At 35.7% G+C, this 57,224-nt stretch carries 46 protein-coding genes and 1 pseudogene; 5 read left to right on the top strand and 42 right to left on the bottom strand.

The genetic code is table 11. From position 1 onward, the window contains the following. Positions 1 to 350: 350 nt before the first annotated feature. Positions 351 to 1,421, top strand: a complete 1,071-nt coding sequence (locus SPI61_RS04520) for a virulence RhuM family protein (RefSeq protein WP_321136931.1) — start codon at positions 351 to 353, stop codon at positions 1,419 to 1,421. 26 nt (positions 1,422 to 1,447) lie between these two features. On the opposite strand, the pseudogene SPI61_RS04515 reads toward SPI61_RS04520, so the two are convergent. The 4 genes and pseudogenes from SPI61_RS04515 to SPI61_RS04500 all read right to left on the bottom strand — a co-directional run bounded on the left by SPI61_RS04515 (position 1,448) and on the right by SPI61_RS04500 (position 5,185). Then, a pseudogene (locus SPI61_RS04515) lies at positions 1,448 to 2,291 on the bottom strand (nucleotidyl transferase AbiEii/AbiGii toxin family protein). Then, positions 2,288 to 2,875: a type IV toxin-antitoxin system AbiEi family antitoxin domain-containing protein gene (locus tag SPI61_RS04510; RefSeq protein ID WP_321136930.1), complete on the bottom strand. Its 588-nt coding sequence runs from the start codon at positions 2,873 to 2,875 to the stop codon at positions 2,288 to 2,290. The pseudogene SPI61_RS04515 and the gene SPI61_RS04510 overlap by 4 nt, the downstream one beginning before the upstream one ends. 544 nt (positions 2,876 to 3,419) lie before the next feature. After that, entirely contained in the window at positions 3,420 to 3,779 is a 360-nt protein-coding gene (locus tag SPI61_RS04505; RefSeq protein ID WP_321136929.1) for a DUF488 domain-containing protein, read from the bottom strand. Positions 3,780 to 4,129: 350 nt separating this feature from the next. Beyond that, the gene (locus SPI61_RS04500) at positions 4,130 to 5,185 is read right to left on the bottom strand and encodes a DMT family transporter (RefSeq protein ID WP_321136928.1); all 1,056 of its coding nucleotides are present in this window, start codon (positions 5,183 to 5,185) and stop codon (positions 4,130 to 4,132) included. Positions 5,186 to 5,756: 571 nt separating this feature from the next. Between SPI61_RS04500 and SPI61_RS04495 the strand changes: the two genes are divergently transcribed. The 3 genes from SPI61_RS04495 (at position 5,757) to SPI61_RS04485 (ending at position 8,513) form a co-directional block, all read left to right on the top strand. Then, positions 5,757 to 6,761, top strand: coding sequence for an alpha/beta fold hydrolase (locus SPI61_RS04495; RefSeq protein WP_321136927.1), 1,005 nt, complete (start codon positions 5,757 to 5,759; stop codon positions 6,759 to 6,761). Positions 6,762 to 6,871: 110 nt separating this feature from the next. Next, positions 6,872 to 7,381, top strand: a complete 510-nt coding sequence (yfcE, locus tag SPI61_RS04490) for a phosphodiesterase (RefSeq protein ID WP_321136926.1) — start codon at positions 6,872 to 6,874, stop codon at positions 7,379 to 7,381. A gap of 94 nt (positions 7,382 to 7,475) precedes the next feature. Further along, complete coding sequence (locus SPI61_RS04485; RefSeq protein ID WP_321136925.1) at positions 7,476 to 8,513, top strand: threonine aldolase family protein; 1,038 nt, start codon at positions 7,476 to 7,478, stop codon at positions 8,511 to 8,513. Positions 8,514 to 8,616: 103 nt separating this feature from the next. Here the strand turns inward: SPI61_RS04485 and SPI61_RS04480 are convergent, their stop codons facing one another. From SPI61_RS04480 to SPI61_RS04300, 37 genes are all read right to left on the bottom strand, one after another. Next, the gene (locus SPI61_RS04480; RefSeq protein WP_321136924.1) at positions 8,617 to 9,543 is read right to left on the bottom strand and encodes a copper amine oxidase N-terminal domain-containing protein; all 927 of its coding nucleotides are present in this window, start codon (positions 9,541 to 9,543) and stop codon (positions 8,617 to 8,619) included. A 170-nt stretch (positions 9,544 to 9,713) separates the two neighbouring features. Further along, on the bottom strand, positions 9,714 to 10,868 hold the full coding sequence (locus SPI61_RS04475) for an alginate O-acetyltransferase AlgX-related protein (protein WP_321136923.1): 1,155 nt from the start codon (positions 10,866 to 10,868) through the stop codon (positions 9,714 to 9,716). Between the two features lie 9 nt (positions 10,869 to 10,877). Next, positions 10,878 to 12,107: an MBOAT family O-acyltransferase gene (locus SPI61_RS04470; RefSeq protein ID WP_321136922.1), complete on the bottom strand. Its 1,230-nt coding sequence runs from the start codon at positions 12,105 to 12,107 to the stop codon at positions 10,878 to 10,880. Positions 12,108 to 12,277: 170 nt separating this feature from the next. Then, positions 12,278 to 15,058 carry an LTA synthase family protein gene (locus SPI61_RS04465; protein WP_321136921.1) on the bottom strand — a complete coding sequence of 927 codons (2,781 nt, stop codon included), beginning with the start codon at positions 15,056 to 15,058 and terminating at the stop codon, positions 12,278 to 12,280. Between the two features lie 124 nt (positions 15,059 to 15,182). Continuing rightward, the gene (locus tag SPI61_RS04460) at positions 15,183 to 16,808 is read right to left on the bottom strand and encodes an ABC transporter ATP-binding protein (RefSeq protein ID WP_321136920.1); all 1,626 of its coding nucleotides are present in this window, start codon (positions 16,806 to 16,808) and stop codon (positions 15,183 to 15,185) included. Between the two features lie 9 nt (positions 16,809 to 16,817). Next, on the bottom strand, positions 16,818 to 18,395 hold the full coding sequence (locus SPI61_RS04455) for an ABC transporter ATP-binding protein (RefSeq protein ID WP_321136919.1): 1,578 nt from the start codon (positions 18,393 to 18,395) through the stop codon (positions 16,818 to 16,820). Between the two features lie 181 nt (positions 18,396 to 18,576). Then, positions 18,577 to 21,021 carry a class III lanthionine synthetase LanKC gene (gene lanKC / locus SPI61_RS04450; protein ID WP_321136918.1) on the bottom strand — a complete coding sequence of 815 codons (2,445 nt, stop codon included), beginning with the start codon at positions 21,019 to 21,021 and terminating at the stop codon, positions 18,577 to 18,579. A gap of 165 nt (positions 21,022 to 21,186) precedes the next feature. Beyond that, entirely contained in the window at positions 21,187 to 22,539 is a 1,353-nt protein-coding gene (brnQ, locus tag SPI61_RS04445; RefSeq protein WP_321136917.1) for a branched-chain amino acid transport system II carrier protein, read from the bottom strand. Between the two features lie 155 nt (positions 22,540 to 22,694). Further along, positions 22,695 to 22,919, bottom strand: coding sequence for a hypothetical protein (locus tag SPI61_RS04440; RefSeq protein ID WP_321136916.1), 225 nt, complete (start codon positions 22,917 to 22,919; stop codon positions 22,695 to 22,697). A 1-nt stretch (position 22,920) separates the two neighbouring features. Then, complete coding sequence (locus tag SPI61_RS04435) at positions 22,921 to 23,490, bottom strand: hypothetical protein (RefSeq protein ID WP_321136915.1); 570 nt, start codon at positions 23,488 to 23,490, stop codon at positions 22,921 to 22,923. A gap of 8 nt (positions 23,491 to 23,498) precedes the next feature. Then, positions 23,499 to 24,500, bottom strand: coding sequence for an FAD:protein FMN transferase (locus SPI61_RS04430; protein ID WP_321136914.1), 1,002 nt, complete (start codon positions 24,498 to 24,500; stop codon positions 23,499 to 23,501). Continuing rightward, positions 24,501 to 25,070, bottom strand: coding sequence for a hypothetical protein (locus SPI61_RS04425; protein WP_321136913.1), 570 nt, complete (start codon positions 25,068 to 25,070; stop codon positions 24,501 to 24,503). It lies immediately after the preceding gene. Beyond that, positions 25,060 to 27,270 (bottom strand): ATP-dependent RecD-like DNA helicase, encoded by a 2,211-nt coding sequence (locus SPI61_RS04420; protein ID WP_321136912.1) that lies wholly within the window; start codon positions 27,268 to 27,270, stop codon positions 25,060 to 25,062. The genes SPI61_RS04425 and SPI61_RS04420 overlap by 11 nt, the downstream gene beginning before the upstream one ends. 97 nt (positions 27,271 to 27,367) lie before the next feature. Continuing rightward, positions 27,368 to 28,921 carry a hypothetical protein gene (locus SPI61_RS04415; RefSeq protein WP_321136911.1) on the bottom strand — a complete coding sequence of 518 codons (1,554 nt, stop codon included), beginning with the start codon at positions 28,919 to 28,921 and terminating at the stop codon, positions 27,368 to 27,370. After that, positions 28,921 to 29,613: an ABC transporter ATP-binding protein gene (locus tag SPI61_RS04410; RefSeq protein WP_321136910.1), complete on the bottom strand. Its 693-nt coding sequence runs from the start codon at positions 29,611 to 29,613 to the stop codon at positions 28,921 to 28,923. The genes SPI61_RS04415 and SPI61_RS04410 overlap by 1 nt, the downstream gene beginning before the upstream one ends. 265 nt (positions 29,614 to 29,878) lie before the next feature. Then, entirely contained in the window at positions 29,879 to 31,165 is a 1,287-nt protein-coding gene (locus SPI61_RS04405; RefSeq protein WP_321136909.1) for a polysaccharide deacetylase family protein, read from the bottom strand. Beyond that, positions 31,165 to 32,256 (bottom strand): redox-regulated ATPase YchF, encoded by a 1,092-nt coding sequence (gene ychF, locus SPI61_RS04400; RefSeq protein ID WP_321136908.1) that lies wholly within the window; start codon positions 32,254 to 32,256, stop codon positions 31,165 to 31,167. The genes SPI61_RS04405 and ychF overlap by 1 nt, the downstream gene beginning before the upstream one ends. Before the next feature lie 58 nt (positions 32,257 to 32,314). Then, entirely contained in the window at positions 32,315 to 32,875 is a 561-nt protein-coding gene (locus SPI61_RS04395) for a hypothetical protein (RefSeq protein ID WP_321136907.1), read from the bottom strand. Continuing rightward, positions 32,868 to 33,809 (bottom strand): AAA family ATPase, encoded by a 942-nt coding sequence (locus SPI61_RS04390; protein ID WP_321136906.1) that lies wholly within the window; start codon positions 33,807 to 33,809, stop codon positions 32,868 to 32,870. Before SPI61_RS04390 ends, SPI61_RS04395 begins: the two co-directional genes overlap by 8 nt. Beyond that, positions 33,806 to 35,977 (bottom strand): polyphosphate kinase 1, encoded by a 2,172-nt coding sequence (gene ppk1 / locus SPI61_RS04385; protein WP_321136905.1) that lies wholly within the window; start codon positions 35,975 to 35,977, stop codon positions 33,806 to 33,808. Before ppk1 ends, SPI61_RS04390 begins: the two co-directional genes overlap by 4 nt. Beyond that, positions 35,974 to 36,876, bottom strand: a complete 903-nt coding sequence (locus tag SPI61_RS04380; RefSeq protein ID WP_321136904.1) for a hypothetical protein — start codon at positions 36,874 to 36,876, stop codon at positions 35,974 to 35,976. Before SPI61_RS04380 ends, ppk1 begins: the two co-directional genes overlap by 4 nt. A gap of 205 nt (positions 36,877 to 37,081) precedes the next feature. Next, positions 37,082 to 37,549 (bottom strand): hypothetical protein, encoded by a 468-nt coding sequence (locus SPI61_RS04375; protein ID WP_321136903.1) that lies wholly within the window; start codon positions 37,547 to 37,549, stop codon positions 37,082 to 37,084. 289 nt (positions 37,550 to 37,838) lie between these two features. Then, the gene (locus SPI61_RS04370; protein ID WP_321136902.1) at positions 37,839 to 38,312 is read right to left on the bottom strand and encodes a hypothetical protein; all 474 of its coding nucleotides are present in this window, start codon (positions 38,310 to 38,312) and stop codon (positions 37,839 to 37,841) included. A 4-nt stretch (positions 38,313 to 38,316) separates the two neighbouring features. After that, positions 38,317 to 38,511 (bottom strand): hypothetical protein, encoded by a 195-nt coding sequence (locus SPI61_RS04365; RefSeq protein ID WP_321136901.1) that lies wholly within the window; start codon positions 38,509 to 38,511, stop codon positions 38,317 to 38,319. Between the two features lie 32 nt (positions 38,512 to 38,543). After that, positions 38,544 to 39,131: a hypothetical protein gene (locus SPI61_RS04360; protein WP_321136900.1), complete on the bottom strand. Its 588-nt coding sequence runs from the start codon at positions 39,129 to 39,131 to the stop codon at positions 38,544 to 38,546. Between the two features lie 353 nt (positions 39,132 to 39,484). Then, positions 39,485 to 40,009 (bottom strand): flavodoxin family protein, encoded by a 525-nt coding sequence (locus SPI61_RS04355; protein ID WP_321136899.1) that lies wholly within the window; start codon positions 40,007 to 40,009, stop codon positions 39,485 to 39,487. Between the two features lie 8 nt (positions 40,010 to 40,017). Then, the gene (locus SPI61_RS04350) at positions 40,018 to 41,214 is read right to left on the bottom strand and encodes a D-alanyl-D-alanine carboxypeptidase family protein (protein WP_321136898.1); all 1,197 of its coding nucleotides are present in this window, start codon (positions 41,212 to 41,214) and stop codon (positions 40,018 to 40,020) included. Next, positions 41,207 to 41,743, bottom strand: a complete 537-nt coding sequence (locus SPI61_RS04345) for a VanZ family protein (protein WP_321136897.1) — start codon at positions 41,741 to 41,743, stop codon at positions 41,207 to 41,209. The genes SPI61_RS04350 and SPI61_RS04345 overlap by 8 nt, the downstream gene beginning before the upstream one ends. Further along, positions 41,707 to 42,906 carry an arginine deiminase gene (arcA, locus tag SPI61_RS04340; RefSeq protein WP_321136896.1) on the bottom strand — a complete coding sequence of 400 codons (1,200 nt, stop codon included), beginning with the start codon at positions 42,904 to 42,906 and terminating at the stop codon, positions 41,707 to 41,709. Before arcA ends, SPI61_RS04345 begins: the two co-directional genes overlap by 37 nt. Positions 42,907 to 43,902: 996 nt before the next feature. Then, positions 43,903 to 44,388 carry a hypothetical protein gene (locus SPI61_RS04335; RefSeq protein ID WP_321136895.1) on the bottom strand — a complete coding sequence of 162 codons (486 nt, stop codon included), beginning with the start codon at positions 44,386 to 44,388 and terminating at the stop codon, positions 43,903 to 43,905. 1 nt (position 44,389) lies between these two features. Then, positions 44,390 to 44,563: a hypothetical protein gene (locus SPI61_RS04330; protein ID WP_321136894.1), complete on the bottom strand. Its 174-nt coding sequence runs from the start codon at positions 44,561 to 44,563 to the stop codon at positions 44,390 to 44,392. 735 nt (positions 44,564 to 45,298) lie between these two features. Beyond that, on the bottom strand, positions 45,299 to 46,477 hold the full coding sequence (locus SPI61_RS04325; protein ID WP_321136893.1) for an iron-containing alcohol dehydrogenase: 1,179 nt from the start codon (positions 46,475 to 46,477) through the stop codon (positions 45,299 to 45,301). A 237-nt stretch (positions 46,478 to 46,714) separates the two neighbouring features. Further along, positions 46,715 to 47,380 carry a hypothetical protein gene (locus SPI61_RS04320; protein ID WP_321136892.1) on the bottom strand — a complete coding sequence of 222 codons (666 nt, stop codon included), beginning with the start codon at positions 47,378 to 47,380 and terminating at the stop codon, positions 46,715 to 46,717. Further along, entirely contained in the window at positions 47,377 to 47,982 is a 606-nt protein-coding gene (locus SPI61_RS04315) for an ATP-binding cassette domain-containing protein (protein ID WP_321136891.1), read from the bottom strand. The genes SPI61_RS04320 and SPI61_RS04315 overlap by 4 nt, the downstream gene beginning before the upstream one ends. Positions 47,983 to 47,990: 8 nt before the next feature. Continuing rightward, positions 47,991 to 49,247, bottom strand: coding sequence for a hypothetical protein (locus tag SPI61_RS04310; RefSeq protein WP_321136890.1), 1,257 nt, complete (start codon positions 49,245 to 49,247; stop codon positions 47,991 to 47,993). A 1,060-nt stretch (positions 49,248 to 50,307) separates the two neighbouring features. Beyond that, entirely contained in the window at positions 50,308 to 52,095 is a 1,788-nt protein-coding gene (locus tag SPI61_RS04305; RefSeq protein WP_321136889.1) for an ABC transporter ATP-binding protein, read from the bottom strand. Next, on the bottom strand, positions 52,082 to 53,875 hold the full coding sequence (locus SPI61_RS04300) for an ABC transporter ATP-binding protein (protein ID WP_321136888.1): 1,794 nt from the start codon (positions 53,873 to 53,875) through the stop codon (positions 52,082 to 52,084). Before SPI61_RS04300 ends, SPI61_RS04305 begins: the two co-directional genes overlap by 14 nt. Before the next feature lie 199 nt (positions 53,876 to 54,074). Between SPI61_RS04300 and SPI61_RS04295 the strand changes: the two genes are divergently transcribed. Then, entirely contained in the window at positions 54,075 to 55,043 is a 969-nt protein-coding gene (locus tag SPI61_RS04295) for a hypothetical protein (protein ID WP_321136887.1), read from the top strand. A gap of 387 nt (positions 55,044 to 55,430) precedes the next feature. Here the strand turns inward: SPI61_RS04295 and SPI61_RS04290 are convergent, their stop codons facing one another. Beyond that, positions 55,431 to 56,663 carry an MFS transporter gene (locus SPI61_RS04290; RefSeq protein WP_321136886.1) on the bottom strand — a complete coding sequence of 411 codons (1,233 nt, stop codon included), beginning with the start codon at positions 56,661 to 56,663 and terminating at the stop codon, positions 55,431 to 55,433. Positions 56,664 to 57,224: the final 561 nt, after the last annotated feature.

Here is a 57,224-nt window from a genome sequence, read left to right as displayed (position 1 = left end):
AGGTTGGTGCGATTCTCTCCGCAGATTGTTGTTCTCAATCGAACTTCGCTTCGCTCGTTCTCTTGTACAACAAATTGCGTTAGTCCTACTAGCCAATCGAGCTTCCCTACGGTCGCTCTCTTGGGTTAGGGCTTAAACGCCAAGCATTTCCTTAATCGACGCGAGAAAAAAGAAATGCGAAGGCCGGACGATTGCTCCCCACCTTTTCAAATAATTTTCTTTTTTCTAATTTTAAAACTTTCAGTCTACCAAAATACATAACTTTAATCTTTCTACAAAATATTTTTGTGTTTACGCACATAAGTGATATAATATTTATATATGGTTTTCTAAATTAAATGGAGGAAATTATGAAAAGAGAAATTGAGCAATATAAAAATAACCACGAAATCGAAATCCGCTCTTCAGCAGCGGAATATTTAACTTTTATTGCTGCCACCGGTGACGAAGAAGACTCGATTGAAATCAGATATGAAGACGAGAACATTTGGCTAACACAAAAGATGATGGCGACGCTTTATGATGTAAGTGTTGCGACAATAAATGAACATCTAAAAAATATTTTTGATTATATGGAATTGCAGGAAGAAGCAACTATTAGGAATTTCCTAATAGTTCAAAAAGAAGGTTCTAGAAATGTTTCAAGAGAAACAAAACACTATAATCTTCAAGCAATAATTGCTGTCGGTTTCAAAGTTAATAACGAACGTGCGGTTCAATTTAGAAAATGGGCAAACCAAATTGTAAAGGACTATACGATAAAAGGCTGGGCAATGGATGATGAAAGGCTGAAAAACTCAGGAACCAAACTCACAAAAGATTATTTCGAAAAATTACTTGTAAAGATTCGTGAAATAAGGATGTCCGAAAGAAGATTTTACCAAAAAATCACCGATATCTACGCCACATCCTTGGACTATGCCCCGTCTGCAAAAGCAACAAAAAGGTTTTTTGCCGCCGTTCAAAACAAACTCCACTATGCCGTGCACGGCAAAACTGCAGCGGAACTTATAATAGATAGAGCGAATCACGAGAGCAAAAATATGGGACTTACCACTTGGGATGGATCCCCTTGTTCAAAAATACATAACTACGATGTTCTAAATCCAATAAACTATCTAAACGAAAAAGAACTTAACCAAATGCAAAGAATTGTTTCTGCATATATTGATATGGCGGAGCTTCAAGCAGAAAGAAATATCCCAATGACAATGGAAGATTGGGAGAAAAGATTGAGCGGATTCTTTGAGCTGTGGGATAAAGAAATCTTAAATGACTCCGGAAAAGTCACCGCCGCCCTTGCAAAAGAGCACGCGGAAAGTGAATTTGAAAAATATAGAATTATACAAGATAGACTTTATAAAAGCGATTTCGACAAATTTCTTGAGTTGGAAAATATAGCCGCAAACAAAGATAAATAAAAAGAGAGGCATTTTTTTCCTCTCTTTTATTTTGCATTTATCCTTTTTGAAATTGCATCTAGAGCATCAATAACACTTTCAAAATCCAAATTACTAATGTACATATTTTCTTTAAGATATAATTCCCATAATTTTTTTAAATAAGAGTCACCTTTTATATCATCTATTATTTCTGCATACTCTGCCATCAATTCTAAGCTATTTCTTCTAGTTGACGTTCTATTAATAGCTGCTTTTAATACTGTGTAATCTATCTCTTCTTTCTTCAAATTATACAGAGCATAAATATCATAAAAATCCCTCATCCTAGTAGTAGCAATATTTCTTTTAATTACGCTCTCATATTTTTCTGCCAATATTGTTTCCAATGGATATGCCATTACTTTTATATTCTCGTCACCAAAAATACAGGGATAAGAGTACTCTATTTCTCTAGGAGTTATTGCATCTCCTGTAGTTACATCAAGCTTCATTGGATTCTTAGTTTTACCTACATTTCCAATTAATGATACTCTAAAATTTTCATAATCATCAGATTCCCTAATATGTTCAATTTTCTGTATTTCAAATTTTATACCATCACCAACATCTTCATTTATAATTTCATTCACTACTATTTTTATCTCTTTTTCGCTAAGATGTATACCCTTGATTGTCGCATCCACATCCATTGTGGTTCTGTTTTCAATTCCAATCAAAGACGATATTAGAAAACCTCCCCTTAATTACAAAATTACTCCTATATTTTGACAAAGATAGTCTTTCTAGAAATCTTTCAAAAAAATACATCTGTAAAACTTCTTGTGAGCTCAACTTGTTTTTTTGTGATAAATTCCTTATCTTCCCCTTTATACTTTCTATATTAATCACGACAAAACCTCCATATACATCCTGACTTTGTCTTCAATTTTAAATATTCTACTATACTTTATAAGTCGTCTTAAATTTCTATTTGAAGATTTAAAATACCTTGTGAGACCTTCTGTGAAAATTTGCTTATCGATATTTTTTCTATCAATTATAATATCACAAATCGTTCTATCAATATCATAAATCGGAATGATATTTCCCTGTGGTGATTTTATTTTCGTCTTTCCAATTTCATAAAATTCTTTTTTTACATAATGAACCTGCAAATCCGGAAACCTCTGTTTAATATGACTCGCATTATAACCTTGAGGTACAGAGATATGAAATACATTCGGAGTTCTATCTGATAAATCATGAAGATATAAAGCTGTATTGTACGAAAAAACAATTCTCTTACTTCCTGACGAAATTAAAACAAAATCATCCGTTATTTCCCCATTTAATTGATAAACCCCGGGTCTTAATCTTTCAAGCTTTCCTTTCCTTGCTAATTCTGACAAATTATGTCTGCCAAAGCCAAGTTTTTCAGCTTCGCTATTTGTTATTATTCTATTTTCACTTATATATTTTTTTAATATATCCATATTCTCATCCCCTCATTACATTTTCGCTTTTATTATAACATATAAAAGCGAAAATGTAAACAATGAATCTTAAAATAATAATATAGCTCAAAATCATTACAACCAAATTCAAATAAAAAGAACCTGCAAAATAATTTTCACAGGTTCCTTTTATTCTTTTATATTTCTCAAAAATCTATTTTCCTACAACCCCACAAAAACCTCCACAAGATTTTGTACTTTATAAAGCACTTCTTCTTTTTTCTTTTCTCTTGCGCCTTTCCGTCTTGATGTAGATGGTAATATACTGTCGTGTTCTTCGCCATTGTTTTCGGCAAAGCCTTCGGCTATAGATTTATTTTATAAATTTTTCTGCATTAAAACAAAATATAAAACCCTCCTATCAAAATTACATAAATAATAAAGACCACACGCCGCTTACTTTAAAGATATTATACCGTATAAAAAATAAATATGATAACCCCAATAAAAAATGAGGCTCCAGCCCCATTTTTATTTTATCAAAGCAACTAATAAGTTTTAGTAGTTGATGATTTCAATTAAATTACTCTTGCAAAAATTTTTTCAAAACCTGGACATGATTAATCTCTGGATCCTTGGCTGCGTAAATCAAAATTGCATTCTCAGTTTTTAAAATGTTTTTTACATGGATTTTAAATTTTTCCGCTTCAGGGTTTCCCTCCAGCTCTTCCAAATAAAGTTTTGAAAATTTTTCAAAGTTTTCCGCCTTATGTGCAAAAAATTTTCTTATTTGTGTAGAAGGCGTAATCTCTTTTGCCCATTCAAAGGGCTCTAAACTTTCTTTTTTAATTCCCCTGGGCCAGAGCCTGTCGACCAAGATTCTCCTGCCTTGGCAAGTATCATCTATATCATAGGCCCTGATCATTATTAATTTTCCAGCCATATATTCATATCCTTTGCTTATCATCTTATAATTTATAATAGGCAATGCCCAACAAACCCCGGCCTGTGTGTACTGCTAGTGTTGGTGCGATCTGCTCTTCAACGTAAATCTTTGCTCGATCAACTTCACATTTTTTTAATAATGAATTAAAACAATTGCTCCCTTACTTATTTTTTCTTTTTGTATCATATATATCCTTCCAAACCGGCCCGGATATATAATCTAGCATTATTATTAATTTCTGCATTATCTTGAACCTCTTTAACTGGAATTATTTTCTTTTGTGTTCCCGTTATTAACATTATATAAACAATGTTTAACTTTATTTGTATTAATAATATTAATAGTATTTATACTTTATATTTATGTGCTGCAATATGCTCATCACTGAACAAAAAATCTGCGTGATTATGATTGTGCGTCTCCTCATTTATAAAATGAGAATGCTCATGCAAATGAGTAATAATATGTTTGTGCGTTACTCCGTCATGTGTATGAACAATTGTATGAGTGTGCGAATGCAAATGTTGTTTAATTAAAGTGTCATATACGACAAATGCAGTTCCAATAATCATAAATAATAAACCGGCATAATACATATTATTTAATTTTTCGCCATTTATTAAAAATGATAAAAATGTCCCTACAAACGGTGCCACTGCATAATAAGCACTTGTTTTAGCCGCCCCTAATTCTCTCTGTGCTCTTATATAAAGAAAGATACTGAGGCCGTAAGATATAAATCCCAACAACAAAATAAAAGCAATATATTTCGCCGCAGGTACTTCCTCTCCTATAATCATTGCAATAACAAGTGAACCACTTCCTGAAAAAATCCCCTTCAGCAAAACAATCTGGTAAGTGCTTTTCTCAGAAATTTTTCTCGTGCAATTGTTTTCAAGACCCCAACAGCATGTTGCAAGAATTACGAAAAACGAACCGACGGAAAATTTAAAACTGCCACTGCCTTCAAATGAAAGTAAAATACTCGAAAAAGTAATAAACCAAATCGCCGTCCACAGTCTTTTAGAAACTTTTTCTTCAAATAAAATCAAGGCAATGAGAGTCGTTGAAACTATTTCAAAATTTCCAAGAAGAGACGCGTTCGATGCCGTTCCGAGACTTATCCCAAGCATTAAAAATATCGGTGCCGCAATATCCAAAACAACCATTCCAACGGCATAAATAAAGTCGTCACTTGAAAGTCTATCCGACTTTTCTTCATATTTATAATTAAATAAATACATAAAGCCGACGCCTAGACCGGCACCAATATACAAAAACGCCGCCATAAATGTCGGCGAAACATGCTCCAATAACAATTTTGAAAAAGGTGTATTGATTGCATAAAAAACAGCCGCCAGCAGTGCTAAAAAAATCGCCCATAATCTACTTTCACTTTTCAAAAATATATCCCCCTATAATAAATTGATTACTGTTTAATCCATTTTTAGCTTTGTAAAAGTTGTATTTTTCATCATGAAAAATAGTAGAATTAAAAAATCTTAAATATTGGAAGAAAATACTCCCCTATTTCAATTATATCATAAATCAAAAAATTACACGACTATTCCACGATAAAAACAAGACTATCTAAAGCCCGACAAAAACCTCCACAAGATTTTGTATTTTAAAAAGCACTTCCGCCTTCTTCTTTTCTCTTGCTCCTTTCCGTCTTGAAGTCGGCGGAATTATACCGTCGAGTTCATCCCCGTTATTTTCAGCAAATCTTCTCGAAATCTATTTTTCAATAAATCTCTTTGCATTTTCGTTAAGATTTTCCTCGACTATTAAATCATTGATACTTTTAATTTGTTCTTCGATTTTTAATATTGTTCGTTGTCTGTTTTATTTTTATGTATCTGTTTTATTTTGTTCCATGCTTTTCGGCATTTTTTATATTACTCCTCTCCTGTTTTTTCTTTCCAATTCGGGTAAAACAATATATATAAATTAATTTATCCGGGAGATGATTTTATGCTTATTTTCGCAATTATATTTTTAATTTTATTTGTGCCACAAGTTTATTATGCTTTTAAGAGGACAAGATATAGGTCGCTCGATATGGCGAGCAAGTTTTTCAAGAGAATGACAGTCCTTAACGAAGACGGTTATGAGGAGATGTATCTTACAAATACTGACGGGGCTGATGTTTTTGTGAGAGTTTTATCGTGCGAAAATCCAAAGGCTGTTGTGCAATTGGTGCACGGAGTTGCAGAGCATTCCGGAAATTATATGGAGTTTGCAAGATTTTTAAATCAAAACGGCTATATCGTTGCTATTGATGACCACAGAGGGCACGGGCGTTCCATCTCGAATGCTTATCCGAACGGCTATATGAATATGGCGGAGGAACTTGTCGACGATGAGATTATGATTGCGAAATATATGAAGGATGAGTACCCGAATCTTGAGTATTATATGATTGGACATTCTATGGGTTCGATGATTGCAAGGCTTTTTTTAAGAAAGCGCGACGATATGCTCGACAAGTTTATTGTTATGGGGACGGTGCCGGTAAACAAGTTTTCATTTCTCGGTGTGTTTTTCTTAAATATTGCTTGTTTTTATTTGGGCATCAAGACCGAGAGCAGACTTATTAATTCAGTCGTCGGTGCAAACGGTCTCGATTTTATAAGTTATGACAGAGAAAATATTAAAGTTAAGTCGAATGATCCGTTGAGAATCTTCAGATTTAAGCTCGGCTATACAAGAGCGCTTATAGATTTAAACAGAAAGCTTGGAAAAAAAGCGGATTATGAATGCAAGAATCCGAATCTCAAAATTTATAATATGGTGGGAGCCGAAGATATCATTACGAAAGGCGAAAAAGGTGTCGCCGACAGTTTGAATTTTTTAAAATCCATCGGATACAAGGATGTTTCGAGTAAAACATATGAACATATGAAGCACGAGATTTTGTGTGAAACGAATAAAGAGTTTGTCTATCGTGACATTTTGAATTTTTTTGATGGTAAATAGAATAGCTTTTCGAATTTTTATTGAGCCGTTTTCGGCTCTTTTTATTTAGCTGATTTTGTTTTCTCTCCGAAATGTTGTATAATATTATTGATTGATTTTTGGAGGTTTTTATGAGAATCGGAATTGTGAGCGATACGCACGGCAGATACAAGGATTTTATGATTGCGCTTGAAAAAATGGGAGATGTGGATTTTATTCTTCATCTCGGCGATGTTTTATATCACGGGCCGCGAAATGATTTGCCGGGGACTTATGAGCCGAAGAAGCTTGCGGAGAAACTAAAGAATATGGACAATATCGTTTTTGTGCGTGGGAATTGCGACAGCGAGGTTGACGAGATGGTCACGGACAAAAATATCCACGAAAATTTCAGGATTATAGATTTCGGTGACATAAGGATTTATGCGACCCACGGTCACAGAGAGTCTGAGGACGAGAGAGTCGCCGCTGCCGAAAACAAGTTTTGCGATTATCTAATCACCGGCCACACGCATATCAAAAAGGATGTAAGGACCGACACACTCCACATTTTAAATCCGGGTTCAACGACGATTCCGAAAGACGGTTCGCACTCATGCGCCGTCATTGACGACGAGGGCGTTCATTTTTATGAATGGTGATTTCGATCGCATTTCACTTGATTTTTTTTGCCCTTGGTATTATAATGGACTTAACCGATGAGAATCGATAATATTATTGCAAAGGAAAGGTAATATGATATTTCTAAATTGTGATTATAACGAAGGCTGTCATCCAAAGATTTTGGAAAGGCTTGTTGAAACAAATTTTGACCAATGTTTGGGCTATGGAGATGACAAATATTCAAAGCATGCAAGGGAGTTAATTAAAAAGTCTCTCGGCACCGATGATTGTGATATTTATTTTTTAGTTTCAGGCACTCCTACAAATGTAGCAGCTTTAAATCAAATACTTAAACCATATCAAGCCGTTATGGCTCCGGACACGGCACACATAAATGTTCACGAAACGGGTATGCCTGAAGCATGTGGACACAAGATTTTGACCTTCCCGAATCAAAACGGAAAGATTACAATCGAGCAAATTGACGAGTTTATGCGCCAAAGAAATTTCGAAGCTGTCGTAGAACATTCGGTCGAACCGAAGCTTGTTTATATAACATATCCGACCGAAATCGGAACTCTTTACACAAAGAAGGAGCTCGAAGATTTGCACGCATATTGCAAAAAGAATGATCTTTATCTTTACCTCGACGGAGCAAGACTCGGATACGGTTTGACTGCCGAAGACGGCGACATCACTTTCGAAGCCATAGCAAAGAACTGCGATATGTTTTATATCGGCGGAACGAAATGCGGTGCTCTTTTGGGCGAAGCAATGGTAATCATAAACGACGAGCTGAAAAAAGGTTTCAGATATATTATCAAACAAACCGGACAACTTCTCGCAAAAGGACGTGCCGCCGGCATTCAATTCGAAACGCTTTTCACGGACAATTTATACATCGACATTTGCGCAAACGCAAACGCACAAGCCTGCAGAGTTAGAGATAAGCTCAAAGAAAAAGGCATCGAGTTTTTATATGAAACCTCGACAAACCAACAATTCCCGATTGTCCCGAACTCATTCCTCGAAGCGACCAAAGATGAATATGTATTCGACAAGACAAAAATCATTTCAGACGATTTAAGTGCAATAAGAATTTGCACGAGTTGGGCGACAAAGGACGAAAATATCGATAAACTCATAGAAATTATAGACAAAAATTTATAAAAAATACGGACACAGTTTGATGTGTCCGTTTTTTAATGCATTTTTCAAAACAGAAAGAGGACCCGTACATTAATACAGGTCCTGAGGTTTTTTATGAGTTAATCTATAGAAATTCTATTTCATAGATTTCAAACTTGTCACTTGTCTTTGATGTTTGGTGACTTACATTCGCCGACAAATATCCGTTTGCTCTTGCCGTCTTTGTCGTTATAGATTCGACTTGACCCGGTGTAAGAGTTGCCGGAACTGCGAATTTTAAAGTCTTTTTGCCGTCTTTTGCAGCTTTCGTAAGACCAGCTTCGATTTCTTTTATCGAACCGAAATAAAGTCCGTCAGCTTCTTTTTTAACTTTGTCTATATCACCTGTTGCAGCTGTGTCTCCGCCCTTTTTGTCGTCAGATTTTTTGTCATTCTTTGCAAGTTCAGGAGCGTTTAATTTCTTTGCAAGCTCCGCGATATATGTGTCGACGTCGGCTGTTTTGACATCTTTTATAACCTTATACTCGAGTTTCTTTGCGGTAGCCATAGGTTTTACTTCCGCAACCTTGGTCTTGTTGTCCCACTTTACTTCATATCCGAGTGAATCACAGAGAGTTCTTAGCGGAAGATATGTTCTGCCTTCTTTTGCATCGATAGTTGCCGGAACATCAAGTGCATAGAGCTTTCCATTTGCATAAAACGCTTTTTTGTCAACCGGGAAAATGATATTTCCTTTGTCGCCGTTTTGTATAACGGCAAGTCTGTTGTCCTTGTCCCAATAAACCTTTTTACCGAGCGCAGCCAAAACATCAGTAACCGCAAGAGCGCTCTTGTTGTCAACTACCTTCGGTGCATATTTGAATTTGTAATCCTTGAGTTCGCCTTTTTCATTCGGCACTTTCAAACTGAATTTTGACACAAACTCGCCCAACTTTGCCGGCGTCTTCTTTACCGCATTCATCTCGTCAACGAGACCTGCAGCCTTTACACCCATCGTAAACACCATCGTAAACGTCATCAAAATTGCGAGAAACGTAATTCTCTTCTTCATAATAACCCTCCTTGATAAAATAAGATTTTCGCTTTTCTTGCGAATAATAGAAAATCAAATGATATTCTGTAGTTATTATATACCCATATACATTTAATTTAAAACGTTAAACCGAAATCAAATTGTGTTTTCTGTTTTTCCAAAAAAAGAGACGCTTTCGCATCTCAATTTTATTTTACTATTCCATTTTCTTCGGAGTTTAAATACATCAAATTATCCCTTATGCAAATCACAATGTCCGGGTTATATTCATCGACGATTTCAGTCAATGTTTTATTTTTTTGATATCTGAAATCAAAGCTATAAAAATTATTTGCATTTCTAACGAGCAGCGATTCTAAAGGGTTTGTAAAAGAATCACCATACACAAGAATGTTCGGCAAATTCTTTCTATTAGTAACAATTTTTGTAAACCCCTTATCTCCGTTCATATAGACACCGTATCCGACCGCACCTTCAAATGTATGTTCCTCCGGAAAAAACAGTTTGCTCAAAGTTTTTTCTCCGTCATCAAATCTTTCGAATTCAAAATCCGGGTTGTAGGTGTAGTAGTCATCATTATATCCACCCATAAAAAAGAGTTTCCTTGCATAAGATCCTTTAAACGGTTCCGACATCTTTACAAGTTCTACATTGCTCTCAAGTTTAAATTCTGTATTTTCATTTATCTTTTTTACTATATTTTCATAAACATTTTTTGCGCCGATATAAGAAAAATGATGATCCGTTTTGGTGTATTCCATTTCTTTATCTTTTATAAAGTCGCTCATTTTTATATTTGAAATATTATTTTTATTGAGTGCTGCAAAGAAATCTTCTTCAATGTTGTGCCATTCTTCATATTTGTTTAAAAGATAAGTCGGATAATCATCTGAAAATACATAACTGTGTTCCGGCACGCCTACATAAAGAAAATATACTCCCTTGTCCTTCAATGCTTCGTTAAGGTCTTTGTAGCCTTGTGTCATTTTTTCGAGGTCCTCTCTGTAGTCGTACGGCCACCATCTTTGCCAACGCGTCATATAGTGTTTATCCGATTTATAAATTCCATTCACAACCGGTCGCTTCAACAATTTAAGATTTAAAAATGTATCAAATTTTAAAATTCTGTTTCTGAGTTTAAAAGAGTCCGACAAATGCTCTTCAACATCTCCAAAGTAGTTGTTTTCAAAAACATTTTCATAATTTAATGTCGGACACTCCTTAATATTTCGATTTTCAAAATAGAGAAGTCCTTTTTCATTCCTAAAAAATGTAATCATAAAACACATTCCGAAAATAATCATGAGAAATCCTGTTATTATAAAAAAATCTTTCTTTTTCATCGGCATCTCCTAAAATCTAAAATATATGAATGGGTTGTACGAACTGCTAAAAAGAGAAATAATCGACAGTATCAAAAGTATAAAATAGATTAAAATTGCCGGTATTGTCTTTTTCCCTTTTTCAAATGCCTTAAAAATATTAGTGGAGAACATTATTCCCAAGAAAATTTCAATATAATATTCTTTTAAATAATAAGTCACTCCTCCAATTGTCGGCTTCAGTCCCACGTTAAACATAGCTTTTAGGTATTTCAAAAGTAAAAAGCTATTCTCCTCTTTAAAAATAACCCACCCTATAAGAATAACTATTAATGCATACAGATGTCTGAAAATTTTCGGGACTTGCTCAAATTTACTTCCAAAAATATATTTTTCAATTACGAGAAAAACAAAGAAGTACAATCCCCAAATTATATAGTTCCACGAAGCACCATGCCAAAATCCGGTAAGAAACCATACAATAAACATATTAAGAATATGTCTCGGCACGGAAACTCTGTTGCCGCCTAGTGGTATATAGATATAATCTCTAAACCATGTTCCGAGTGACATGTGCCACCTTCTCCAAAATTCCGTTATGCTTTTTGAAGTGTATGGATAATCGAAGTTTTTAAGAAAATTGAATCCGAACATTTTCCCAAGACCGATTGCCATATCCGAGTATCCACTGAAGTCATAGTATATCTGAAGTGCAAACATCGTAACTCCGAACCAACTTAAAGGCACGCTCAAATTATAGTTGCCGTTCAATTTAAATATTTCATCAGCAATTATTCCAAATTTATTTGCCAGCAATACCTTTTTCGAAAGTCCGACTATAAATCTTATTACACCGATTGAGAATAGATCAAGCGTTTCAACTCTGCCGTCTATTTCATCCGCAACGGTTTTATATCGAACAATAGGTCCTGCAATTAATTGAGGAAAAAGAGAGATGTATAGTGCTATATCCAAAGGATTTTTCTTCACTTCCGCATTTTTCATATAAACATCAAACACATAGCTCATGCCTTGAAATGTGAAAAAAGAAATTCCAATCGGCATGTAGATGCTTTTAGTTTCAACATTGATGTCAAAAATCTTTGAAAGATTCCCGACTATAAACATCAGATATTTGTAATAGAAGAGAATTGCAAGATTTAATATAACTACAATCGTAAGCGAAATTTTTCTTTGCTTTTCTCCTCCACTATTTACCGCAATACCTCCGATATAATTTATAAAAATCGAGAGAAGCATTACAACAATCGCTTTCGGTTCTCCAACAAAATAGAAGAATAAAGATCCTATGAGGAGAACAAAATTTCTCCCGTATCTGAATTTTTTCGGTAATATATAATATAGAAACAGTATTGCCGGTAAAAAATAAAATAGAAATGATAAACTTGAAAAGACCATATCCGCGACACCTAATACATATAAATTTGCTCGAGTTCCTCGAGTTCATTCTCTCCGATGTCCATGTTGAGCACGAGGTTTGTAAAGCCCATTTTTGTCGCAAACGAAACTTGCCCCGGAGTTATGAGTTCAACCATAACTCTCTCTTTCGGCGGGTTAAGTTTAAGAAGCGCCCTCATGATTTCAACTTGCGCTCCGTCGGCTGTCAGATAAATTTTTATATTTTTATTTTTTTTCATAAGTTTAAATAGAGCAGTCGGATCATCGCTGTCTGACATATTCAATTTAACTTCGTCATTTTCCGCATCATAATAAACTTTGATTGGGACAAATTCATCGCCCGCTCTTTCGGAAATTTCTCGAAGACTTGTTGCGACCTCGCCGTCAGGAATTATAAATTCTTCACTCACGGTTTTTATCTTCACTTTTGAGTCCGTCTTTTCGATTTTTTCAAAAGGAATTATTACAAGTTCTCCCTCTTTTACCTCGCCCATTTCTCTAAAGGTTTGGTCTTTAAATTCAGTCAAATCTCCACCGTAAATTAATAAGTCCGGCATACCGAGTTTGATTGATTTCACTTCATCTTCAGTGTAATCCGAAACGTCCAAGAGGATGTTGTATCCGTTTTTCCTATAGAAAATTTCTTCATACTCATCTTTCGAGTTCGCTTTTATTATAAGGCTGTCGTGGTTTCCGCTGACCGTTTTCACAAAAAACGCAAATTCGCGCGGGTCATTTGTGTCCACAATGAATTTATAGTTTTTGTATTTTCCGAGCACATCGCCAAGGGAAATATATCCCGTTTTTGCGGCTTCAAAATTCATATTTTCTCCATTCGGATTTGTCACATAGTAGTCGTCAAGAGTCTTTTTAAGCGATAAATAAAAGTATTTGTATCCATTTCGAATAGCGCTATCAAGTTCGTCCTTTGTTTCGACAACAACTGCATCCGACGGCTTTTCGTAATCGTTTACAAGCTCATCTTTGTTGCCTTTAGCCATAAGTTTTTCAATGCTGTTTGTGTCCAAAATTTTATTGGAGAGCGTAATTTCTTTTATAGCCTGTTTATAAAGTTTCTTTGCCTCTTCATTCGGCGGTGTTTCCTCGCCCGTCTTTCTGTTTACGAGAGTTCCGTTTTCAAAAATTCCGTCTCTCTTCATCGTAAATATATAGTCGTCGGAAATGAAAGAGCCCTTTCTCATATATCCTTCCGGAAATGCGACGGACGGATGATTTTCATCAAAAATATCGTGTCCGAATGTAACATATTTCGACGCATCGATGCCGAAGAGATTTAAAATCGTCGGCATAAAGTCGAGTTGCGACCTCACGGACTCAATCGTTTTCTTTTCTTCGAGTCCCGGCACATGAATAATTAAAGGCACATTCATAAGCTCGTCAAAGTCGAACTTCTTTCCGATAAATTCTGCAACTCTTAACATCGCATCCGCTTCAACTCCGGTTATTCCGTGGTGGTCGCCGTAGAGTGCGATGACGGAATTCTCAAACATTCCATTTTCCTTTAATTTATCCAAAAATTCTCCAAGGGCCTTGTCCGTGTAGTGAACGGCGTTTAGATATCTGAAGAAAAATGTGTCTTTGTCTTTGTCGATTGCACTCAAAGAGCCGTCATAGTCCGGCATCTCGTACGGCACGTGGCTCGAAAGCGTAATCAAAAATGAATAAAAAGGTTCCGATTGCTTCGAAATAATATCAAAAGATTGTCTTAAAAAACTCTCATCCGAAAGTCCCATTCCAATCATATCGTCCAAATCGAAATCGTCTTCCGCATAAAAATTGTCAATTCCAAGGTGCGGATAAACTCTGTCACGCATCCAGAAGTCCCTTTTGTAACCGTGAAAAGCGTCTACGGCATAGTTGTTGTCCGCAAAAATTTTCGGAAGACCGTAGAGATATGTGTCGATATATGCCTCATAGGACTGCGCCCTCATTGTCGGATAGAGCGAGTGAAGACTTACAAACTCCGCATCCGAAGTGTTTCCCGCTCCGAGCATTTCGATATAATTCTTGCAATAGATGCTTCCCGTTTCCTCGATCAATCGATTTAAATTCGGCGTTATTTCCTCGCCGTTGTATTCCCTTCCAATCACAAAATTGTTCAAACTTTCGATTTGAATATGAATAAAATTTTTGCCCTTTGCAATACCTGTGTATTCATTTTCATATTTTTCTTTGTTTAAATTATTCATGCTTTCCGAAACATCGTCCTCGTGTAGCTCTCCAGGTTTCGAAACGCTTTCCGCAATATCTCTTATGTGATAACCGAAGAGTGAAAGCCTTGAAGCCGACGACATCTTTGAGCCGGAAAATGCAAATACCGCAAGCAAAACTGCAACTACAACGCTGAGAGAAATATATCTCGGAATATAAATATCAAAAAAGTTTTTCTTTAAAAGCTTTTCCAAATAACCTTTAAAATAAATATAGCCCGTAATCGGCAAATCCAAAATCAAAATAAGATTTTTAAAATTAAAAAGCCTCTTAACGGCGTCTGTAACGCCACCGAGATTTCCCGCGTGTCCAAGTTCGCTTATGACCGGCATGCGGTTGAAATACGAAAAATAAACCACATCCGCAAACATAATAAGACTTAAAAGTGCATAAAGCACAAAATTTAAAACTCTAACTTTCTTACCTCTTTTGCGTAAAAGAATATAAAATGCGGTAATGATGGCAAAGTCCATAAAAAAAACCAACATCGGCGCAAATTGGACCTTGGTCTCCGTGTAAAATAAAATAAGTTTTAAAATAAGTAAAATATATAGTAACATACTGTCTCCATTTCTAATTCATTTTATAAAAATAATTCTACTACATATTAGTTATATAGTCAAGTTTATAGGTTTTGGACAGTTTTAATTAAAAAAACAGTGCAAATAAACTGCACTTTCTTTTCTAAATAATATTAATATTTTCATCAAATATTTCAAACATATTTTTATCGTGTGAGATGATTAAAATTATTTTGTCTTTCTTTATTTTGTTAAGAATATTCATGAGCCATTCACATCTTGCGGTGTCAAGATTTGCTGTCGGTTCGTCCATAATAATGAAATCTTTTCCCGAAAAAATCGCACCCAGTATTGACGTGAATGTTCTGTCACCACCGGACAAGTCTTTAATTGGAATATCTTTCTTGTTATTTAAGAAATCAATCACCATATCTCTACTATCAATATTATATTCATCAATTTTTTCTTTTACGGTATCAACTTCAACATCATATTCTCCTGCTAGATATTCAGCTGATTTCTCGTAAATGGATTTAGGAAATTGCGAAACAAATGCAACATTTTTTCTTCTAAAATATACCGAGTCAATCTCTTTCATATCTTTTCCGTTAACCCTTACATCGACTTTGCTGAATTCATTTTCCTTGTAAACTCCCGTAAGAAGTCGTATAAGAGTTGTCTTTCCCTTTCCGTTGTCACCTGAAATTCCATATATATTGCCTTTTTTTAGAGAAACTTTCATATCTTTATATATATTTATTTCATTCGTGAACGAATAGCTTATGTCGGCATCTATTGATTCCACTTTTTCAATTTTATTTTTTCCTTCTTCAATTGATGAAACAGAATATAGTTCATTTAGCTTTTCAGTTGAGGCCACCTTTCCTGCTTTTTGTTCCCCAAATTGGAACAACGAAAGCGAAATCTGTTGAATTTGTTGACCGTACGCGACAATAACAAGCAATTCTCCGATTGAAAGTTGCCCTTTGTTGACAAAATATGCACCCAATGAAATTATTATCAATTGACATAAAATTGTCACTCCTGTCATCGACAAATTAAAAAGTTGATTGAATTTTGTAAAGTCTAAAAATTTCGAAAAAAATTGTTTAAATACATCCGAAAATTTTCTATTTTCATTTTGATAATCTCCGGACTGTACAATTTCATCAAGAAATTCAACTTGACCGCTCCAATTTGAAAAGTAACCTGCTGCGCTTTCTTGATATTCTTGAGCTTTTTCAGTCATTCTTTTCAAGAATGTAATATAAACATATATCAAAATCGGCACCGTTATTACAAAACCAATAGTTATTTTCCAGTTTATAATAATAGAAATTCCTAGCATCAAAACTATTTTCAAAATATTTAATACAAACGACAATATTCCATCCGTATAGTAGTTTGAAACATTTTCAAGGTCGCTTTTCACACGACTTGAAAAATAGGATGTATCCATCTTTCTAAATGCTGTTGCATCAGAAAATCTGTATTTCTCATTCATATTGTCAAAACCGGTTTTAATTGTTTCAAGCTTAAATCTTGCGGACACCTTCTTTTTAAAATATCCCATAACCACATAAACAATGACAATTGAAGTAAAAATAAGGACATAATTTATAACCTCGCTCCACTTCTCGGATGTTTTTACAACGTCAAAAATTTGCCACATATATTTATATTGAACGACATCCAATATAGCATAGATAGTCGCTATCAAAACAAGAAGAAAATATCTGCTTTTCAAACTGTATTTTGATTCTTTTAAAATATTTATTTCTTTAAACATATCGAACTCCTAGAAACTTACAACGCTGTCTGCAACGCTCTTAATATCACCGTCGTGAGAAATAATTATGATAATATTTCCGACTTTGGCTTTTGCGACTTCATCTTTGAACCATTCTTTCTTTAAAATGTCAAGATTGCTTGTAGGTTCGTCATATATTTGTATCTTTTTGTCATTTAATAACGCGGACACAATAAAAATGAGTTGTCTTTCACCGCCTGAAATATCTTTAAAAGCTTTGCTCCATGTGCCTTCTAAAACATCTTCAATAATTTCCGTATTTATATTTCTTTCGTTCAATTTATCAATCAATTCATGAGATGAACTGATTTTAAATTTGGAATTGAAATATTCAGCCGGAGTATTAGTTCTTGTCCTCGGCGTTTGAAAAACAACATCGGTTAAATCTTTTCTAAATTCAATGCTGTCTATATCTGCGAGATTGATGTTATCAACATAAATTTTTGCATTATCGTCTTTTAAAACACCAGTCATAAGTTTATAAAATGTTGTCTTGCCCTTTCCGTTTGAAGCATTTAATAGATATATATTGTCTTTTTTAAATTCTCCTTTAAAATCTTTGTATAACAAATTATTATCAAATCCGAATGTTATATCATATTTAACACTTTCAAGGTCATCAACCGACATTTTTCCTTCAGGCAATCTCTTTATATTTTCATATTCATTAAGTTTGTCTTCGCTCGCTTTTACTTTTCTATAGTCCTTTCCTATTCCCGTAAGCATCATTACACTGACCAAAATAGCTGTGCTGAATTGAAAGAGGTTTGACATATCTCCCAAAAATATCGTTCCCATAAAAACTTTATATCCTGCAAAAAGCATTATAACTATTTGCATTCCAAACATTACCAAGTTTATGATTGAATCAAATCCGGCATCATATCCTACATATTTCATATAAGCATGATATGCTCTTGAAAATATATTATCAAAGCGAGAATTGATCTTTTCGTAATTTCCGGATTCAACTACCTCTGTCAAGTTTTGCACTCCGGACTCAAACGCTGAAAAATACTTTGCATCCGTTTCCATCATATCATTTGCAACAACAGTAATCTTCTTTTTTGAAAATCTATATATAAAATACATTATCGGTATTCCCGCCAATAAAAATAAAAATACCTGCTTATCAATAGTATAAACAATTCCCATCATGACTACTATTTTTATTGCTTTAAAAATACTTGGATAGAACTGTCTAAGTTTAAAAGCCATAATATTTTCCATATCTCCGTCAAGCCTCATTGCAATATATGAGGAGTCGATATTTCTAAAAGTTTTGGCGTCGCTTCTCCTGAGATTTTCTATAACCTTTGTCTTCTTTATGAACTTGTTGCTTTCTATGTATTTGGAAATCAAAATTTCATAAAAATAATTTAAAATAATGGTCAAAACTATAGCACCGAAAAACAATGCCATAAATCTAATGACAACGTCCATATCAGATTGTTTCTCAAGTACCGTTATAAATTTACCGTTAAAAATAGTTGTGACAACTTCAAGCGCTGAAATCAATGTAAGTAAAATAAAATACCATACAATATATGATTTTCTCTTAACCATAATTTACCTCCTCAATATGTATTATACAAAGCAGGGTTATTCTACCCTGCTTATATAAAAACTAGTTATTTTGCTGAACATTTGATGCTTAATCCGGATGCCCAGTGGTATCCTTTATTTTCTTCGCTGTCTCTTACTTTCTTTTTTTGTAAATCCAATACTTTTTTCATAATAACCCCTCCTATAATCTTTCATCTATTGGAAAAATCTCAATTTTTTGATTGATAATACTATTTAAACCCAAAAGTATTCCGGCGCTTCCGGAAAATACATCAAACGACAATTTGTTTGAAAATTTACCCGGAGTATACAGATTTTTATCTATCTCCAGCAATCTCGAAAATAGTTCCCTACAAACTTTTTCTCCATCATCAACCGAAGAATACGAAATACATTTTGACATAAGTCCCTGATAAAGACCGACGTCTAAAAATAATCCATAGTCACTGTATCTCCTGATATGCTTTTCAACATTTACAGATTGTACTTTCTTTCCGGTTTTTTCTTGATATTCCCTTAAAGCCAAAAGAATCCCCAACGCACCGTCCTTGATATATGGAGAAATAATTTTGTTTGTTGTTCCTCCAATGAAACCGTTCGTTATAAAAAGATTATTTGAAATATGCATAGCAATATATTTTATAAATTTCAAAACATCCTGGTCTTTCTTAATCCCATATATTATTGATTCAAAATATAAAACACCTGCTAAACCGTCAAATAAACCGATATCGCCCTCAACTTCCATATTTTGAAGAATAAAATCAGATATTTGAATCGCTCTATCCAAATATTTTTCATTTCCGGAATCCACATAGAAATTAAGATATCCAATTCCAACTCCTGCAAGTCCGGATTTAAACGAATAGTCTCCCAAACTAAATAGCAGATCATAATCTATTTCATCAACTATTTCATACGCCGCTTCTTTGTATCCGAGTTTATTTAGAACAAATGCAATCCCCATCTTGCCGTCAAGAAGACCGCACTTAAATATATTTTTTATTTCTTCTTTTTCGGATTCCAAATCAACAGTTTTGTCTTTTATTAATTTTAATTTATCATCATCAAGATATTTTGAAAGTGCATATAAAATTCCATACTTGCCGTTTAAAAAATTATATTTCCCTTCAGCAGTCGATACTGATTCCCTTTCTCCTCTCCAACCGAACTCGTTTAAATCCTTATAATTTACAATCGATTCAACCAATCTGTTTGAAAGTTCTTCTATACTTGGCACCTCGTATGATTTCGGTTCATCCAATGAGCAGAGCTCTTCAATTATATCGCTGTCAAGCATTCCATCGTATTTATTTAGAATATAATCAATTTGTTGTGAAAGTAAGTTTTTGTCAAAAGCTTCAGATGGCGAAACGGGATAAAGCATAAATTTTAGAATCTTTTTTAGAGCATATTCATCTCTATCAATATTTCTTTCGTTCAAAGAAGAATAGTACCCTTTCGTTGCAATTCCTTTGTTAACTTCATCAACTCTTCCAGCGGATTCAAAATCCAATATCCAAACTTTGTCGTCATCATCAATCATAATATTGCTGTGACTTAAATCTCCGATACCGATTCCTCTTTCATGAATGGATTTTAATATTCTTTTTATTTCTCTATATATTCTTGAAACATCCTCGACATATTCCTTGATTTTTTTCTCATTATTAGTATCATCCAAAGGATAAGTTTTCGCAAGATAATTGTTTAGGTTCATCCCTTCAATTTCTTCCATAGAAAGAAAAGTGTGTTCCCAAGCTTCAAATATTCCAAGTGGTTTTACAATACCGTCTATGTCTTTTAGCTTTTCAAGATAATAATATTCCATTCTAAGTCTATCAACCGCATCTTTTCCATCCTTGTCATATGACACATTCGGTCTTGCTTCTTTAAGAATACATTTTTTATCCGAAAGCTTATCATATGCGTAGTAAACTCCGCCGTTATTGCTGAATTTTACTGCATCGAAAATCTCATAATTATCCAGTTGTGAGGGTTCATCAAAAGCTATATTTTCCTCAAAAAACGGGTCCTCAACAAAAGGCAACTCATTGTAATACGGAAGTCTTTCATCTTCAATATATTCTCCCGACGGCGTTTTTACAACTAATTTTCCGTTGTAATAGATTTTTTTAAACCCGCCATATCTATAATAAATATTCGAATCCTTATATCTTTTATCACTCAAAATATATGGACCTTTTTTTATATTCTTTAATAAATCATATAGAGCAAAGACTGTTTCTTTAAATTCGTCATCATCCGGATAGATAGTTATAAATTTTCCGCTGAAACTTCTGTCCTCATTTTTTGATTGATTCAATTCAAAAAATTCTTCCGTTGCCAAATGTTTAAATGCAATCTTTTTAGAAAAAAGATAATTTGAAACCAATGTTAAAGTTTCCTTGTACGACGAAATATGAGATGATATATGTATCTTGAAACCTTGACTTTGAGTGTCTTTTCCTTCATAAAAATATTCTTTCCAAATGGAATTCTTTTCTCTATAACAACAATATCCCTTGTCTTTATAATCTAAATTTATTTCTTTTAAATCTGAAAAGAAATTATCTATAGGTTCATAAAAATCGCTTTCCGAAATTGAATTATATTCTTGCAGCATACTTTTTCCCCCCCTAAAATTTTTTTACATATTTTTAACATTCCCTGTATTTTTATTGTAACACTTTTAAAATTTTAATTCAATGATTTTTAAATAATTTATTACGTTATTATAAATTTCTATACTGCACAATAAAAAAGACTGCATTTTCTGCAGCCTTTAAAACTAAACCAAATTCATATTTGCAATATCAAGTTTTTCGTTATTTTTTAAAACGGTTCTATCCAAGATGAGTGCGATGACCATTCCTATAATTGCAGTGAACACCCAAGCGAATCCGTCTTTTCCGAAAGGGAGTTTATATAAGAAGTTTTGAATAATCGAAAGATTTTCATTTATTGCAGCAACTCCATAGAGAATTCCCAAAACAAGTGCGCCGTATGCGCCGCCGATAAATACTGTTCTTCTTTTCATTTTGTGTCTGAATAAGTTCAATAGAATCAAAACTATTGCAACCGGATAGAGCACGCTCAAAATCGGAACGGAAAGTTTTATGATGTTGTTTACTCCCTTTACCGAGAGGAAGAATGAAATGATTGCTACAGCAGTTACTGTAAATTTATATTTGATTTTTCCGTTACTCATTTCGCTGAATGTATTTGCGATTGTTGTCATAAGTCCGATTGATGTTGTGAGACATGCAAAGCACATTGAAATAGAAAGAAGTGTACGACCGAAAGTAGAGCCGATTGCTTCAACGAGTTTGATTGTTGCTTCTGTTCTTGCGATGTCTTTAAATTGAATCGAACCTGTTGCTCCGAGATATATAAATCCGCCGTAGACTATGAAGAGTCCAAGTGCAGCGATTATTGCGGAGCCGATTGTGGCTTTTTGAATTTTCTTTTCATCCGTGAGTTTCGCTTTTATTGACATTATAGCAACTCCCGCCATTGCAAAGCTTCCGATTGCGTCCATCGTTTGGTATCCTTCTCTGAATCCCATTCCGAACGGATCCGGTACAAGCGGTTCTCCCGGTGTTCCGATTGGATTTATAATTCCTTTAATGATAAGTGTGAGAAGTAGGATAAGAAGAACCGGTGTGAAGTATTGTCCGATTATGTCTATAACTTTTGACGGTCTAAGAACCAATATATAGGTCAATGTGAAATAGACCAATGAAACTACAACTCTTGAAAGCGGCATTCCCAAAACTGTTCCCCAGTTGAGTTCGCCGAAAATCGGAGCGATACCGATTTCATATGTCGTTGCGGCTGTTCTTGGAATTGCAAGAAAAGGCCCGATGCACATAAGTATTAATGTGTTAAAAATAAGTGCGAAATTTTTTGAAACGATACCCGTGAAATTAAGCATGCTGCCTTTTGTGTTTGTGGTTGCAATGATTCCCAAAAGCGGCATCGCAATTCCTGTGAATAAAAATCCAAGGGTGGCAATAGGGTATAATCTTCCGGCGTGGATGCCGATATTCGGCGGGAAGATCAGGTTGCCCGCCCCCAAAAACATTGCAAATAAAGCAAAGCCTGTCACCATTACATCTTTAATAGTGAATTTTCTTTCCATAATAGTAAAATACCTCCAATAATATTATCTGTATTAGTTTTTAGCTTTAGTATACTAATACTTTGTATAAAAACATGAATCCATGATTCATGTTCAATAAAAAGCAAGTTCGACCAAACTTGCGAGCAAAGTCAAACTCGCTTTATATCCAAAAATTATTCGCCTTGTTCTTCTCTTTGTTTTCTCAAAGCTTCTTCTTGCATTTTGTGTCTTGTTTTAAGATCCATTGTATCGACGGATTCTTCAATCGTTTTAGCTTCAACGGTTCTTAAAACCTTTTTTTCCGCTCTGACCGGAGTGTAAACCGTGTCGAGCTTTCCCATAAGTTCGTCCAATGTTCTGTACGCTTTTTGTCTGATTGCTTCAAAACGTTCTTCCATTCTAATCATCTTCTCCTTTAAATGCTATGACGAAAATCGCCATCAATAATATGCTTGCCACAACCGGCACTATAAACATCCATCTGTAGTAGTGTTCGACTCCTCCGAAAATCGCTCCTGCGTTATTTATCGCTTCCGCTTTGTCGTCGAAAAATCCGAGCCAGTTTGCAATGTGATAAACCGGCGCGACGCTTATTGCTCTAAAACATACCAAATAAAGTGTTGCCGTGAGTGCAATATTTTTTATTATTCCCGGAATGTCGGGCCAAAGTATTGCCGCCGCAATCGAAAATATATTCGAGAAGAGCATAAACCAGTGCATTCCGAAGAATGCTCTTTTGAATGCGATGCCCCTTTTGGAAATTATTCTCGTGTATATAAACCAAATCACTCCGGTCGCGACCGCCCATATTAATGATATTATATCACTTATTGTTGTAATTGTCGTTAGTCCGTAGTAAAGCAGCGAAGAGATTGCCGGAATTGCAAATCCGACAAACAAAAACATTCTGTCCGTGGCTTTTTCCGAGAACTGCGTGTTTAATATTTTATCTTTTATATCTATATTCAAAAAATCACCTATTCTAAATTTGCTCCGAAGGACTTAACATATTTTTTCAAACCTTCACTCACAAAATGTGTGCCGTCTTTATAAATAATATAGTATTCATAGTCCGGAAAATCTTTCAGGCATTCGTCGATTTCGTCTTTGTCTTTTAAAAAGAGCGTTGTCGAAAGAAAGTCACATAAATATGCATCGTCGCCCACAATTGTGATGGAGCGCTTTTCATTGTCCGACGGATAGCCCGTGTTTAAATCGACAATGTGGTGATAATTTCTTCCGTCAATTTCAACAAATCTTTGGTAGTCGCCGCTCGTTACAAGAGATTTATCCGTTATATAAATTATGTCAAACGGATCGCCCAAGTCAAACGGATTTTCGATGCCGATGCTGAAATTCTTTCTGTCGGCGGCTCTTCTTCCGTGAACGGTGACATTGCCACCCGAGGAAATAATATAATTTTTTATTCCGAGCGCATCAAAATCTTTTTTGAGTTCTTCATTCAAATAACCTTTGCACACCGAGCCGAGGTCAACCGCCGCGCCGTTATTTAGCGTGATGTGGTCGCCGTGAACGACAACGCTTCCCTTGCCGCCTTTCATAAGCGCATCTTTTACAGCCGCTTCTTCCGGAAGCACGCCCGACTCAATCGCATCTCTCCAAATGTCAAAAAGTTTTCCTTTTGAAATATCAACTTTGTTTCCGGTCTTGTCTTCAAGCTCCAAAGTTTTATCCAAAATCGGTGCAATTTCCGCCCAATCCTTTTCGCCGGATTTGTTGAGTTCATCGATCGCGCCGCCCTCAAAATTGGAAAGCACATCGTTTAAATGTTTTATCTTATCTTCAATTACAGTTTTTACTTTCGCTTCGTCGACATCGTCTTTGAAATATGTAATTTCAATAACCGTATCGAAATATTCATAAAAGACCATATCGTGCTTTGCTTCGTCCTTCGGCTTGCATGCGCCCATAAAAATCGCGCAAATGATCAAACCGAAAATAATAAATCTATTTTTCATCTAAATTTTATCCCCCAATAACACAATCGCTTTCAAATAAACTTCATCATTTGAGAATTTTATCGCCTTGCCGGCATCGCTCAGCGTTTTTCCGCTCGTAATAACGTCGTCCAAAATTATATAGCGTCCCGTTTTCACGGGCTCTTTGACCTTTATGCCGTGGTCGAAATTCGCACGCTTAAAACCTGTCATCGTGTGGCTCGGCTTTGTCGGCACGTTCTTTTTTAGAATATCATAAATCGGAATATTGTAGTCCAAAGAAATTCTCTTTGAAAGCTCATAGCTCACATTGAAACCTCTTTTAAGCTGTCTTATAAAATCCGACGGAATATAGATTATACCGTCGATATTTTCAAACGAGCATTCTTTCTTTATTATATCATAAAAGAAATCAAGATAACCATAAATTTTCTCAAATTTTAATTTTGACATATATTTTTTTAGAATTCCCATATAGCGAAAAATTACTTCGAGTTCGTCGATAAAGTCGATTGAATTTATCGTGTTCGCCCTTTCAAACTCGCCGTAACATCTCTCGCAGATGGGATATTCGCCCTCATTACATATCAAGCAGGCCTTCTTCAAATCTTATTACCTCGTCAATCTTTTCTTTAAGTGTTGTATTTCTCTTTTGCACTTCGGTGTTTTTTATCATCGTGCGGAAAATATCCCTGCTGCCCATTGAAATCAAAAGTTCTTTCGCACGCGTGATTCCGGTGTAGAGAAGATTTCTGTTGTTCAAAAATATATTTCTCGCCCACGCAATGAAAATGATGCACGGAAATTCCGAACCTTGCGACTTGTGCACTGTGATTGCGTACGCAAGCTCGAGTTCTCTCAATTCGTCATCGTCGTACAGCGCATAGTAGTCGTCGGAAAAGAGAACAGTGAGCTGCGAATTTTCAATGTCGACGTCGGTCACAATTCCGATATCGCCGTTAAAAACTCCCTTCGTCGTTCCGCGCTCTATCGTTTTGTATTTAATCTCGCGGTCATAGTTGTTCGTTATTTGCATGACTTTGTCGCCGAGTTTAAACATTCTGTCGTTGTGCTTTAAAATAAATTTCTTCTCCGGATTCAATTTTTCCTGGAGCACGAGATTTAAATTGTTCACTCCGATTTCACCTTTTCTCGTCGGAGAAAGGATTTGAATATCGTTGAATTTGTCAAAACCGTAGTGGTTCGGCAGTCTCGTGTCCACAAGTTCAACCAATTCATTTAGGAAGTCCTCTTCGTTGTATTCATCCAAAAAGAAAACGTCCGAATCCTTTTCATTAAATTTCGGCTCACCGCCCTCTTTTACGGTCTTTGCAACAACCGCAATCTCACTTGTATCGACAGTTCTGTGAATCGTTTCGAGCTTCACCTTCGGCATCTCGTCAACTCGAAGGAGATCCTTTAAAACATTTCCCGGTCCGACGCTCGGAAGCTGGTCCGCATCTCCCACCATAATGAGCGATGTGTCATCTCCCATCGACTCCAACAGCTTTTGATAGAGATTTATATCTACCATACTCATCTCGTCGACAATAACAACGTCGGCGTCTATGTCCTCGACGTCCATTATAAAATTGTCGTCATCGTCTGACGGTCTCAAACTAAGAAGTCTGTGTAGTGTCGCCGCTTCGACTCCCGAGCTTTCCTCGAGCCTCTTCGCCGCACGCCCCGTCGGTGCCGCCAAAACAAAACTGAGTTTCAGCTCCCGCAAGCCTTCGAGAATTGCACGAACAATCGTGGTCTTTCCCGTTCCCGGTCCGCCGGTTATGATTGCAATATTGTTTAAAAGAGCCATCTCAATCGCCTGTTTTTGTGTTACGTCGTATGATATATCCTTGCTCGAGAAAAGATTTTCAAGTATTTCCTTAACGCCCGCTCTGAAAGGCTTCGGTCTTTTTATGAGCTGAACGGTTTTACTTGCGGCGCTGTTTTCAATCGCATTTAAAACCGTCGGATAAATCATAGGCTCTCCCGTCGACGGCTTTCTTACAACGTCGCCCTTTATTATGAGCTCCTGGAGCGCAACGTCAAAGTCCGGTGTTTCCTTTTTTAAAAGGCGTTTTAATCGAGTTCTTATTTCGCTCTCATAGAGAAAAATATTTCCCTCCAGTCTCGAATCGTAAATGACGTACATTATCGCCGCTTGCACTCTTCTTATGTCGAGCTCGCCGATGCCCACAGTGCGCGCAATTCTGTCCGCTTTAAAAAAGCCGAAACCGCGCACATCTTTTATGAGGCGATACGGATCATCCATAATCATGCTTCTTGCATTGTCCTGATAAATATTGTAGATATTATATGCGTCCTGCCCGAAAATGCCGAGCTCCGCAAGGTCGACAATCGACTTTCTTGCAAGCTTTCCGATTTCCAAAGCTTCCTTTATCTTATGTAATTTTTTCGGACCGATTCCCTTTATCGTCAAAAGTTTTTCCGGATTGTTTTCGAGCATATCCATTGTGTCCTCTCCGAATTTGTCCACAATTTCCTTCGCAACTTCTTCGCCGATGTATGGAAGATTTCCCGACTTAAGATAGTTGTAAACTCCGGCGGCGCTCATATCGTCCAAAACTTTATAACTCGTAAAGCTGAACTGTTCTCCGTATTTCGCATGAACGACAATGTCCCCCTCGAGCTCCAAAGGAATTCCGACGCTCGGCGAGAGAATGTTTCCGGTGCAAATGATGTCACCATCTTCCGTATCAAAAAGAAACACGGCAAAACCGTTGTCGTCATTTTTATAAATTATTCTTTCGATACTGCCCTTGATAATCATATTGCCTCCTCGCGCTTTCGCTACATATATTATATAATAACCGATGAAATTTGTCTAATAAAAAAGCAAACCCGTAAAATGAGTTTGCTTGAAATGTTTAATATCTGAGTCTGAAAGTGCGAATGAAATATTTTTTTGCGAATAAAAATATCAGCACAGTTACTCCGAATGCAATATAAATATATTTTTCGATATTTAATATATTTGCATTTTTTAAAATGAAGAGTGCAAATACAAGTCCGCTAATAAATCTCACAACTTTGTACGCCGGTGATTTTACATTGAGCTCCGCTGAATAAGGCGAGAAAATATAATAAACCATAATTTCAACAAGTCCCATGCTTGCCATCATCGCCAAATATGCAGCCATAATCCTTGCAAATTCAATAGGTTCAAATTTCAAACCGTTTAAAAATATCAAAATCAAAAATCCCAATCCTACACTGAGTAAATCAAAAAAGCTGGATTTTATAAGCATTCTTATACGATATTTTAGCGATTCATAGAGCCCCTGTTCGGTCAAAATTTTATTTTTCAAAAGTATTCTGTCCACATTTCTAAAACACATTTGAAGAAGGCCTGCGGAATATCCCGTGCCGACGGCAAACGCAATCGCAAGTCCGCTTATATCCGAAAAGCTTTGAGGCTTTTTTATAATTCCTATCTTAATAGCAATCGAATAAATTATGAGTATGGCGATACTTCCCGAAAAATTGCTTCTTAGATTCTTTTTAAAAACTTTTTTGTATCTGCTGAAAAATGCCATGTCGATATATTTTGCCGGGTCGACATCTTTGTATTTGTTTTGAAAATTTTGAATTTCCTCCGCATTGGACACATGATATTGTGAGCTGTCTTCGTTAATCGTCGTGGTTACACTCATCTTAACCACTTGTCCCGATGAATTTGCGGTAATTCTTTTTAGAGCGGGATAGTTTTTATATTTTAAAATAAATGCGATTCCGAAAATTGAAATAATTGCGGAAGCTATCGCAAGAATGTTCAAAATTCTGTCGTCAAGATTTAAATCAACTCTCAAAAATATTACTAAACCGCCGAGAATAACAAATAATGCCGATATGAGCGCCCTGATTTCAGATTTCGGAAGAGTCTCCCTTTTTTTGATATATGTTAAATATATCATATTTACAAGAAGCATCGACGCCAAGTTTAAAACCGCCAGTTTCAGGGCGATTCCCAAATCTTGGAACACATAATATGTCGCCGGGAAGTTTGCCAAAATCGAAATCACGATGTTCGTAAAAATTTTATTTAAATAATAAACCCGCGAGTTGATTGAAAACAAATTCAAAAATATATAGTCGTCTTCATTGTGTATCAAAAATGTCGGCTTCGATATCTTCGATGCGATGACCGCAATCAAAATATAAGACAAAAGTTTTATCGATATATTGTCAATGCCGAGTCGAACGAATAAACGCCAGAAAATCAATGCCGTAAAAATCGACGGTATAATGGTTTCTTTTATAAGCTCGAATAAAAACCCTAAACTCGCAAGAATTTTTTTGAGTCCTGTGTTTTTATACAGTTTTTTAAATGAAAGAATTTTTAAACCCGGCAACTTCGACAAAAAGTTGATAAAGGCATTTGTGCTCATCAATTGTTTTAGAGAACGCAATTCATAAAACATTATATTTCACCTATCAAATAATCTTCAAATGCTTTCAAATCGCTTCTGTCTCCGTCGTAGTGCGCAACGTTCAGCTTTTTGTTCTTCAAAATCGCAAGCTCATCGCTCACATCCGTTGCAAGCTGAACAATATGCGTCGACATAATTATTATGTGCTCGCTCTTCATCGAAATCAGCATTTCTTTTATATCGTGGCTCACGATTATGTCGAAAGAGCTGAGCGGCTCGTCCAAAAGAATAATTTTCGGTTTCAAAATAAACGCACACATAAGTTGCACTTTGTTTTTCATGCCGAAAGAATATTCTCTAATAAGTACATTTCTATCGCTTTCGTTTATATTAAACAAATCGAAAAGCTTTTCCGTGTCGAGACTGTGGTCAGCGTTTTTATTGAGTTTAACAAATGCGTCGATAAATTCTCTTCCCGTCAAAAACTCCGGCAAAATCGGAGAATCGCTTACAAGATATATGTCCTCCTCTTTTAATTCCCGAATAACTCCGTCCTCTTCGATCTGAGGCACCGGTCCCTCATACTTTTCCTCGCCGTTTAAGCAATGAAAAAGCGTTGTCTTCCCGGTTCCGTTTCTTCCTATGACACTATAAATTTTTCCCTTTTCAAAAGTGTATGACAAGTCTTTTAAAACTTCTTTGTCTCCATAACTTTTTGACAGATTCTTAATTATGAATTTCATATTGCCTCCTTCTATGTATGATATAATTATATCATACATATTTATCCAATTCAATATCTTTAGCGTTTTTTTGATAGATTATCTTAATACATTTGTCATCTTCTATTTAAATATCTTATATCAATTAAACTATATATTACATTTTGTAATTCTTTTGATTTATGCTTAAACAAAAATGGACTTGCTCTTTTACCTAAACACAATGTGTAGATAAGTAAAATAGAAATCCATTAATAAACAATTTTTATATATTAAATTATAGCGCTTACAATTCGTATAAGCTCCCGAATCTATAGCCCATATTCACGGCTTGGTCGATAATCTCTCCCAAAATTTCCGCGTTCGTATCTGAAACGGCGTGCAGTAGAAGCACGCTTCCCGGATGAAATTGTCCGGTGATTTTTTCAATTGCGAACTTTTTGTCGGGTTGATTGTCGCGCAGCCAGTCTTTGTATGCAAAGCTCCAAAACACAGGACGATATCCCATATCGTTTATAAATTTGAGCGTTCTTTCGCTGTAGACACCTTCCGGCGGTCTCAAAAAACTCGCAAGATTGTTTCCCGTTTTCTCTTTGTAGAGAGTTTGGAGTCCCGCAATGTCGTCCTCGAGCTTTTTCGGATTTTTTATCGCCTCGACTTGGTTCAAGTGGTTGACCGAGTGGTTGCAAACGAGATGTCCCTCGTTCGCCATTCGGTTCACAAGGTCGAGATTCGATTTTACATAAGCTCCCGTAACAAAAAACGCCGCCTTTACACCTTTCGCCTTTAATGTGTCCAAAATTTTCGCGGTGTTGTTGTTATATTCATAACCTTCGTCGAACGTTAGATACATTACTTTCTCGTCGGTTTTTGCCTGCCAGATTCCGTTGTATTTGTTTAAAAGATTTGCCGTCTTTTCAGGAATTGTGCTCTTGCCGTTTCCGCCCGCTTTTTTCGGATTGAACCACCAACCCGCTTTTTCATTTGAAAGCGAAGAGTAGTCGCCCGATTCCTTTTTAACCGGCTCTTCATTTTTGACCGGCTCCGCAGGAGGGTCGTCATTTTTTGACGAAACTATATCGACCGATTCTTTTTTATCCGCATTTTTGTCGGCTGCTTTATTTGTGTCCTTATTTTCATTATTCTTTTCGTCGGACTTTTTATCAGCTTTTTTGTCCTCCGACTTTTTATTTTCTACTTCCGACTTGTCATCACTTTTCGAATCTTCGGATTTCTTTTCCTCGATTTCTTTTTTCGGTTGAACTTCGGATTTTTTATCTTCTTTCGACTCATTTGTCGCGGTTTCGTCTTTTTTCGGTGTTTCAACTTCGGCTTTTGCGGTTTCTTTAGATTTAACATCGGAAGAATCGTCGACTTCCGCGCCTGTGTCCTCATTTGTTTCATCCACATCCGTTTCCGCCATATCGTCTTCGTCTTCCAAAATCGGCGACATCTCGTCCGATTTCTTTATCTCTTTATTTTCAAGCGTTCCTCTGCCGTATTCTTCAACGATACTGCATCCCGAAAAAATAACCGAAATCGCACACAATAAGACTAAAAATTTTCTTTTCATTAAACATTAAACCTGAAGAGAACGACGTCGCCTTCCTGCATGATGTAGTCCTTGCCTTCAAGACGAACTTTTCCTTCTTCTCTCGCCTTAACAAGCGAACCGCCGAGTTCAACAAGCGTGTCGTAGTTTACGATTTCCGCACGAATAAATCCGCGTGCGATATCCGAGTGAATCTTTCCGGCAGCGTCTTGTGCCCTTGTGTTTTGCTTGATTGTCCAAGCTCTTGTTTCCTGTTCACCTGTGGTCAAAAAGCTCATGAGTCCGAGCGTTTTGTAGCTTGCCTTGACAAGTTTGTCGAGTCCCGATTCTTTAAGACCCATTTCGCTCAAGAATTCTTTCTTTTCATCGTTTGAAAGCTCACTCAGCTCTTCTTCGATTTTTACGGAGACGGTCAAAACTTCTTCGCCCGTATTTGAAGCGTATTCTCTGATTGCGTCGACATATTTGTTGTCGCCCGAAACCAAATCATCGTAGCTCACATTTGCAACATAAATGAGCGGCTTTGCAGTCAAAAATTGATAGCCCGCCAAAACTTTCTTTTCATCTTCATTTAATCCGAGACTTCTCACCGGTTTTGTGTTGTTCAAGCAGTCGTTTACTTTTTGAAGCACTTCGAGTTCCGATTTAAGACTCTTGTCCGCTCTCGCTTGCTTTTCAAACTTCGGAAGAATATTTTCAATCATTTGCATATCCGCAAGTAAAAGTTCCGTGTCAATCGTTTCGATGTCTCGAACCGGGTCGACACTTCCGTCGACGTGCACGATGTTTTCGTCATCAAAAGCTCTCAGAACGTGAACAATTGCATCCACGCTTCTTATATGGCTCAAAAATTTATTACCGAGCCCTTCTCCCTTGCTCGCGCCTCTGACAAGTCCGGCAATGTCGTAAAATTCAATAACCGCCGGCACAATCTTTTTAGAATTGTTAAGCTTTGAAAGCACGTCAAGTCTTTCGTCCGGAACGTTTACCGCACCGACGTTCGGGTCTATCGTACAGAACGGATAGTTTTGCGCATCCGCCTTATTATTTGTAATCGCATTAAAAAGGGTACTCTTTCCAACATTTGGAAGCCCTACAATACCAAGTTTCAAAATATTTCACCTCTTATACATTATAACTTATTTTGTAAAATAATAAAAGACCAATCGGCTATTGGTCTTCGAGTTTATCCGTAAATTCATTTTTAAAATCGCGCTTCGAATATGTGTAGACATGCCTGAAGATATAACCCTCATATCTTGCGAGTCCGAACTGGGTATATCTCTCCTTCGCCTTCTCGGAAAGTTTTCGAACAAACGCATCCCTGTATTTGTTTTGGCGATATTCCTTTATATTGAACGGATTTTTTTCGTAGTTATAAACGAGAATAAAATCCACATTTTCTCTCGCGTGCGCAATCGTTTCGCCCGTGATGTCCGCATACATAATCACGGAATTTAGCATTTTATCAATAATAGAGTTTATTAAAGCCTTATCCACAATGCCGTTTTTAAATTCAATCATAGTCGCGTGGTTTTCGTGAAAAACGAGCGCATCGATACTTTTCGGATTTACATAAGTGTCGAGTCTCATCACATAGTCGTCCTTGACCGCATCGAAATCAATCGCAACATATTCCGACTCCGTCATATATTCTACATCGGAAGGGTTGTGGTTGTCCACGGAGATGAGTTTCAGAGTGCGTAAGTGTTTTTTAAATAAATCATTCATCTTGATATGCCTCATCGTCGAGTTTTAAAAACGGATTTACAAGTTTCTTATAAATTTTCTCGACGTTTTCGGTATAGTCTCTTATTATTGCGAAATTCCCCTCGTTTTCGCTGAAATAGAATTTCAAATTTTTATAAATATTATTTTTCTCGGAATATACTTCGATTGCATTCAAAAGATACGGACTGTGCGTGTTTAAAACAATTTTGCTCTTCATCGTTTTATTTATCTCGACAATGATTTTTGCAAAAAAGAGTTGCCACTCCGGATGAAGATGAATTTCCGGCTCGTCCAAAACGAGAATCGTATTTTCATCAATCCAACCGTTTTCAATCAAGCGTGCAACAATCAAAAGCGTCTTCACTCCCGACGATGTATTTCTTATGTCCACAGTCTTTTTGTTTTTTGTTTCATACCAAAAACGTCCGTCCTTTTCGGTGAGCGTTCCCTCAACTTTTTCATAAATTCGTCCGGTAATTTCGCTCCCGTCGACAGTTTTGTTTTTTGAAACGAGCTTTTTTTGCAAGTCGATTCTGTGTTTCGGATAAAAAGATTTCAAATGTTCAATCGAATCCATCGGCACATCCAAAATGTGCGGGTCGTCAAGATAAATCGAGTGATAATTGTTTTCCCCCTCAATTCTCGCTTCTATTTTCGACTCCGTCACATCGATTTCCCCTTCGATATGCTCCGCTGAAAAAATTATCTTGCCGTCATTTTTTGCATTGAAATTGTAAACCGCACCGTTAAATTCGTCCGCAATTCTCTTTTCTATATTCTCATTCGTCGGCTTTCGTCCGCAGTCAAAAATGCTGTAAAGCACACGTCCGACCGTGCTCTTTCCCGAACTGTTTTCGCCGGCAATAACGGTTATTCCGTCGACAACAACGTCCGCTTTGTCAATCTTCGTAATATTTTCGAGTTTTATTCTCATCTGATCCACCCTTCATCTCTCAGAAATTTAGTGATTTTCTCTATGAAACTAAGCTTGACCGGCTCCTCATATTTGTCGTTCATGCTTATTTCCATCTCTTTCTTGTGCGAATTAAATGGCACTTCAGAAACTTCTCTATATATTATATCATATTGACCGTCATTTTTTAAACGCCTTGCGTTTTCGTTGTCCTTCCATTGTCTTTCGATAAATCCGTTCAATCTGTTTTTTAAATACGGCGCTTCAATCGGAGCCAAAATCTCGACTCTTCGAATTGTGTTTCTAGTCATCATATCCGCGGAGCCGATGTAGATTTTTTCATCAACACCCTCGCCGAATTTATAAATTCTCGAATGCTCGAGAAATCTTCCGACAATGCTTCGAACTTCTATATTTTCCGTCACATTTTGAATGCCCGGAACGATCGAGCAAATTCCCCTTATCATGAGCCTTACTTGCACACCCATCATCGAGGCGAGCGCAAGCGCACGAATCACTTCGCGGTCGGTGAAGCTGTTCATCTTCATAAAGATTCTTCCCTTTGCTCCCTTTTCGATTTCCTCAAAAATCATATCTATGATCGATGACCTTACCGTCGACGGCGACTGCAAAAGTTTATTGTAAACGCCGTCAAGTTTTCCGAGACACATATTCTTAAAAAACTGCGTTGCATCCTCTCCAATCGCTTTGTCCGATGTGACGAAGCTTATGTCGGTGTAGAGTTTCGACGTCGACTCGTTGTAGTTTCCCGTTCCGATTTGCGTTATATATATTGGCTCTCCGGATTTCGACCTTTTCGTTATAAGGCAGATTTTCGAGTGCACCTTGAAACCTTCAGTGCCGTAAAGAACATTGCAGCCCGCATTGAAAAGCTCTTCGCTGTAGTCGATATTGTTCTTTTCGTCAAATCTCGCCCGAAGCTCCATAAGAACCGTCACATCTTTTCCATTTTCCGCTGCGCGCACAAGATTTTGCACAACTTTCGAATTTTTCGAGAGCCTGTAAATCGTAATCTTTATGGATAAAACATCCGGGTCGTTCGCCGCCTCTTCCAAAATCTTAATAAACTGCTCCATGCTGTCGTACGGATAGAAAAAGAGAAAGTCCTTGTCCATAACCTGCGAAATAATCGACTCTGTCGGTTTTATCGCACTGTTAAGTCCACCTTTAAATGGAGGATATGAAACTTTTTTTAAAGTCTCTTCGTCGATTATGCTCGAAAGTTTAAAAGCATAGTCCATATTGAGCGGAGTTTTTGTGACAAAAATTTCGTTTTCTTTTATGTCGAGATTTGCCATAAAAAATTTTTTCATTCTCGGGCTCAACTCTTTTGACGAAGTCATTCTTACACATCCGAGCCTCTTTCTTTTTTTCAAAATATTTCTCATCTGCGTTACATACTCTTCCTCGCCGACTTCCTCGTCGTCAATCGTGAGGTCCGTATTTCTCGTCGCACTTATAACGCACTTGTCCTCGATTTTAAACTCCGTATAAATCTTGTCCAAAAAATTTAAAACTATATTTTCGGTCAAAATATATCTCGTGCCTTCGTCTCCCAACTTAAAAAACTTCGGCAGCGTTTCAGGAATATTTAAAATTCCGAAAGTCCCCTTTTCTTCAACAGGCGATTTCAGCTCGCATGTAATATAGAGTTCATTGTTTTCAAGAAATGGAAAAGGGTGATTTCTCGCAATTACCATCGGACTTAAAATCGGCTCGATTCGCGATTTAAAAAGTTTCAGTGCGTATTTCTTTTCATCTTCCGTGAGCTCCTCAAATGAAACATTTTGAATGCCTTCTTTTCTGAGCTCATTTTCCACATCGAAAAAAACCTCGTCCTTCAAACCGTATAGTCTTCTCACCGCTTCCAAACATGCTTCGTGTTGCTCTTCCGGCGTCATATTCGTGCGCGAATCGCGCGGCGGTTCTTTAAGTTTTTGAAGATCCGAAAGACTTCCGATTCGAACCATAAAAAACTCCTTGAGATTTGAAACGAAAATTGCAATGAACTTGAGTCTTTCGTAAATCGGCACATTTTTTATAGTCGCCTCTTCAAGCACCCTTTCGTTGAACTTTAGCCATGACAGTTCTCTGTTTTGGGTGTAGGTTTCCATTTTCGGTAACTTCTTATACAAATTTTCTCTCGCATTTAAATCTATATCGCTCATTTTCTCCCCTCGCTCAAATAATTTGTCAAAACTCCTTCTCTAACGCCGAACTTCGAAACATAAACCGTCTTCGCTTCGGACATCCTTAAAATTTCCATCAAAATTATAGTCCCCGGAAAAATTGTGTGAACTCTTTCAGGCGAAACCTTCAAAACATATTCGTATGTTTTTTTGTCCTTCTTTTTTAATTTGTCGTAAAGTTCAAAAACAAACTCCGACTTGATCATCTTGTTTGATTGGAGCGACTTCATCTCCATAATCACGTTCGAAACCGCTCTTATCGTTCCGCCGACTCCATAAAGTTCGTCACTTTTTAAATTCTCGCTGTAAATCGGCTCGAATTTTTTTACGACATATTTCTCCGCTCTTTCAATGCTTTTCTTCGGAATGAAAATCCCCGAGCTATATTTCTTAAACAGATTTAAACACCCGAGCGGAATCGAATTGTTGTATACCGTCTTCCCCGCCTCAATCGAGGTGATTTCCGTAGAACCGCCGCCGATGTCGACGATAAGTCCGCTTGAAACGTCGTACTTTTCCTTGACTCCCAAATAACCGAAATATGCTTCGTCGACTCCCGAAACAATCTCAACCGGCTCCTCAATCTCTCTCTTTAAAATCTCCTTCACTTCTTCGATATTTAAAATATTTCTAAGAGATGCGGTTGCAAAGATTTTTATCTCTTCGAAACCCAAAACCTTTGCAGTCTTTATTAAACCTTTTAAAATTCTTAGTAGCTTTTCAATCCCGTCTCTCGAAAGAAAACCCTTTTTGACATAACTTGCAAGCCCCGCCGTGGTCTTTTTGTTTAAAAGCTCGTAAAATTCATCGCCCTCCACATTGAAAAGCGACATCCTTATTGTGTTCGAACCGATATCTATGATTGCGATTTTTCTCATATTCCACCTCATATAAATTACATTTTATATCCAATAAAATTATAAACTTCAAATATTAAAACTGTGTAAAATTTACACAAATAAAACCCAATTTAATAAAAACATTCTCTTTATATACTAAATATGCCCGATATTGTATAGTTTTGTTATGACTCAAGCTGTAAATGTTTACAACAAAAAATCTGTCGGAGATTTTCCAACAGATTTATTCCAAATATCTAATTTTGTCCTCAGGGTAATATGGGAACTTGAACTCGTAACCATCGTAATTAAAACTTATTGTACACATTTTTTCACCGTCATAGCGTGACCACCCTTTTTCCATCATTTGCGTCATTTCTTGTAGATTTTTTCGGTTCAATATGTTTTTCTTTCGAAGTTCCAAAAATACATCCTTGTCCGTGAATGCGTTGCTGAAAAGCTCTGTGTTCTTAGGACCAATCCACTTTTCTTCAATACTTTCTTCACTTAATTCATTTTTACAAATTTCTTTATAGTAAAGAATCACATGAAGCAAATCGCGATACTCATCGTCCGTCATCTCCACATCTCTAAAATAAAGGCTCGCGTTTAAAGTTTCCGGTGCATTTGTAACAAAAAGAAAGAAAAAGAATAGCAAAAGATAAACATAGAAACTTTTCGGTATAATATCTTTTAAAAATTTTCTTATCATTAAAAATGCCTCGTTGGATCCCTATAAACTTCAACTTCATAGAACGGGTAGTTCAAATAACTTTTGTAACTGAACCTTAGCGGCTGCCGCATAAAGTAGACAAGTTTTATAATACAAATGATAGACAGGGCAATAAAATAAACATTGAGTGCCGTCCTAATACCCTTAATAAGCCATTTGTTTCTCAGTTTAAATTTTTCATAGCGACCATTTTCCATATAAATCCCTCCTAAAATTTTCATAATTTTAAACTCACTCTTCGATTGATAAATTAACTTTTAATAGATAATTATCGTGAAACACTTCTCTCAACACTTATAGGAAACTTAAACTTGTATCCCTTATATTCAAAACTTATAGTCGACATAGTCTTTCCATCGTAGTTTTCAATCGCTTTTTTTATTATATTATTTATCCTCGAAAGATTTTTCTTGTTTAATATATATTTTTTTCTGAGTTCAAAGAATGTATCCATATCCGTAAAAACCGAGCTGAAAAGCGCATCGTTTGCCGGAGCGATCCAATCCTTTTTTTCTCTCTCTTTGCTTGTAGGCTTTGACAAAGTCGCGTCGTAATAGTATGTCAAAGTTTTTAAATCTGCAATTTCTTTTTCGCTAAGTTCTATCGTTTCCTTTTCCACATCCGCAATCGCAACTCTCGACCTGAAAGTCGTGTGGAAATTACTTACTAAAAACAAAATAAAAATAAGTGTAAGCAAATTAAAAGAAAACCTAATATTTGCAGCTCTCAAATCTTTTTTCATGATTCTATCTCCTGTCATCTAATCTCAAATTTTCCGTTTCCACATAATATATTCCGTCTGCTTCATTATATGAAAAAACAAATCCTTTCGGGCAAAGAATCATATGGATTGTATAAATTGCCACAAACACTAGGACAATCAACTCCAAAACAAAAGCATGTCTATTGATTGTGTTTGCATCTTCATATCCTATTCTCATATAATATCTCCTTTCTTATATAATTTCTCCTGCTAAGAAATACTTGTATAAAATAAATATTGCAAGAAATCATCCCTAGAAAATAAATTTCTTTTAATACTTGCCATATACAACTGATTAAATCCTCTTATACCAAGTCTTTTATAAATTCGCGAGAACTTGGATGAAAGGCCTTTCTGACTATAGAAAAACTTTTCAGCAACGTCACTAAAGCCGTCGCTCATTGTATAATACTTTATAAGTTCCATATCTTCAAAACTAAAAAAGTTTTTATCTCTATTTATATTTATTTCTTCTAAGTTGACAAGTTTAGTTAAAAATTCTTTTACAACTTCATAATCATCTATTACATAAAAATAATTTGCTCCCAATGTCTCCGTCTTCATATAGCTATAATATGAAAACCCGTGGCTGTATATATACGTTCTTTTATTGTGTTTTTGTATAAATTCTTTTAAAAAATCTATGTATGCTGAATTAATTAAAAATACAGAGTCCTCGTCGTATTCTTTAAATTGAAAATCTTTGACCCTTATATTTTTTTCAAACTTCAGATTTGTTATCATTTTCTTTAAAATATCATATCCGGATAAATAATAAATATCTAAGTTATCGTTCATAAATAACTCCTATTTTGTAATCGTTTTAATACACTATCGTTAACTTTATGTTAACATATATAACATTTTTATTCAATACTTTTTCAATTTGTGACGTTTTAACGTCATATTTCTTAAAACCTCTTGTAGGGATTATCTGTACATTGTAGATTTCAAACACTTTTTATTAATCATCTAAAACTATTTAGGTATTTGTTTCTCCTTTTTTATAAAAATCACTCCATAATATTTTGCAATTATGTATTTCTAATATAACATTTCCCTATCAATTCTATTATATCACTATACTATTTCAATTTCAAATGCTCAGATAAATCAATTTCACAATAAAAAAACTGCAATCAAAGTTGCAGTTAAAATCCCTTCAAATCTCTGTCCACTATATTTCTAAAAATCTTCCGCGCATTTTCGAGGTCTTCCGAATCCGGATGACTCATTCCGATTTCCCGTCTAAGCGTCGACTTTTTTGAGTGCTTCGGATCGTCCGGCGGAAGTGCCGCAATTCTCTTTAAACTTTCGTCGCTCACTCGCCCCTGACAAATGTAGCAACCCTCAATTCTATTCGACTTATCGAGCACTTCTTCCGCTCTCGCAAAGACTCGAAATGCCTGCATCGAATAAGGATATGCGCCGAGTGTCGAGAAGAGTCCAAGCTTTTTCTCTTTCAATTTCGGCAACAATTCCATTGTCGGTTCGTCGGGATAGCCTTTGTCCACAAAAAATCCGATAAATATATATTCGTATCCATCGATTTCGGAAATATCCTTTATCGACTTCGTCTCCATCAGCTTCGCTTCGCCTTTAAATTCTTCACAAATCGCCTCTGCGACTTTCTTCGTGTTTCCCGTTTCCGAATTGTATAAAACTAGAACTTTCATTTTCACCTCTAAAATTTTGATTTTATTTTTTTCCAAAGTCTTTTAAAGAAACCGCTTCTCTTTACTTCTTCGACCGTAACCAAGTCTATTTTTTCAATCGACTCGCCGTCTTTTACAAGTGTTATACTTCCGAGCACCTCGCCCTCAGGAATTGTTTCCTTGCCCGGCTCCAAATACTCGATTCTGAGCTTATATGTGCTGTTCACATCGAGAAGTTTGTCGCACGCCGCTTTAGGCATGAGTCCAATCTTGTCCTTTTGAAAATTTATTCCGTCAAGTTCAAGACTATAGCTTTCTTTTCCCGTCACAACTCGCTTATAAACATATTCGTCGAGCGCATAATTTAAAAGTCCGAGACTCACAATGCCCCTTTCTTTTTCGTTTGCCGCCCCGAATACATATGAAATAACGCGCCTTTTTTCGTCGAGTCCGCTCATATCTTCGGTTGCAGTTGCAATAAGACATCTCCCCGCCTTTGTCGTCGTTCCGGTTTTAAGTCCGTCGATCGAACCCGTTCCCAAAAGCGGATTTGTCGAAACGGTTTTCAAATTTAATCGCTCAATTGTGTATTCCTTGAGTTTTGTAATCTCGAGAATTTCCGGAAAATCATCCAAAAGTTTATTCACAAGAATATTGAGGTCGACAAGCGTCGACATATTTTGCTCGTCGGTTTGTATGATTGGAAGACCGTGGCAATTTATGAAATGCGTGTCGTTCATATTGAGTTCCGCCGCTTTTTTGTTCATCTTTTCGACAAATGCATCCTCACTTCCGGAAATCACTTTCGAAAGCGCAAGTGCGGAGCTGTTTGCCGAGCGAATAAGCAAAAGATGTAGAAGCTCGTTCACATCGAGAGTTGCTCCCCTTTCAATCGGCACGTCGGAGCCGCGAAGATACAAATCGAGTTCTTCCTGTGTGTATGTGTATTTTGTGTCCATCGCAATTTCATTGTTTTTTATTGCCTCATATGTCAAATATGCGGTCATAAGTTTTGTGATTGATGCGATGGCGATTTTTTCGGTTTCCATATTCTTTACAATGCTCTCACCCGCCGCTCTGTCGTAGACCATGTACGGAATTTCGAGACCATCAACAACCGGAATGTCATCGTTTTCTGCAAATGCTATATGAAAAGGAGTTACAATCGAAAAAAATACAAATAAATAAATTAAAATATTTCTTTTTATATTTTTTATGTTAACCATAAATAAAAACCTCCCTCAACAATTTGTACGCCAAAAATCCGAGCGTTGCGCCCAAAATGTTTAAAATAAAATCGTCAATCGACGTTATGCCCGTCTTCGTAATATATTGCAAAATTTCAATTCCCAAACTGAAAGTTGCGGAAATCAAAATAACGATCCAAAACTTTTTTGTCTTGTCGTGTGCGAGAGGCAAAATTAATCCCATCGGAACGAAAATCAAAACCGGTCCCAAAAGCTTTCTTATGCCGACCGAGGTGGAAATGGATTCCAAACTGAACATGCCCGATGAAAAAGGCACATAAACAAGACCTCTCATGAGGTTGTTCGAAAAAAATCTATTGAATATTGATGTCTTAAAAAGCACATACAAATAATACAATAGTACTATGTAAACAAAAAAACGTATCATCAAAGTTTTTTCTCTATTTCTTCTCGGTGCCATCTTTTTCTCCTTAAAATTAAAGGGACCGACGAGAACCGGTCCCTTCTCTACTATATATCTTCTCTTACAACCGGCATACTCATGCATCTCGGGCCTCCACGGCCACGGCTTAGTTCTCCGGATTTCATTACATGAAGCTTTACGCCTTCCTTGTCTAATATTTCATTTGTAACATCATTTCTGTCGTAAACGATAACCTCTCCCGGTTTTATCGCGAGGGTGTTCGAACCGTCAGACCATTGTTCACGTCTTGAATCTATAGGATTTCCTCCGGCGCATCTTATAAGTTTTACATCCACTCCAAGTTCATTTGAAAGAAGAGTTTTGAGATCTTGTTCAATTCTCTTTACGTGCAAATCTTCGCCCGGCTTTGTTATTTCAAAAACTTCAAGCGGTCCTTCAATTCCCGGATGGACTGTGAAAACATCTCTGTCAATCATTGTGAAAACAGTGTCGAGGTGCATAAAAGCTCTCTTCTTCGGAATTACAAAAGCCATAACCTTTTTGAATTCGCCGATATCAAGCGCCCTCTTTGCGAAAGTTTCGAGTCCCTTTGCGGAAGTTCTTTGGCTTATGCCGATAGCAAGACAGTCCTTTGAAAGCACGAGTTCATCTCCGCCTTCAATAGAAAACTTCTCTCCCCTGTCATAATAGAACGGAACATCTTTAAAATCTTTATTGTATTTAAAAATATATTTACCGTAAATAGTTTCTCTGTTTCTTATGTCACTCCACATCTTATTTAAAGAAACACCTGAGCCCATAAGTGCGAACGGGTCTCTTGTAAAATAAAGATTCGGCATAGGTTTTGTGATGAAAAAATCATCCTTTGCGAGAAAATCATAAAGAGTCACGGCTTCATATTTCGGGAGTTCCTCCCTTCTAATGCCGGACATTGTACGTTCTATCAACTCTTTTCCTTCAAGTTCACCAAGTAAATCCTTTAAAAACTTTATCTCTCTTTCATCGACAACATGAGCTTCTCTAATGAATTCATCGATAAACTCTTCCTTGACAGAAGCGTCTTTGACTGCTTCACCTGCTAAATCTTCGAGATAATAAACTTCAGTTCCGTTTTCTCTGAAAATTTGCGCAAAAACATCATGTTCTTCTTGGGCTTGTGCAAGATAAGGAATTTCATCAAACAAAAGCTCTTCGAGCATATCCGGTTCAAGATTAAGGAGTTCCTTCCCCGGTCTTTTTAAAATGACCTTTTTAAGTGGTCCGATTTCTGAATATACTTTTATCATTTAAACCCTCCTAAAATATATTTTAACATATAATCAAAGAATTTTAAAGAGTTTATCCAAAAACAAAAATTCTTTAATGAAATAAAATGCTGTCCCTTAGGTTTGGAATTGATTGGTATTTTATGGTTTTGTTTCGATATTGTATTTAAGCAGCGTTGTTAGTTTGCATACATATTTCAAATACACAAAAATGGGCGTCGCAATGTTAAAGACCTAACCCGTAATTTTTGATTTGAAAAATCAAAAATACGATGGTAGGTCTTATACAAAGACGTCCGACGATATTTCGACGAACAGGAGAAATGAGTCGATGACGTCGATTGTGCCCCCGACGCTACTTTTTGGGAAACGCACAGAGCGAAGAAAGACTTATTTATTATATTATTAGGGTGGTTTATATATTTTAAAACACAACGTTGTTGGTAATGTTCCAAATTTAATACATGTAATATATGGCGGCAGGATTCGCAGAACCCGCCGTTACAGCAGCGTACAAACACCTCGACAAAAAATACCTCAAGATGATTTTTAATCAATCTCAAGGTATTTTTATTATATAGTTCACACCACATTCTTCGCTAAAATGGATGAATAACGCCGCTTTGCAAGAAGCGACGTATTATATCTCACCCTAATTCGCAATTTTAGCAAGAACAGTTCTATTGTCAAATTCTTAGATAAAATGGATGAAAAAGGCGCAGTACAGACAACACTCAAGTGTAGGCGAAACCCACCTTTCTCCTCAATATTATAATTGTTATTTTTACCCTAAATTCTTCGCTAAAATGGATGAATGACGCCGCTTTGCAAGAAGCGACGTATTATATCTCACCCTAATTCGCAATTTTAGCAAGAACAGTTCTACTGTAAATTCTTAGATAAAATGGATGAAAAAGGTGCAGTACAGACAACACTCGAGTGAGACGTGCTTAAACGCACGTCGCAATGAGAGTGGGGGCGAAACAAGCCTTTTTCGCCATTTTAGCAAGAATTTTTTTATCTGGTGATTCCTAGCCCTATGGGAAACCTAATCTCCTCCCCCTTATACTCAAAACTGAGCACATTAATCTTCTTTTCATCTCTCAATCTTGTACACTTTTCCATAAGCATACTTATTTCAAATATAATCTTGTTGTTTAAAGTTCCGTTCTTGCGATTTTCATAAAATTTTTCGGGATCCATAAACACTTCGCTGAAGAGCCTCTCATCCGTTGGAGCGTAAAATTCGTAGTTCTTCTTTTCTTCTTCTAATACTTCGGAACTATGCATTGATGCACTTCCAAAAAAATCCCACATTTTCCAGATTTTATCATAGATTTCATCTGAATCTTCATTTTCAATGTCGACCTGTGTTATTTTTGCATCAATTACTTTCTCTTTTCCAATTGTAACAAAGAGCTCAGTAAATATTAATGAAAATAAGACGGCGAAAAGTATTATTTTTACATATGGAATTTTTTCTAAATTCATTTCATTTTTCATATTAATACCCCGGAGAAGTTTCCACAACTATCTTCATAAATTCATATACTTCATCAAAAACAAATCTCAGATTTTCTTTTCTCGTCGAATAGAAAAACACGGCAACCACAATTCCAATTAAAACGGAATATATCCACCAGTGTTTTATGCTGAATTTTTTTAATTTCTCAATCATTTGTACATCCACTCCTTACACTTATATTTTATCACAATAAAAAAAAATGTCAAAGAGTTATTTTTTGATACTGAAGAGATGATATTATTGGATAATTATTATGGGGAGGTGTTTTTATAAACAACTTTGTTGATATTTTTGTATATTCAATAAACATCAAATATGGCGGCAGGACATCGTTACTCCTTGCGTCGTAGCGTATGCCAGCCGCTACAACGCGTACACACACCTATACAAAAATACCTCAAGATGATTTTTAATCAATCTCAAGGTATTTATCATTTCCTAACTAACATTCTTCGCTAAAATGGATGAATAACGCCGCTTTGGAAGAAGCGAACAACCGAGGCGTATTGGTAAATACGTCGCAGGTTGGGAGCTTCTGAAAAGCAAGTTAGTCGCCATTTTAGAAAGAATAACTTGTGCGAGACTTTTTTGGAGCGAGGCATACTGCTAAGTATGTCGCAGCGACTAAAAAGTCGAACAACCGTTTTTCGCAATTTTAGCAAGAATAGAACCGAACAACCGAGGCGTATTGGTAAATACGTCGCAGGTTGGGAGCTTCTGAAAAGCAAGTTAGTCGCCATTTTAGCAAGAACAGTTCTACTGTAAATTCTTAGATAAAATGGATGAAAAAGGCGTAGTACAGACACCACTCGAGTGAGACGTGCTTAAATGCACGTCGCAATGAGAGTGGTGGCGAAACAAGCCTTTTTCGCCATTTTAGCAAGAATTTTAGAAGGTAACTTCTTCTCCGTAGTATATACATTTTAGAAGTTTTTCCATCGTCGCATCGTCAATTTTTCTCGGGTTTGAACCTGTGCATGCGTCGAGAACTGCATTCTTTGCAATTTCAGGAAGTTTTTCGAGGAATTCCTTTTCATCTACTCCGAATTCTTTCAAGGAATTTACGATTTCGAATTCTTTGTTGAAGTCTCTGATCATTGCTATATATTTATCGCTGATTTCGAGATCTGTTCCTTCAAAACCGAGCATTCTTCCGATTTCTCCATATCTCTTCAATGCTCTTTCGTCTTTTCTGTTGTACTCAATTACATATGGGAGATACATTGCGTTTGCATAGCCGTGGACAACGTGTCCGCAACTGAATGCCGCTCCTGTTTTGTGAGCAAGTGAGTGGACAATTCCAAGAAGTGCGTTCGAGAAAGCTTGTCCTGCCATGCATTGTGCATAGTGCATTTGTTCACGTGCATCTTTGTCGCCGTGGTATGATTTTTTTAGATATTTGTCAATCATATCAATTGCTTTTAGAGCGAGCGGATCTGTAAACGGCGAAGCAACTGTCGATACATAAGCTTCGGTTGCGTGTGTAAGAGCATCCATACCTGTATCGGCGGTGAGTCTTTGCGGCATCGATTCAACAATTCTCGGGTCGAGGATTGCGATGTCCGGTGTAATTTCAAAGTCTGCAAGCGGATATTTTATTCCTTTTTCGTAGTCCGTTATAACAGAAAAAGCGGTAACTTCCGTTGCTGTTCCTGAGGTAGAAGAAATTGCAACAAATTTAGCCTTATTTCTTAATTTCGGGAAGCTGAAAGGTGTGATCAAATCTTCAAATGTCACTTCCGGGTGTTCATAGAAAGCCCACATTGCTTTTGCAGCGTCGATCGGAGAACCTCCGCCGATTGCAACAATCCAGTCCGGTCCGAAGTCTTGCATTGCCTTTGCACCCTTCATAACAGTTTCAACTGACGGGTCGGATTCAACATTTTCAAAAAGTTTGACTTCCATTCCCGCTTCCTTCAAATTGTTGACCGTTTCATCGAGGAAACCGGTTCTCTTCATCGAACCTCCTCCGACAACAACAATTGCTTTCTTTCCTTCAAGTTCCTTCAAAATGTCTAAAGCGTGATCGCCATAATACATATCTCTTGGTAAAGTAAATCTCATCATAATAAATTCCTCCCTTTCTATAATTACATTTTAACAGACAATGTTGTTGTTTTCAAATTTACAATATAGCTCCATTTTCGTCCTATGTGGATATATATTTAACAATATTCAGGTATCTAATACCATCTTATTCTTCTTCGCACACAAATTAAATCATTTATAGGGATATATAATGATTTTTTGTCCATCTATTACACGCTTCAAAGTTCATTGTTAATAAATCATAATGTTTGTGAGTTATATGTTTTTTGTTTTTGTTAAAATGTGATGACTTATAGCCAATAAAATCAATGCCAAAAAAGTATAAATCAACCTATTAATATAAAATATTTTACTTGAATCAGAGTACAGAAAGCCTAATGGAAACATTGTCATTCTCTTCATAAATCTTCCATCTGAAAAATAATCAAAAAACATATAGAATATTACCATACCAAAAACATATGAAAATTCCCTAATAGCAATATTCAAAGAAAGTGTAATTGCAGATATAATAAATGAATTTAAAATACCATTTAAGTAAATAATCATAAACAAATTAAATGAAGAAGCTTCGTTTAAATAGTTGTATGAAAATTTAAAATATAGCGGTAGTAAAATCAAATTGAATATTAATAAGTATTCTATATAATCAATGTATATTCTATTTTCAAAGTGTTTGTATAAATACTTAAAATACGAAAAATTATTCTTCGTCACTCGTTCTGAAAGAATTCTTACAACTGTTAATGCCGATATTGTAGGCAATAAAAAATCAATATAGAAAAAGAAGTTTGTATTTATATTTTTCATATATAAATTTGCCTCACTATCATAATTATTTTTTATTCTAACTAATGTCAATAAAAGTAGTGAAAAAAATAAAAATGATACTATTATAAATTTTACGGTTTTCTTGTTCATAATTTTAATCTTATATTTTCAGGATTCCAAATATCATCTTCAATATGCGAAGAGTAAATTACAATTAAATCTTTATTATCGGATATACTATCCTTCAGCATATTATTGAATTCCTCTCTAAAATCACTGTCCAATCCTGCTGTAGGCTCATCTGCAATAATCAGCTCCGGTTCTGAAATAAGTGATGCTGCTACAAGAAGACGTTTCTTAAAACCTCCGGAAAGCTCACCCACAAGCATTTTTTTATAATCTTTTAACTTGCATTTTTCAATATAATAAGGAATCATACTGCAATCCACATTCTTCTCCTTACATACAATATTTAAAAATTCATTTACGGTAAATTTTTGAAATGCATTAAATTCTTGCGGTATATATGATATTTTCTCTCTATACTTTTCTTTGTTATATATACTTGTTCCATTTAGAATCACGTCTCCCGCATCCATTGGCAATACAAGTGACATAATTTTTAAGAGAGTTGATTTTCCGCTTCCGTTTTTGCCTACAACAAAATTTATTCCATCATAAAATTTAATAGTTAAATCATTGATTATTGTTCTATTTTTGTAAGCAAAACTAAGATTTTTAATTTCTAACATTAATCCTCCTAATACATATAAATTATTAAACTATCTCCGAGTTCTGCAGGTAATCTATTTCCCGGGAAAATTCTAATATTCCTTATATCAAAATAATCCTTTTCATATAATATCCTACTATCCACTTCTTTAATATTTTTTAGATACATTTCACGTGGTAAAACAACTTTAAATTCATTAATATTTTTTTCTATATAATCTCCGGCAGAAATATAAAGATCTTTTGCTTTACCTTCAAAGACATATAAATCTCCCTCTCTCTTCTTTAGCATTAAATTTGAAAAAACATTCGATTTATTTTTTATATTTAATTCTATATTTTTTTTATTGCAATTGTCAAATATTGGATACCATGGATAACCGTTTGGTAGATTAAGCTGATCTTTACTATAAAAATAACATCTAACGCCTGTATTAAGAAGATAATTTATATTTCCGAAATAATTTATAGAAACATTGATTGATTCACCTTGTTTAATTGTATTATCTAGGTTTATATAGGCACTGTCTCCATCAGAATTAATTTTATATTTTTTTCCATCAATTAATACTTCACAATTATTTAAAAGATTTTCTTCCAGAACAAACCCGATTTTATCAATATTTTTTAAAACTTCTAAATTATATTCAGACTTGACATTCAATTCTCTACTGTCTTCTATATTCAACTTTATATAATTAACTTTTATTTCATCAGATTCTATATCTTCCAAGCCACTGTTATAATCAACATATTTATCTGATGGTTTCGTTAGATTAATTTTATAGATACTGAAAAATGATAATAAAACAAGACTTATCAAACCAAAAAAGTAAAATCGATTCATGTTTTTGTCAAAAGAGGAACATATAAACAGCACACCTGATATACTTAATAAATTCAATAACTTATAAATGTCAAAATTTGAAAACAAATTGATAAATTGTGAATAAACGGGAACATTAATAAAATTGGGAAATGGATATAATAAATTTGATATATCCATATATATAAAATTATTTATAAAATTTTTCCCAGCCGGTGAAAAAACAAATACTAAAATCACGCCTATTATATATGCATAATTTGATTTTATCCTTCCAATAATAAATCCCAAAGCAATTATAAATAAGAATATAAAAGTCTGTCCGGTAAAATATACAAACATTGAATTCAAAATTATGTCTTTATGAACACCCATATATATGGAACATAAACTTAAAACCAATATCGTTATAAAATTTATAATTAACACCTGAAAAAGAATAGTCAAAGCTTCATACATGTTGTACTTACCTCGACTCATCAAACTTCTCGTGTACTCTTTGTACTGTTTAGACTTATAAATTGATGTAATCACAATAATAAAACTTAAAGCGGTATTGTAAAATGTAGAAATGCCCGGCCATTCAGCAATATATATAGACTTTGTAAATTTCGTCAAATACAAATAAAACATAAACATTAATACAAATGATATGTTGAAAATAAGAAAAGAATTTGAACGAAAATGTTTTTTTATAAAATAAATCATTTTAACCCCTTTATTATGTAGCGAAGGAGATTCTCTAAAAATATTAATTCATATAATCTATATACCCAATAAAATAATTAAATAATAAAAAGTTGAATATTATGGATTATAGATTTATATTATTATATTTTCACTTAGACAACCAAAAATATAATAATGAATTTGCTTGAAAATTATACTTGAATATAGTTCATATATTTTATATACACAGCGTTGTTGGTTTGTCTACATATTCCAAATACACAAAATTGGGCATCGCAATGTAATGCGACGCTACTTTTTGGGAAGCGTACAGAGCGAAGAAAGGTTTGTAAATTATTAGAAAAGTAATGGTTTATATTTTTTATGTACACAACGTTGTTGCTTTATCTACAAATTCAAAACACACAAAAATGGGCGGTACCCTTCCCGCGTTCAAATACGAAATCGTAGATTTCTTTTTTACGCGGTTGGGCACAGGAAGGACTTTAAAGTGCCGTCCCGCTACGTCGCGTACACATGCTTATACAAAAAAAACACCTCAAGATGACTTTTAATCAATCTCAAGGTATTTTTATTATATAGTTCACGCCACATTCTTCGCTAAAATGGATGAAAAACGCCGCTTTAAAAGAAGCGACCAATCAATTGTTCACCCAAATTCTTCGCTAAAATTTATGAAAAAGACCCTTTGCAATAAATATCCTTATATCTCACACTAATTCGCAGATAAAATTGATGAAAAAGGCGTAGTCCAGACACCACTCGAATGAGACGTGCTTAAACGCACGTTGCAATGAGAGTGGGGGCGAAACAAGCCTTTTTCGCAATTTTAGCAAGAATGAAAATACTTAGCTTGGGCTTCCCACATTGTTCGGTACCTCTCGCTCCCTATAATCATTTCCTCATGCGTTCCAATCGCTGAGATTTTACCTTTTTCAAAGAGTATGATTCTGTCGGCAAATTTGCAGGCACTCATTCTATGAGATACGAAGATTGCAGTTTTTCCTTTCGAGACTTCGTTGAAGCTTTCAAAAACTTTCATTTCCGATTTCGGGTCGAGTTTTGAGGTCGGTTCGTCAAAGAGCAAGAGTTTTTTGTCGCCATAGATTGCCCTTGCGAGTGCAATTTTTTGCGCTTCTCCGCCAGAGACGTCGACGCCGTCTTCGTCAATGTCTTTGTAGAGATATGTTTCAAGCGGATATTTGTCGCCGAAGCCTGAGGTTTCGAGTGCGAGTGCAGCATTTTTCATATCAACATCTCTTGACGATGCAACATTTTCTCCGAGCATAAATGAGAACAGAAAGAAGTCTTGGCTCACAACTCCCGCTTCTTTCGAAGCATTTTCAAGTGTCGGCGTTTTTCCGTTTACAAATATTTCTCCCGATGTCGGTCTATAAAGTCCGGTTAAGAGATTTATAAATGTTGTTTTTCCCGAACCGTTCTCGCCCACGATTGCAATTTTCTCGCCGTTTTTTATTGTGACATCAATTTCTTCGAGCGCATTTTTGTCGCTTCCCGGATAAGCAAAGAAAATATTTTTTGCAACAATTGCATTTTCCGTGCTTTCTTCAATATATTTTCCTTCGTCGCTCTCCGATTTAAGAGCGATTACGTCATATAAAATTTCTATTTTCGGTTCGATGGATTTTTTATAGCCGACCGATTCAATCAAAAGTTTTATTCCGTCGACAATTTCTTTGAATGCTCCGTAGTAGATTATGAGCGCATCCGCTCCGAAGAGCCCGCCGATTGCCTTTACCGCAAGCACGAGCAAAAATAACACATTGATTCCCGTCATCAAAAATTCGTTCATCGCTTGCGAAAAAGCGGTTCTTACGCTCACTCTTCTGTCCAGCGACAGTCCGTCTTTCACAAATTTTTCGTTCAATTCTCTTTTGATGAACGGCTTTTCATCGAATATTTTTATTTGTTTGAGCGACTCGTAGTCGGACAAAAGGCGCATATAAAAATCGTAGATTTTATATTTTACCGAATATTCTTCGCGGTCATCCTCATTTTTCTCCTCAACTTTTTTTCTAAAGATTGCTAAAAGCACCGAAAGTATAATAAGCGCCGCAAGCAGAATGAGCGGAAAATATCTTTCCCCGAGAATTTTTATATCCACCGACTGATTCAAAGTTTTATAAAATCCCCCGAGAGAAATTGCCGCAATAATAATCGTCAAAACTCCGCTCACAAAATCGCTCAAAAGATAGAGCGTTTCATAATAAACTCCGCCGATTCCATCGGTCTCCTGTCTGTGTCTCGAAATTTTATCCTTGTATTCCTTGGATTCGAAATCCTTGAAGTCAAGATTAAACATTCCCTTAATCAAAAGATTCTTCTCTTTGCAATTCAAATAGTCCATATATTCCATCTTGTAGTTTTCCGTTATGTTTTTTATAACATAAACCGCAAGAGAAATCGCCGCCCCGACAAGAGAAAGCGTAACTATTTCTTTAAACGCCCTTCCCTCAATCAAATATTTCACCAATTTCCCCGACACAAAAATAAACACAAAAGGCTCGACCGCACTGAATAAACAGTTTAAAAGTATAACTGGAAGAATGTTTTTATTAATTTTGTTTATGTCTCGATAAACATCAATCATTTTCATTTTCGTCCTCCTTATAATACTTCGCTTGTAAATCAAACATCTTTTTGTATTTTCCGTCCAGCTTCATCAGCTCTTCGTATGTTCCGTATTCCGCAATTTCGCCGTTTTCCAAATAAATTATTCTGTCGCAAAATCTCGTCGAGGTGATTCTGTGCGAAATAAAAATGGAAATCTTGTCCCTGCTGAAATCCTTGTACTCATTGTAGAGTTTTTCTTCGCTTATCGGGTCAAGCGCCGCCGTCGGCTCGTCAAGAATCAATATGTCGCTCTCTTTCATAAGCGATTTTATGAGGAGAATTCTTTGAAGTTCCCCTCCCGAAAAACCTTCGATTTTATTGTTTTCCACATCGATCACTTCACTTTGAAGCCCGTCTGTCAAACCGTCGGTTCTATCTTTAAGTCCAAGCTTTTCCACAAACTCAGTCGTCTTTTTTTCGTCAAGACCTTTGTTGTCCATATTTTCGAGAAGCGTCCCCGGAAGCATGAAATAATCCTGAAAAAGAATGCTCGTCCTATTATAGATAGACTCGCTCGAAAAATTATTAAAATCTTTACCATTTACATTAATCTCGCCCGCCGTCGGCTTGTATAAACCGGCAAGCACTTTTATAAGCGTGGTTTTTCCGGCTCCGTTTTCACCGACAATTGCAACCGAGTCGCCCCTCTTCATCGATAAATTTATATCCTTTAAAATCTTCGAATCCTCGTCATATTGAAATGAAAGATTTTTTAGTTCAATATCATTTATGACGTCAATGTCCGGCTTCTTATCCTCGTCTTTCTTCTCATCGACAAACTCGCGATACTTGCCGCAGCCGATTGAAATTCTTTTAAGGCTCATAATATGACCCGTAAAATTGTTCAGCCATTCTGAAAACCCGACAACAAGAGTGAGATAAAAAATAAAGTCACCGGTCGAAATTTTTCCAAGTGCCGCATTTTTCGCCAAAATATAATATGTGAAAAAATCTCTCACAAAACCAAGCACCGCTTGGATCTCTGTGGATGTGTTCGCTTTTTTTCTATATCTTCTTATAATCGAATAATACGCGTTTGAAAACTTTGCAAGATACGAATAGACCATACCGAAAGCATTTAAAATTCGCACCTCTCTTTGCGCACGCGACTCGCCGGCAATCCTATATAAATAATAAAGGCGCATCTCCTCGAGCGACATCTCGTCCACCGTCACATTGCCGAATTCCATCAACTTGTATTGCAGAAAATATGCAATAAAAGAAGTCAAAATAACAATCGCAATCAACACAAAACTGACCTTGCTGAAAATGATCGTGTAAGTAAAAAACCCGACAAACGAAGTCAAAAGCTTTGAAAATCTTATCGCTGACCACGCACCGTCCGCTTGGTCTCCGTCAAATGCAAAACTCTTTGCACGCTCAAAAAGCGAGCGCCCCTTCGTGCTTTCAAAATCCGCAAGTTCCTTGTCCATGACCGCGTCCATCAAATCGACCCCATAGAGCATACTGACCTTGTTTTGAAAAAACCACGTCCGTTCCTCCGCCCACACATTTATAAACTTCAAAATAATATAAACGCAAAAAAGAACCGATAGCTCTCTTATGAAAAAACTAATCTCCGCTCTTTCAATTATCGAATTTGCAACAGTCCTCGTAATAAACGCATCAACCATCGGAATTATAACGGAAATAATCGCCGAAACAAAAACAACAATCGCCCCAAACGTATCCTTTTTAAACCAATTTTTTATTAGAAAAAATAAATTGCTGAAAAAACTGTACTTGTCTCTTGTCTTGTCCATATGTATCCCTCCATATACTATTATACCCCCCCATATTTTTTTGTCAATTATATTCTTTATATAACTAAAAAGAAGCAAAATAATTATTTTAAATGATTTTATAAAAACTTGTTATTAATGTTATGTTATGGTATGATATAAATAAGCAATTTGCTGTATTGGAGGAAATGAAAAAAATATTTATAAGGAGTTGGTTTAAATGATTAAAAAAATTGGTTTAATAGCGAGTGTTTTACTTCTATCGGTTCTATTGATTTATGCTTACAAAAATGAAAACAACGATTTTTATATTAAGTACATCTCAGTTTCAAACGGCGACAAAGCTCGCGTTCATTTAAACGGTTACGAGAAGAACTTTATAGATTGCGATATTGTGTCCAATTTAAACAATGACCTCTTTATTCTACTTCCGAAGAATGATTCTGAGGTTCTTATATCTGTCTTAAATAGCAAGAGCGGAACGTATTATTTGGCTTTTAAATCCGGTGGCAATATTAAAAAGACAACTTTCAAATTCCCGGATGAGCTTTTGAGCAAGATAAAACCGGAAGAGCCGATAATTATAGACAAAAGTATCTATTACACTTTCTATCCTCTCATTTTTGGAGAATTGGAAGAGCATGACAAAGAGATTTTAAATAACTCCAATAGTAGTGCAACTGTAAAAACTTTAGAAAATGAATACTTCAAATTCGATTTTCTTCTAAATTCGTCATATTATGAGGATTTTGTTGAGGGGGGAGAGTATCTCGACCACAGAATAATTTCAAGCATAAACTATAATTTTTCATTAATTAGATTTTATGTAAAACAAAATGAAAACGGTTGGCGTAATATTCCTGTGAATTATGTAAGAGATAAATTTGAATTCTTTTTAAAGCCGACTTTGGAAATAAAGTGTAACCCAAATGAGGCGTGCTCAATCTTTCCTAATTTACTTCCGCATGAACATTATTATAAAATTTTGTATTTTGAAAAGGATGAATTGAAAGAGTACCATTTAAAAAATGAATCGGATGCCGACTTGCCGAATACATCATTAATCAAATTCGAAAATAATATCAGCGAAAATATCTGCAACTATGTGGACTTAAGAAACCCGGCATTCAAAGACATCGCCCCAAAACTCGATGGGACAATACAAACTTATGGAATAGAATTGAATTAAAACAATATGAGTGATGGTAAAAAGTTGAAACTTCGCAATTGATTGCGGAGTTTTTTTGATGGATGGGTGGGATTTTGGTTCTATATTATATAAACACAGCGTTGTTGGTTTATATACATATTTCAAATACACAAAAATGGGCGGGAGGACACGCAGTGCCGTCCCGCTACGGCGCGTACACATACTTATACAAAAAAATACCTTGAAATGATTTTTAATCAATCTCAAGGTATTTATAATTACCTAACTAAAATTCTTCGCTAAAATGGATGAATAACGCCGCTTTGGAAGAAGCGACCAACCGAGACGTATTGGTAAATACGTCGCAGGTTGGGAACTTCTGAAAAGCAAGTTAGTCGCCATTTTAGCAAGAATAAACTCGCAATTTTAGCAAGAATATTTCTCCACCTTTAACAACGCATAATACACCCCAAATACAACCAAAGCCACCGCGTATATATATTGTGTCATTATGCTTCCATATTCTTTTATTACAAATGCTCCTGCAAAAGTTCCCAAAGGAATTATTGCCGAGATAATGCTTTCATTTATTGTCTCAACTCTCCCCAATATATTCACCGGAACAGTTGATTGGACAAGCGATATAAATAAAATATTCATAAAGCTTATAAAAGCACTGCAAAAAAATATTGAGATGCAACACAAAACAAAAATTCTATTTATTGTTATCGCAGTTATTAGTTTAAATATTCCGGATGATATCAAGCACATTGCGACCGTTTTTCTAAGATTCGCTTTTTCAATATTTTTAAATTGTGTAAATGCACCACCCACAATTGACCCAATTGCGCTGATTGATAGTATAAGCCCATAGCCTGTGGCTTCATCCGAAATATATTCGCTTGCAAGCCTCGGTAGCCCTATATCCGCAATTGCAAAAAAGATGTTTATTACCATAAGAGGTATTATGAGTTTTAGAAGTTCATTTTGTTTTCGAAGTTCCACAAATCCCTCTTTTAAATCCGCTATATATTCTCCTACCGTTCCCTCTTCTTCATAGTCTTCAATCTCTGAAAAGTCAAAATTTTCATCATAATTTAACAGCGAATATAGCTTTATCCCAATTAAAAATACCACAAGCGAAATGATCAGATTGAAGCTTACGTTAAAAGATGAAATTAAGAGTGTTGCTCCGGCATTAAAAAGCACGTCAAATATTTTTTCAGAAACATTAAATATCCCGTTTACTTTAACCAGAGGTGTCTCACCTGCTACCATCGGTATCATTTTTGTCTGTAATGGATAAATTATTGTGCTTGCGAGAGTGGTTATAGTTAAAGAAAGAACCATTATAATCGAATATATCACATTACTTTTGATTCCAAAAGTAATATTTATCACACACAAAATCAGAACATTTATTATTTGTACTGCGGAACATTTAATCAACAATTTTTTGCTGTTCGAATTATCAATCAGCGGTCCGAATAAAAAACTGATTACATCTGCCCCGGATTCAATCGCAAATATTACACCCAACAAAAAAGGTGATTTAAACGTCTCGTTGAAAAACCAAAGAATTATCATATATTGAAGTGAGTCAGCTATATTTGTGGCAATTCTCCCTCCAAGTAAGTATTTTGTCTGTTTGTTATACATATATTGTCTCCTGTTATGTTTGAATTTGTTGATAGATTTTTGATTATATATCATCAAAATTTATATTTATAATATTATTATATCATAAATATGAGTTTAAGCATAATTATTGTTAGATTTATAAAGTTTCTATTTTCTTTATAATTAGCGTTGTTGGTAATAATACATATTTCAAACACACAAAATTGGGCGTTACCCTTCCCGTGCTCAAAAACGAAATCAGAAATTTCTTTTTCGCACGGTTGGGCACAGGCGGTAATTACGACCCGACGCTACTTTTTTGGAAACGTACAGAGCGAAGAAAAGTCTTTGAATTATTAGAAAAAGTGTGGTTTATATTTTTTAAAAACACACCGTTGTTGGTAATGATATAAATTCCATAAACGCAAAAATGGGCGGCGGGATTCGCAGAACCCGCCGTTACAGCAGCGTACAAACACCTCTACAAAAAAATACCTCAAGATGATTTTTAATCAATCTCAAGGTATTTATAATTACCTAACTAAAATTCTTCGCTAAAATGGATGAATAACGCCGCTTTGGAAGAAGCGACCAACCGAG

Source organism: Ezakiella sp. (assembly GCF_034180565.1).
Classification (GTDB): domain Bacteria; phylum Bacillota; class Clostridia; order Tissierellales; family Peptoniphilaceae; genus Ezakiella.
Note: the sequence above shows the minus strand (reverse complement) of the source record. Positions and strands in the feature narration are given on the sequence as shown.

Excerpts from the sequence above, each read along its gene's own strand:
- SPI61_RS04335 (WP_321136895.1), bottom strand. The coding sequence starts at position 44,388 with ATGAAAAATGAAATGAATTTAGAAAAAATTCCATATGTAAAAATAATA.
- SPI61_RS04455 (WP_321136919.1), bottom strand. The coding sequence starts at position 18,395 with ATGGTTAAGAGAAAATCATATATTGTATGGTATTTTATTTTACTTACA.
- SPI61_RS04300 (WP_321136888.1), bottom strand. The coding sequence starts at position 53,875 with ATGGACAAGACAAGAGACAAGTACAGTTTTTTCAGCAATTTATTTTTT.
- yfcE (WP_321136926.1), top strand. The coding sequence starts at position 6,872 with ATGAGAATCGGAATTGTGAGCGATACGCACGGCAGATACAAGGATTTT.
- SPI61_RS04415 (WP_321136911.1), bottom strand. The coding sequence starts at position 28,921 with ATGTTTTATGAATTGCGTTCTCTAAAACAATTGATGAGCACAAATGCC.
- SPI61_RS04325 (WP_321136893.1), bottom strand. The coding sequence starts at position 46,477 with ATGATGAGATTTACTTTACCAAGAGATATGTATTATGGCGATCACGCT.
- SPI61_RS04430 (WP_321136914.1), bottom strand. The coding sequence starts at position 24,500 with ATGAAAAATAGATTTATTATTTTCGGTTTGATCATTTGCGCGATTTTT.
- SPI61_RS04310 (WP_321136890.1), bottom strand. The coding sequence starts at position 49,247 with ATGTATGAAGCTTTGACTATTCTTTTTCAGGTGTTAATTATAAATTTT.
- SPI61_RS04330 (WP_321136894.1), bottom strand. The coding sequence starts at position 44,563 with ATGATTGAGAAATTAAAAAAATTCAGCATAAAACACTGGTGGATATAT.
- SPI61_RS04375 (WP_321136903.1), bottom strand. The coding sequence starts at position 37,549 with ATGATAAGAAAATTTTTAAAAGATATTATACCGAAAAGTTTCTATGTT.
- SPI61_RS04475 (WP_321136923.1), bottom strand. The coding sequence starts at position 10,868 with ATGAAAAAGAAAGATTTTTTTATAATAACAGGATTTCTCATGATTATT.
- ppk1 (WP_321136905.1), bottom strand. The coding sequence starts at position 35,977 with ATGAGCGATATAGATTTAAATGCGAGAGAAAATTTGTATAAGAAGTTA.
- SPI61_RS04365 (WP_321136901.1), bottom strand. The coding sequence starts at position 38,511 with ATGAGAATAGGATATGAAGATGCAAACACAATCAATAGACATGCTTTT.
- SPI61_RS04370 (WP_321136902.1), bottom strand. The coding sequence starts at position 38,312 with ATGAAAAAAGATTTGAGAGCTGCAAATATTAGGTTTTCTTTTAATTTG.
- SPI61_RS04320 (WP_321136892.1), bottom strand. The coding sequence starts at position 47,380 with ATGAACAAGAAAACCGTAAAATTTATAATAGTATCATTTTTATTTTTT.
- SPI61_RS04470 (WP_321136922.1), bottom strand. The coding sequence starts at position 12,107 with ATGCTTCTCTCGATTTTTATAAATTATATCGGAGGTATTGCGGTAAAT.
- arcA (WP_321136896.1), bottom strand. The coding sequence starts at position 42,906 with ATGATAAAAGTATATTCAGAAATCGGACCACTTAAAAAGGTCATTTTA.
- SPI61_RS04295 (WP_321136887.1), top strand. The coding sequence starts at position 54,075 with ATGATTAAAAAAATTGGTTTAATAGCGAGTGTTTTACTTCTATCGGTT.
- SPI61_RS04495 (WP_321136927.1), top strand. The coding sequence starts at position 5,757 with ATGCTTATTTTCGCAATTATATTTTTAATTTTATTTGTGCCACAAGTT.
- SPI61_RS04405 (WP_321136909.1), bottom strand. The coding sequence starts at position 31,165 with ATGAAAAGAAAATTTTTAGTCTTATTGTGTGCGATTTCGGTTATTTTT.
- SPI61_RS04520 (WP_321136931.1), top strand. The coding sequence starts at position 351 with ATGAAAAGAGAAATTGAGCAATATAAAAATAACCACGAAATCGAAATC.
- SPI61_RS04440 (WP_321136916.1), bottom strand. The coding sequence starts at position 22,919 with ATGGAAGAACGTTTTGAAGCAATCAGACAAAAAGCGTACAGAACATTG.
- lanKC (WP_321136918.1), bottom strand. The coding sequence starts at position 21,021 with ATGCTGCAAGAATATAATTCAATTTCGGAAAGCGATTTTTATGAACCT.
- SPI61_RS04345 (WP_321136897.1), bottom strand. The coding sequence starts at position 41,743 with ATGCATGAGTATGCCGGTTGTAAGAGAAGATATATAGTAGAGAAGGGA.
- SPI61_RS04480 (WP_321136924.1), bottom strand. The coding sequence starts at position 9,543 with ATGAAGAAGAGAATTACGTTTCTCGCAATTTTGATGACGTTTACGATG.
- brnQ (WP_321136917.1), bottom strand. The coding sequence starts at position 22,539 with ATGGAAAGAAAATTCACTATTAAAGATGTAATGGTGACAGGCTTTGCT.
- SPI61_RS04410 (WP_321136910.1), bottom strand. The coding sequence starts at position 29,613 with ATGAAATTCATAATTAAGAATCTGTCAAAAAGTTATGGAGACAAAGAA.
- SPI61_RS04420 (WP_321136912.1), bottom strand. The coding sequence starts at position 27,270 with ATGATTATCAAGGGCAGTATCGAAAGAATAATTTATAAAAATGACGAC.
- SPI61_RS04485 (WP_321136925.1), top strand. The coding sequence starts at position 7,476 with ATGATATTTCTAAATTGTGATTATAACGAAGGCTGTCATCCAAAGATT.
- SPI61_RS04290 (WP_321136886.1), bottom strand. The coding sequence starts at position 56,663 with ATGTATAACAAACAGACAAAATACTTACTTGGAGGGAGAATTGCCACA.
- SPI61_RS04350 (WP_321136898.1), bottom strand. The coding sequence starts at position 41,214 with ATGGTTAACATAAAAAATATAAAAAGAAATATTTTAATTTATTTATTT.
- SPI61_RS04360 (WP_321136900.1), bottom strand. The coding sequence starts at position 39,131 with ATGAACGATAACTTAGATATTTATTATTTATCCGGATATGATATTTTA.
- SPI61_RS04355 (WP_321136899.1), bottom strand. The coding sequence starts at position 40,009 with ATGAAAGTTCTAGTTTTATACAATTCGGAAACGGGAAACACGAAGAAA.
- SPI61_RS04460 (WP_321136920.1), bottom strand. The coding sequence starts at position 16,808 with ATGTTTAAAGAAATAAATATTTTAAAAGAATCAAAATACAGTTTGAAA.
- SPI61_RS04395 (WP_321136907.1), bottom strand. The coding sequence starts at position 32,875 with ATGAATGATTTATTTAAAAAACACTTACGCACTCTGAAACTCATCTCC.
- SPI61_RS04505 (WP_321136929.1), bottom strand. The coding sequence starts at position 3,779 with ATGGCTGGAAAATTAATAATGATCAGGGCCTATGATATAGATGATACT.
- SPI61_RS04465 (WP_321136921.1), bottom strand. The coding sequence starts at position 15,058 with ATGTTACTATATATTTTACTTATTTTAAAACTTATTTTATTTTACACG.
- SPI61_RS04390 (WP_321136906.1), bottom strand. The coding sequence starts at position 33,809 with ATGAGAATAAAACTCGAAAATATTACGAAGATTGACAAAGCGGACGTT.
- SPI61_RS04510 (WP_321136930.1), bottom strand. The coding sequence starts at position 2,875 with ATGGATATATTAAAAAAATATATAAGTGAAAATAGAATAATAACAAAT.
- SPI61_RS04315 (WP_321136891.1), bottom strand. The coding sequence starts at position 47,982 with ATGTTAGAAATTAAAAATCTTAGTTTTGCTTACAAAAATAGAACAATA.
- SPI61_RS04380 (WP_321136904.1), bottom strand. The coding sequence starts at position 36,876 with ATGAGAAAAATCGCAATCATAGATATCGGTTCGAACACAATAAGGATG.
- SPI61_RS04305 (WP_321136889.1), bottom strand. The coding sequence starts at position 52,095 with ATGAAAATGATTGATGTTTATCGAGACATAAACAAAATTAATAAAAAC.